This is a genomic window from Chryseobacterium sp. FH2 (assembly GCF_001045455.1).
Taxonomy (GTDB): Bacteria; Bacteroidota; Bacteroidia; order Flavobacteriales; family Weeksellaceae; genus Chryseobacterium.
Genome location: NZ_LFNE01000006.1, coordinates 1 through 57,671 on the forward strand (window position 1 = coordinate 1; position 57,671 = coordinate 57,671).

A 57,671-nucleotide genomic window follows, 5' to 3' on the forward strand; every position below is an offset into this window, starting at 1 on the left:
TCTAACGCATCATCTGAAACGGTGATACAGAAGGTGTCGTGGTCTGCCGTTTTTTGGATAAGCTCTACCGTATATCCGTTTTTGGCGAGGAAATCCTTTCCGTCGAGCTGGAGCAGGCAGTATACGATGGGATTGGTGGGGTCGTTCAGCCAGTATTCAAAAGGTTTGGATGTGCCGAAAGCGGCATCAGGGTCGGGGGTTTCCATAATTTTTTTTCGTTGTTTTTGTGTTTATTTAAGCATATTTTAATTTGAACTTTAAACAGAGCCAAATATGGAAAATATGCTTATTTCAAATATAAAAATATTTTTTTTATATGCAAATATTTGAAACCTGAACAGGATCACTGAATCTGAAAAGCATGGGAAAATTCGGATCTTCCTGTATTCTGGGGCATCCACAATATTTAATGTAGGAAGTCGTGTCAATATTCTAACTTTGAGAAGAAATGTATAATACTTCATTACTTATTTGTTTATACACATGTTCAAATAAAAAAACACCTTGAAGAAATGAATTCAACAAGATGTTATATAAAATAGTAATAAAATTATCTTAGTTAATTGCTGTTGCAAAGATGGCACTTTCAGCCCATGCTCCACCGTAGCTCAATATCTTTGTGGCAACAGGAGGGGCTCCACCAACGATACTGTTTCCTACAATATATCTATATGTTTTATTACCTGCTGATGTATTATTTATAAGAACATCTCCAGTTTTTATATCAAATTTATTAGAACCTGTATTCGAACCCTGAATTAGAAAGCTCATTAATGTTGGTCTTACAACTACATCTGCAGATTGTGTGCTAACCTGACCAACTGTGGTAAGATTTTCATCAGAAAATGTACTTCTTAAAAACATCCAGTCTCCACTGGCTAATGTTCCACTAACTCTTACCAATTGATTAATTGAGACCATCCATTTTCCAGAAGGTAATGTTATGCTGTTACCTGTATATCTGTATTGGGCTTCTGAAACAAAAGGAATATCAAGCCCTCCCGCAGTTATACCCGTTACAACTTGTGCAGATGCTCTTTTCCATGTTCCAACTCCATTAGCATCTGAAGTTAATACTGCACCATTTGATTGTGTCCCATCCACAATTCTAATTGCTCCGTTACTTGTTGAACGAACATCAAGTACGTTTGTGGGTGATGTAGTACCAATACCAACTCTTCCATTTTTATTTAAAGTCATTAATGCATCGCCTGTAGCAGGAGCCCCTGCGAAAAATTGCAATACATTGGCAGCATTTCCCAATCCATAGAAATCATCACCTGCCGTACTATTCCACAAAGCTAATTTTTTGCCGTTTCCTGAACCTAAATCTAATAAATTTTTAGGAGTTGTTGTTCCGATTCCCACTCTGTTATTTACAGCATCAACTGAAAATGTACTTCCATCGACTGAAAAGTGATTTGTACCCGTAGTAGCCGTACTTGTAAATGCTAAAGTATTTCCCGCCTGTGCTACTGTACGGTTTCCAGTTAATGTACCATTTCCAGCATAAATACTTGTGTCAGTAAAACTGGGAATATCTTTCCATGTTGCGACACCATTCGCATCGGATGTTAAAACTCTGTTAGCAGCCTGTGTACCATCAGCTATCTTTACTGCTCCATTTGTAGTTGAACGGATATCAAGCTTGTTTGTAGGAGCTACCGTTCCAATTCCAACATTTCCATTATTAAGTAAGGCAAAATCATTTAATTGTTGAGTAGAGGTAGGTATTCCTGTTGCAGGATTGTCTTTTGCTCCATCTATATGAAAAACTCCCTGAGGGTTTGATGTATTGATTCCAATTTGAGCTAATGCCATAGAAGAAAATGTTATCATTGATAACAATAGAATGTTCTTTTTCATTTTGTCAGTGTTTAATAATTTTTTTGTGTTTTAAGAATCTAAATGTTAATACTATAAATTTTAATTTCGTATTTTAATAATGTGCTAACTTTCTCATTGCAAAATTACATCCATAAATGAAAATGAAGTATACTGCATTATTACTTTAGGATTTTAATATGTTGATTTATAGTATTTTGTTGTTTTGATTGCAGTAGATGTGAAGTAGGCGTATAGTATTTGTTTTAGTATGTAAGGAAGATAAAAACCAGCATTCAAAAGTAGAAATATATATAATAATTCTACTTTTTACAGTTAAAAATTAATCGTATTATTTATTTTTCTTTCTCTCAACCGGATAGTCAGATAAATTTATTATTAAGAATTAAGTTAAAAGATAATCTAATCGAAAATGAAATAGTATTTAACAGGATTTCTATTCCGAATATTTCGTTTACTTATTAGTGAAAAAAATATAAAGCTTTAAGATGTAGGTATTTATATTTTTTACTAAAAACTTAAATATGATTTTTTCTAAATTAGAATCTCAGATTTTGAATTAAGTAAGAATGCAGTAAGGATACTTATAATTATTGAGGTTAAATTTGTACTAAGGATTTTTTTTTTCATTCCTTAGTGTTTTGTGGGCTTATATGTTTTTTATAAGCCCTTTTTTTGAAAAAAAATATTACAGGCAGAAGCGAATAATTGAGACTACAAATTTATCTCCTAATCTATCATACCCTGACACATTTATACCAATCCTAAACCAATATTCAGGGAAATTCTGGGGTAAACGAATTGTAATGTTTTGAGTATGGTTTTTGGTTTTTCCTGGGGATAGTGAGAGTAAGTGTTATAATACTTGGTCGTCTATTTTTAGATTGATTAAATATTAAATTTTGATACTCTTTTATGGTTAAATTTCTAAAGCCGAATGTCTTCCCTGAGTGTTGTAAAATGTTTCTATATATTCAAACAACAGGGCCGTGCCATTTTCAAGGCAGCAACAGAGAATCCTGAGCTTTCATCGTTTCACTCAACGATATCTTATAACCTTTCTGGCAGACCAATCAATAACTGGTCCGGTATAGGTAATATCAGAAACCCAGACTTTTTTACTGTTTTTAGCATAAAATCCTGATTCAAATAATTTTTCACATCAGGATATCCATGAGATGAAACCTAACGAAGTGGTTCGGCGTAGCCAATTGGTAGTTTTTAAGTTACAATACTTCAAACCTCGTTCTCTCATTAGCTTTGCTACAAAAGGACGAGAAGCTCCTGTTCCTTTGATTCCAGTCTTAGGACTTCTATATAGCGATGAGCGCTAAAAATAGCCATATTTATTCAAATACGGCCTGATATAATTTATATTTTAATTAATTCTGGTTAGTACTAATCTGTAGTTTAGACTTATGTCACCATTATTTGTCACTTGTAATATTCCCGGTGCTAAAACTGTCAGTGTATGATTAAAAGCTATGCCTGTTCCTCCACCTGTACAATTAGCTTTGCCTGTCCATGTTGTTGCAATTATACCCCTTGAGGTTTGGTTAAATGTAGGAGATTTTGCTGTAGTTCCGCCTGTTAATATACCTCCTAAGCCATTAATTGAATAAAAATTATTTAACGATTGATTGTAAATATAGTATTCCGCTGCTCCAATATTTCCACAGCTGTCACCAACAGTAATAATTGCTTTATATAAAGCTGCATTTACCAAAGTGTTGGTAATTTGACCTGTTCCGCCAGCACTGATATTTCCTGAACTAAATGATGTAAGACTTCCGAACGTCGAAGATGGCGAATTTTTAACAACAACTCCATTCGGGTCAACATATAATGGTGAAATAACTGTTGTGCCATTTGCAACATCTGTGGTTCTTATTCTTGCTCTTCCTGTTGTATCTAAAGACTCTGTAGGTGCTGTCGTACCTATTCCAACATTACCGGAAGTGTTAACAACTATGTCATTTTGTTGTTGTGCGGCTGTTGGTACTTCATTAATATTATTATCTCTGGCACCGTCAATATGGAACATAGCTTGTGGGGTTGCTGTGCCAAAACCCACATTTTGATCACCACTTATAAAGACTCCCGGTTTTGCTGGGTTATAGGGATATGTACCTGATTGGGCAGCGCCAATAGCTAAACCATCTCTTCCAAATATATCACCTGGGCCGGTGTTATGTCTTATGTAATATCCAAAATTTTGAGAATTTTCACTGAATAATAAAGAGCCACCAGAACCATCTGCGTTAGCATTTGAATGAATTCTTAAAACAGGATTAGCAATAGTTCCAGTTTGAGAAGCTGGCCCACCAACTCTTAGTTCATTTCCAACAACTTGTAAATCACTGTTTGGAGCTATAGTACCAATACCTACTCTGTGAGTAGCCGCATCTACGGAAAGTGTTGCATTATCTACAGAAAATGCATTTGTTGAGGTTCCTGCAAAAGTAATTGTTCTCTCTCCTTGGTTAACGGTTCGATTAGATGATAGTGTTCCGTTTGAATTATAAATGTTTTCGCCAGAAATATTCATTTTATTCCATACATTATTATCATAGTAATAATAACCAATAGAATCTATATTTACAGCATTACCTGTCATATTTCCTGTAGCTATACTATTGATATAGATTAATGTGGAATTGGCAACTCCTGTCATGGATTGTGCCCTCTGCCTGTCTACTCTGGGAATAAGGAGCCCTTCTGGTGTCGAAGTAGTGCCTGTAGCATTTTTTGCTATAATATCAAGCGTTGATTGAGGTGTAGGGGTGTTTATTCCTACTTGTGCAAATGTGAAATTTGAAAAAGTTATCAATGATAACCATAAGATGTTTTTTTTCATTTTTATTAGTGTTAAATTAAGTAATGGTTTAATTGTGGTTTTTAGAATAAAAGTTTAAATTGTTTAAAATAATTCACTTTTAATGTCATAATTTTTATTGCAAAAATACTTTCATTTCACAATTTAGGGTATACTGCAAATATACTTAAATATTATAAATATTTGATTGCTAGATTTTTAAAAAATACATAGAGTGTTTTGTGAGTATGTGGAATGTTATATTTATTTAAAATATTAAAAATGGAACACCATAATTTATAAGTATGAAAACGGTTATTAGCTTAATTTTATTACCACTTTTATTTTCATGTCAAAATATTAGTGATGAAGATATATATGGAAAGTATTCCCCCATATTATATAGGAATACATACGATACTTTGACAATTCACAAAAATGGAATTTATAATAGAGTTATATACAATAAGAAAGGTGAAAAACGATTGGATTATAGATCAAAATATAAATTAAAAGATTTATCTATAAAATTTTCTGAATATTATTTAAATTTAGATAAAGATTTGATTTCTTTTCCAGAAGATGTTAAGGATGTTGATATGGCTTATACAACTTATTTTGAAAGAAAATATAAGAATATTGTTCTTTGCTTTGGATATTATGAAGGAGAGAATTGTTATAAAAAGATTGAAAAATAAACTACTCGCTGAGCAAAGTCTATAATAAAGCTAAATAAAACCACCACAATTTGCGGTGGTTTTATTAAATAGTGATAACCACAATAAGATTAAATAGTAGATTAACTTCCAGAATGTTTTTCTTTGAGTTTTTTTTGCTCCTCTAAATATTCTACTTTATCTTCAGGGGAAAGTAATTGAAATTTTATTTCTCTAATTCTTTTCTTTGATTCCAAAAACTTATTGATTTGTTGTTTATTATTTTCTTCAAATTGCTCTGTCATCAAAAACGGATTGTCAAATAATAATTTTTGAAGTTCAGGGTTGTCATTAACAAATTTCTCTAACTTTGATAATTCTATTTTTAATTCTTCTGTATTCATAACAGTTATTTTTCTATTAATTTTATAGTTTTAATTTTTGAAATAAAATCTTCAGGGCTAGTTGACTCTCTTATATCTTTTACTTCAAACTTGGGATTTGATTTAAACAAGACTTCTTTTTCTGATTTTAAAGCTGATAAATCTTATTACTTTTCCATTTTTTACCTTTTATTCTTATTAGTACTGTATAAACTCTATTTCTCATAACTACGCCAATTGTATCCATACCAAGTACTAGAAGTAAAATGCTTGTTTTCAATAGTTTTTCCTACTTTATAAATTTTGTTATCTGCTCTTCCGAAAGATTTTCAATTCTATAAAACAATCTTTCGGATTTATAGACAGGAAGCTTGTCTAAGGCTTGATTCATCAGTTTTTCCTGCGTTCTGCAATTCAGTAAAATTCTGTCATCTGCATTTCACCACGTAAAGCCTTATTAAAGTTCTTATATCCTCCATTTGTAATGTGAAATTTTAAAAACCGCTCCCTTGGAAGCGGTTAAAATTCAATCATCAGAATATTTATCCAAATAATCTTTTTGTTCTTGAGGTGTCATTAATTGCCATCTTAAGTCTGCAATTTCTTTTGATAATTTATTCAATTCATTAATTTTTTGTTTATTTTCATTAATAAAATTTGTTCTTTCTAATTCGGAAAGATTAACATCACTCAATTTTTCTACTATATAGATATAGTTTTCTTTTATCTTGTTTTGATATTCTAAATATTCTTGTTTTTCTTGGGGTGTCATTAGCTGAATCCTAATTTCTCTTACCCTTTTTTGGATAATGTTTAATCTTTGTAATTCTACTTGGTTTTCTTTGATATATTTTTCTCCTTCCAAAATATTTGAAAAATGTTTATCTTTATGCTTCGTAAGTAGGATTTCTTCTTCTTTTTCCAAACTTTCGAGTTCTTTCTTTAAATCTATATTATTCATAATGCTTATTTTTCAATTAAAATTACTTCTTTTACTAACTTCATCCAATCATATGGGTCTTGAGTGTTTCCAATTTTTTCAACTCTAAATTTTGTATTTGACTTAAATAAAATCTCCCTTTCCGTTTTTAATGTTGAAAGTTTTTCTATTAATCTACCATTTTTACTTTTTATTCTTACAATTACAGTAAAAGGTCTATTTAAAACAGCGTCTCTTAAAGCTTTATAATCATATGTGCTTGAAGTAAAGTGTTTGTTTTCAATAGTATTTCCTACTTTATAATATTCATCTATTTACATTTACTATTACCATAATTGTGTCTTTGGCGTTCGAATATGCAATTTAAAAAAATAACCTTGACTAATTTAATTTGGTCAAGGCTGATTATTTAAAGAAAGGAATTAAGAATTTTTATATTTCTCTTTAGCCAACTCCTTTTGACGATAGTATTCTAATTTTTCTTCAGGAGTCATTAATTCTAATTTCAATTTTCGAATTTCTTCTACATTAGAGTAGTATTCTTTGTATTCAATCTCATTATCTTTTTTAAATTTATCTATATCTTTTGGTGCATCAAAAAATAATTTTTCTCTTAAAACTTCATTTCTTGACAATAGAAATTCTAATCTCTGTTTTTTTTCTTTACTTTCCATAAATTTTATACTGATTTTCAACGATACCACTATAATTTAAAAAACTGTCTAAATATTTGGGCGGTTTTGTTAGTTAAGAGTTTTTATATTTCTCTTTAGCCAACTCCTTTTGGCGATAATATTCTAATTTTTCTTCGGGAGTCATTAATTCCAGTTTTAATGCCCTGATTTCTTCTGATAATTTTCTATATTCTTCAAAAAGATGGATGTTTTCTTTATTGAATTTGTCGTATTCATCTTGTGGTAATTGTTTAAAATATAAAAAATCAAATAATTCTTTATGTCTTAACTGTTTTTCATCAAGTTGTTTCTTCAATTGTTCGATATTCATATAATTTATTTTTCGATTAATACTATTTGATAAATTTTAGTTTCAGGATTTGACGACTTTGGAACTTCGTTGATAGATTCAACAAAGAACTTTGTGTTACTTTTAAAAAGAACCTCTCTTTCAGCAGGTATTTTTGATGTAGCTTCTATGTTTTTGCCGTTTTTTCCTGAAATTTTTATAAACACATTAAAACCTGCATCATCAACCATCATTTCTTCAACAGCCATATAATCATAAGTAGAAGAAGTAAAGCCTTTCTTTTCAATTGTCTTACCTATTGCATATTCTTTACTCAACATTTCAGGAGACATTTTTTCTAACCTGTAAAAAGTAGATGAGCTTGTTTTTGGTAATTTCTTCAAAGCATTATTGAGTAACTCTTTAAATGCTTTATACTTTTCCATTATCGCAATTTCTCCACGCAATGTTTTGTTAAAGTTTTTGTAGCCAGCATTTGTAATGTAAAATTTTAAAAACCGCTCCCTTGGAAGCGGTTATAATTCAATCATCAGAATATTTGTCTAAATAATCTTTTTGTTCTTGAGGTGTCATTAATTGCCATCTTAAGTCTGCAATTTCTTTTGATAATTTATTCAATTCATTAATTTTTTGTTTATTTTCATTAATAAAATTTGTTCTTTCTAATTCGGAAAGATTAACATCACTCAATTTTTCTACTATATAGATATAGTTCTTCCTTCTGTCTTCTAAGTTCTTTATTTCTGTTTCTAATTTTTTATTTTTCATTTTTCGATTAATATTATTGTTTTAATTGAGGAACTCCAATCTGCTGGATTAGAGGTTGTTTTTATTTCTTTTACATAAAATTTGGAGTTTGATTTAAACAACACTTCTTTTTCTGATTTTAGAGTTGATAAATCTTCAATTAGTCTTCCACTTTTACCTTCAATTCTTATTAATATAGAATATGGTCTTTCTCTCATTGCCTCTCCAATTGCAAAAGCATCATAACTGCTCGATGTAAAATGTTTGTTTTCAATAGTTTTTCCTATCTTATAATATTCATCTATCTTGTTTTGGAGTAAGATTTTCAATTCTAAAAATACAAAAACTGCCCCGAAAAGAGCAGTTTATAAATTAATCATCAGAATATTTTTCTTTTATCTTGTTTTGATATTCTAAATATTCTTGTTTTTCTTGAGGTGTCATTAATTGCCACTCCAAATTTTCAATTTCTTTTTTGATTTTTTTGTATTTATCAAAATCTTCTTGATGTTCTGTTTTATAATTGTTAAATTCATTAATAGAATCAAAATCTTTTTTAAATAAATAAGAAAGAGATTCTTTTTCTTCTTTTAATTTTTTTAATTTTTGTTCTGAACTATTCATTTTTCACTTAATTTAATGGTTAGAATCGGTCCTAAAGTATCAGGATTAGTAGTTTTTGATATTTTTTCTACATAAAATTTACAATTTGATTTAAATAAAATTTCTTTCTCGGGAGATAATGTAGATAGCTCTTCGATTAATCTCCCATTTTTACCTTTAATTTGCACTAAAACCGTATATGGTCTTTCTCTCATTGCCTTTGCGATTGCATCCATATCATAAGTGCTAGAGGTAAAATGCTTATTCTCAATAGTTTTTCCTATCTTATAATATTCATCTATTTGTTTTGTCGTAAGATTCTCAATTCTATACAACAAACTTTCAGAATGGTATTTTGGTAACTTATCCAACGCTTTGTTCATTAGCTCTTTTTGCATTTTAAATTCTTCTGTCATTGCAATTTCCCCTCGTAATGCTTTATTGAAGTTTTTGTAACCTGCATTTGTGGTATAAAACCTCAAAACGGCTTCCTCTTCCAAAGATAAATATTTTGCCATATACCTTGTGCTGGAAAGCTCAACTAATATTTTCTGAAACGCAGGATTTTCTCCCAAAACCTTTAAATATCTGGAATATCTTAATTTTGAAATTAAAGAAGAAAAATTCCTAAAGGCAATTAATTCAAATTCAGGTAGTAACCCTGCTGTAATATTCTCTAAAATTGTCCATCTGTCATTTTCAATTTGCTTTTCAGTGAAATAATTCGCCACAATTGTAGGTATAAAATAATCTTCCTTTTCATCTGATATTCTCAGTGGAGTAAAGGCGTCATTTATGCCCAATGTTTCTGAACCACTTTCCGAAGGAGCTTGATTCCCATTTTCATAAGAATGAATAGTAAGACCAACTTCAAATTTCTTTTCTTTTTCCAAAAATCCGCTCCAATAAACAAATCTGTTTTCAACAACACCATTTTTCAATGTGTCTTTCATTTCGAGAGAATAGGTTATTGCATTTTGATAGTCAGAATCTTTCCAAGCATTAATTCCCACTTTTGTTAATTCAATAATAAAATCTTCAAGATATTTATTCTCAAGTTTATTCAAAACTTTTCTTACTACATTAGGATTGTTATTAACCTGTGTGCTCCACCAAACACCATTTTTTACACCTTTTAACAGATTAATGACTGAAAGGTTTTCATTGGTGCCAGTTGTATCAATAGCTTTTTCAGAAAGAGAAACAAAATCCTTCCAAAGCATTTCATCTGTAAGGACTTCCAAAACAAAATCAGGGATATTTTCATATAAAGCATCTATAATATCAGGGTTGCTTTTAGCTGTTGCAAAAAAATGTTTATAATATCGGATAATATCATTTTTCATTTGTTCGGCTTGTGAATTACCTTTTATAATTCTTAAAAATTCAATGAAAGTTTCTGCATTCCCTGTATAAAGTTTAATTGCAATATATTCATCATTCAGCTTGAAATCGTAAGGACTTTCAGTTGCATCCGTTTGTGCATCAGAGAATTTCTTATCCTCTCCATCTTTATATATAAAGTTAAGATTATAGGTTACTTTATAATTGTCAAAATATATCCCAAAATTATAAGTGTTACTCAATAAATTCTTTCTGGTATTCAGTTTGGATAAATCAAAAATAGCCTGTATTTCTTTATCATTCTTTTTATATATAAAAGGTTTGTTATTTTTAATACTACTGAATACTGGAGTATTAAACGAGGAAGAGCCTGAATAAATGGTTTTATCTTCCAATAGATATTTTTCTGGCTCAAATAAAAAGCTTTTTATCAGTCCTAACTTTTCTTTTAAATCTTTTGCAAGAAGTTCATAGTTAATCCCACCTGTATAAAAATTTTGGGATAAAGCATCATAATCTTCAGTTGTAGGTTTGTAAAAAACACTATTTTTTCCAAAAGGTGTACTTAATGCATATTCATTGGAGATTTCATCAAATGTTTTGTTGGTTCTTATCCCTTCAAAAGGGTCTTTGCCACTTCCATAAATTCCTTTTTCAAGTTCTGCAAATTGTATGATACGACTTCCCCGAAGTATTCTTTTACTTTCTTCGTCAAAATCTTCAATGTCGTCTAAAATATTTTCCATAAAATCATGTTTTAGTTATTTACGTTTCTCAAACGTTTCTAAAAACAAATGTAAATGGCAGTAGCGACAAAACTTGACGTTTTTAAATTTTCTTAATAAACAATGTCTGGGAGATTATGATGAATTATGAAATAAATTTATGGTATGTATTAGTGCTATGTAACAAATTCTTTGTTCATAGGGGTAATTAAGGCAGCAATTATAGCAGGTGCAATAATACTCGATTCAGTAAAATCGGGTTTTTGATCTTTATCAGTTTCTATTTTTCGTGTTTCAACAATTAACTTTTGTTTAGAGTTTGTTGCATTGTTAGTGGGAACCAATATTTTTGAATTATTTGATTTTAAACTATCATGTTATGTATTGTACAGTTGATATTGAGAAAATATTGATGATGAAAAAACTACTAATTTTAAATTTAATACAACTGTTTATTTATTCTATAATTTTCTAAAATTTCAAATCCAGTAGTTGTTAAATCCAGTGGTATTTTAAAACATTTGGTATTTTCATCATAGATTACTGATCTATTATTTTCTTTGAATATGGTAGACAATTCAATCATTCTTAAATGTTGTTGTTCATCAGATTTAATCTTACTTTGATCGAATATTGCTAAGACTGTTTTCTTATCGATTAGACTATTCATCCTTTCAAACTTCATTAATTCATAATATCTAATATAAAAGTATGATGTTTCCTTAATCTTATAAAATGACAGACATTTTACATCTACTTCAATATCCTTACAATTTTTAATTACAAAATCAGCTCTTTTTACAGAAAAGGAATCTATAATATTATAGTTTGAAAAACTTTCAGTGTCTTGGGGAATAGCTTCAACCATGAATTGTAGTCTTCTGGCTTCCATTTCAAATATTTCCTGTGCCCGAAGTCCATTTCTGAACCTTTCATTACATAAATTTTTATATTCTTTTGAATCTTTTAAAAAAAATGGTGCTGAATCTATAGAGCCTGATACAATGATAGCATCATCTATATCACCCTCAACATGATATATTAAATCTTCTAATCTATCGACATATACAGAAAAAGGCTGATTGATCTCACTGCTATTAATTAAATAATATCCCATGACTTTATCTGATTATTCTATCAAATATAAAAATAAATCACATAGCATTAGAGAAATAAAGTATTTTATTTAATTGATCTTCCTTATATATTTTGAGTTTTTCTATATTTTAATAATTCCCAATTATATGTAGATAGTATGGTTAAGTATTGCTTTTTATGAACAAATTTTAAAAAAAATAGTTTGTGGGTATCAATTATAAGTATTAGCAAAATCATAAATGACATTGAATCATATAAAATCACTTCGTCTATATTTTTTTGAGTTTTAACATTAATAACACCATTTACATTGTGTATAAACATATCTCCTATTCCCAACCCAGTGATGTATAGGTTTACGAAGCATGTTTAGATTGTTTAGGTAAAATGGATTTTCAAAGCCTATATGAATATGTAAACAATTTTTATTACGGTGAGTACGGAAGTGATGAAGATTTTGTACAATGGCTGTACGAAGATGATACGTTTAATATTCCTAATTGGGTTGTGATTGATTGGAGCACAACCACACGGAGCATAGTATTTAATTATTTTGAAAGCAACGGACATTATTTCCGATGCTAAGATTCAATTAAATTAAAATATGTTCAAATAAGTTAAAATATTTCAAGTCGGTAACAAATTCAGGAGTAAAAAAATAAAAAACCTTGAAAATCAATCGATTAACAAGGTTTTATGTAGACCCACAGGGATTCGAACCCCGACTGACGGTACCAAAAACCGGAGTGCTACCGTTACACTATAGGTCTTTATTTTTGGTGGTGCAAATTTATAAAATTTTTATTTATTTAAAAAAACGTTTTATGAAAAAATAAAGAAAAATCTTAAAGAAAAACCTGATTATACTGATACACAAAGTATTAATTTTCAAAAAATATTTTTCAAATACTTAGAGTTTTAATGTTTAAATTATAAAAACCTTATCTTTGCAAAAAATTGGGCTCCAAAAGTTGGAGAAACCCATTAATAATTATTTATTAAACATTTTTATGTCGAATATTGTCGCAATTGTTGGGCGTCCCAACGTAGGAAAATCCACACTTTTTAATCGTTTACTGGAAAGAAGAGAGGCTATCGTAGATTCTACTGCAGGTGTTACCCGAGACCGTCATTACGGAAAATCAGATTGGAATGGGGTAGACTTCACTGTTATCGATACAGGAGGTTATGATGTAAATAATGATGATGTTTTTCAGGGAGAAATTTCAAAACAGGTTCAGTTGGCTATTGATGAAGCGACTTCTATTATTTTTATGTTGAATGTAGAAGAAGGGCTCACAGATACAGATTATGAAATCCACGAAATGTTGAGGAGATCAAAAAAGCCTGTATATATCGTTATCAATAAAGTAGACTCTGCTAAGGAAGAATTGGCTGCTACAGAATTTTATCAATTGGGAATCGAAAAATATTATACCTTATCTTCTGCAACCGGTTCAGGGACAGGAGAAATTTTAGATGATATTGTTAAAGACTTTCCAACGACTGAATATAAAGATCCTTTTGAAGGATTGCCAAAAATCACAATTGCAGGCCGTCCGAATGTAGGAAAATCTACTTTGACGAATGCTTTACTTGATGCTGACAGAAATATTGTTACAGATGTTGCAGGAACTACAAGAGACAGTATCCAAACGCTTTACAATAAATTCGGACATGAGTTTGTATTGGTAGATACTGCCGGTATGAGACGGAAATCTAAAGTAAACGAAGATTTGGAATTCTATTCTGTAATGCGTTCCATACGTTCTATCGAATTTTCAGATGTTGTAATTATCATGGTAGATGCTACTTTAGGCTGGGAATCTCAGGATATGAATATTTTCGGACTGGCTCAGAAAAATAGAAAAGGTATTGTAATTGTTGTAAATAAGTGGGATCTTATTGAAGATAAGCAAACCAATACTATAAGAGATTTTGAAAAGACAATCAGAGATAAAATTGGGCAGTTTAGCGATATTCCAATTCTTTTTGTTTCAGCTTTGACGAAGCAAAGAATTTTGAAAGCTGTAGAAGTAGCAATGACGGTGTATGAAGATCGTAAGAAGAAAATCAAAACTTCAAAATTAAATGAAGTAATGCTTCCTATTTTTGAGCAAACTCCGCCACCGGCAAATAAAGGGAAGTATATTAAAATCAAATATTGCGTACAGCTGCCAACGCCGTCACCGCAATTTGTATTCTTCTGTAACTTACCGCAATATGTAAAAGAACCTTATAAGAGATTTACCGAAAACCAGTTGAGAAAAGAATTCGGGTTTACCGGAGTCCCTATCGAAGTATATTTCAGACAAAAGTAAAATTGCTCATGGAAGTTTGGGCAGTATACAGTTTTCTGGATAAAAATGATCCAGAAAGAATAGAAGGATTATTTTCGCTGCTTCCTGAAAATATGGTGCAATCTGTTAATAAATATAAAAATATAAATGATAGAAAAGCGAGGGTAATTGCAAAACTATTATTAGAAATTCTGGTTAGAAAAATGTTTCCTGACCAGAATTTTTTTTGGAATCTGTATAGCAAAGACTCTTTTTCGAAACCGTATTTTAAAGGATTAGAAATTAATTTTAATACTTCTCACAATGAAAATTTGTGCATTGTTTGTGCTGTTCAAAAAGATAAATGTGGAATTGATTCTGAAACGGTAAAACCTTTAGATTGGAAAATATACAATGATTTTTTACATCCGGATGAAAAGCGATTTATTAACAGACAAACAAATCAACAGGCAGCTTTTTATGAAATCTGGACTAAAAAAGAAGCCGTTTTAAAAGCTTCAGGTTTAGGAATTGCCCGGGAGCTAGAATCCATTGATGCACACAAAAAGATGGTTACGGTTAATCATCAAAATTATGTAACGCAAAAACTGGATATTTCTGAAAATTCTATTACTTATATCGCAACCGAGCGGGAAATAAATAAATTAAACCTGGAAGAAATTATCTTTTAATTATAACCACTTTTCGTACACTAATCTTACAGGCTGATACTCTTGTTTATTCAACCAGCTTTGCATTGTATGATTATTACACAATGTATATCGGTAAATTTTTCGGATATCATAGGCCTTGTAAGTTTCTTCAAATACTTTATTAAGGGCAGAATAAATTCCGTGCTTTCTGAATTCTTTCTTTACATAACCTTCCGAAATATAAAGGTCATCCGCATCTCCAAGCTCAAAATTGCTGTCGTCTTTTTCATCAATATATCCAAAAATAAACCCGATAGCTTTACTGTCAATTTCCGCAATAAGAAAAGTTCCGTTATTTTCCTCTTCACAGTCAGCAATAAAACGTAAATAGTTTTCCCGAATCAGATTCCAATCTGCAGTTTTTTCGTTCATTTCTTTTTCTGAAATGTGAAGTTCACCCATTAATTCATCTACGATAGCCAGATTTTCTGATATTTTTATTTTTCTGATTGTGTAATTCATAATTGTATTTTAAATTAAAAAAACTACGATTTTTTTTGTTAAAAATAAAAACTTATTTTCCTCTAATTGGGCTTCCGTGCCAGGATGTATTATCAGATAAAACTTCGCCCTTCATTACCAGAGAAAGTGCATCTATATTCACGTGATCCCCGATTTCAGTATCATACAAAATAATCGTTCTTGAATTAATCGTAGTTTGTTTCCCGATTTTCACACTTCCTATTTTCATAATTCTGTCTTCAAAAAGGTGAGTTTGCGGGCCGCAATCTTCATTCAGCATTGCTTCATCACCGATGGTTACCATGTCATATTCCGTAATATCAGTTGTGTTAAGCCAAACTTTTTTGCCAATTTTTAAGCCTAAAAACCTCATGAAGAAAGGGAGCCACATTGTTCCACGAAGAAAATCTAGAAAAAACTGAACGGGAAGTGCTTCATAAAGTGTTGTGATACCTTCACTCAGCCAGACTTTTAAACTGTACATCGGTATTTCTGTTTTTTTATACTTTCCGATGAAAATCCATTTTAATAAAACTGTAAAGAAAAAAGAAGGAAGCGCTACAATTCCTAAATAATAAAAAGGTGAAAACAATATGAGGTAATGAATTTTTCCTTCCAGATAATTACTGGTATAAGCAATATACAAAACACTGCATATAATAACCACACTCTGTGGGAGGATAATTCTTATTCCTTCTACTAAAGCCCTTGCAGCTCTTAAGTGAAGTGGAGGGTTATACGTGAGGCTATCTTTGAACACATCAGATTTTTGTCTTATCGGAAGCCCTATCGGAGGAGATCCAAACCAGTCTTTTTCTGAAGAATTTTTAAGCTGCCCTTCTGTTGGAGCTTTGCTTAAAACACCAATCAGCATATTGTCACCCAGCTCATATCCTTGTGGAATCAGCCCGCTGTTTCCTATGAAGCTGTTATTCCCGATTTTGGTTTCTGCTAAAATTAATTTTTCATTTCTTACATCATGTTCGCCAAGAATTACGGCATCAGCGATGAACGAACCTTCTCCAATTTCTAAAAGATGATGAGAAACATCGCTGGCTGTTGATATTTCGGAATTTTTCCCGACTTTGGAACCCATCATTCTGTAAAACTTACTGATGTATATCGATGCAAAAATAGGATGCACCACAAGAAGGGATAAATTGAAAATCTGATCTTTCACCCATTTTCTATAATATGTAAAACTGTAAACAGGATATATTCCGGGTTTCATTTTATACTGCAAAATCCTTGTCGCTAAACTCACGATAAGGATAAACAAAAGAATGTATATCGTTGAAAGTATCGGAGCCTGCCATAAATAAGAAAAATTATAATCCGAAGCACGCTCGTCAAGATAGTATAAAGTGTATAGAGTAGGAGCTAACGGTAAAACAATCAATAAAGGAAAGAAAAATAATGAACATAAATAAAAAAGCGCAAACCTGTTCCTTTTGGTTGCCGAACTTAGCTTCGGAATCTCCAATTCTTCCCCTTGTTTCACTCTGAGTTTCTCCGCAGGACTTCCGTTCCAGATTTCTCCGAAACCGATTTTTTTTCCTTCATTAAGACAGCTTAAATCCTGGAGTTCTCCAAATTTTTCGATGATCGTATCACCGCAAACAATAGCTGAGGAGCCTAAATAAGCATGAGCTTTTATATGTACTTTTCTTATTTTTAAAATACCGTTTTCTACAGAAGCATTGTCGATGCTGCATCCGGAACTTGTATTCACATTTTCATCAATGGTTACCAAATCTTCCGCAGCGATAGGCAATAAACTCAATTGTGCGCTCGGATGAACTTTCACACCCAACAGTCTCAAATATTTCGGATATAAAGGTGTTTCTACAATAAATTCTGAAGGCATCAGCCTTTTGACAGTCTTCCATAACCACCATCTGAAATAATACCATCCCCAGAGCGGATAATCTCCTTCTCTGATTTTCCCGATGACCAGCCATTTTGTCAGTAATATAATGATCGAATAAACGGGAGGGATTAATGTATACAAAAGAACGGCGCTCAATAGCGCAAACGAAGTTCCATAACCGTTTATTTGAAAATAATAATAACTTAGATATGGAAAAAATATCTGTAAGCTTAGCAATGAAAAAATCGCTAACAAACATACTGTCTGAGCTATATTACACAAATAATATTGTAAAGTGGAGACCCTTTGAAAAGGTTCCTGCTGTTTTCCTTCTTCCCGTTTATTTTTAAGATATTCTGCATACTTTGAAAGTGGGCGGTTTTCATAAACATCTTTCAGAGAAGCATATGGAATCCCAGCTTTTTGTCTTAAATGGGAAACAACTGTTGCTGCCAATAAAGAATGACCGCCAAGATCAGTGAAAAAATCGTCATTTAAGCTAATTTCCTTACCGGGAAAGACCCAATGTAAAACTTTTAGGAGTTTGTCCTCAACAGAAGTTTCGGGATCAATTGTAATCTCCTCGTTGTTTTGATGAGCTGTAAAGCTTTCAGGGATGGGTAGCATTTTTCTGTCGATTTTTCCGCTCGGCATCCTTGGCATTTCTTTCATTTTTACTATCGAAATAGGAACCATATAAGGAGCCAAAAATTTGGCAAGTTCTTTCCGCATTTTGTTTTCATCGAAAGAATCTTCATTGTTCATCACTGTGTAACCTACTAATTGTCCCTGCCCGTTGGAATCTTCTTTTACGGCAACTGCTGCAGAAGAAACATTCGTAAGCTGATTCAATCTTGATTCAATTTCACCAAGTTCGATTCTGTAACCACGAAGTTTGATCTGATCATCAATCCTTCCCTGGAAATCAATAAATCCGTTTTCCCTGATAATAACGGCATCTCCTGATTTATAAATTATATCTCCGGGTAGTTCTTCAAAAGGATTGGGTAAAAATTTTTGTTTGGTAAGTTGTGGAAGATTAAAGTAACCCTTGCTTACTCCCGGTCCGGAAATTACCATTTCGCCTCTTTCGCCTTTCGGAACGATATTCATATTTTCATCTATAACAGCGATATGGTAATTAGCTAAAGGTTCCCCGATAGTCAATTCTTCATGATTGTTTAATATAGCCATGTTAGAAGAAACCGTTGTTTCTGTCGGTCCATAACTATTGATGAATGTTCTGTAAGGTTTTGCCCATTTCTCCTGAACCTGTTTTGTACAGGCTTCTCCGCCCGTATTGACAAGCCGAATGGAAGGAACTTCATCAATAATAGCTAAAATGCTGGGAACGGCGTGAAGAACGGTAATGTTATTTTGGGCTAAAATTTCGCTTAATTCATCGATTGCTTTTACCGTAGTCGCATCTGCAATCCAGATGGCGGCTCCGGAAAAAAGGCTGATCCAAACTTCTTCACACCACATGTCAAAGGAAACTGAAAAACCCTGATAGACGATGTCAGTATCTTTAATCTTTATAAAATCTTCTTCAGACCTGATGAGATGACAGATATTTCGATGGGAGATAGGAATTCCCTTCGGATTTCCCGTACTGCCGGAAGTAAATAAAACGTAGGCCCAATTATCGGGTGAATTAATAATAGATAAAGAGGCAACCTCACTTTCCGGCTGATCAATAATTTGCAAAGGATGGCAATGGATATTTGCATCGGTATCCGAAAAATAAGTCTTAACATTAATATCTGTAAAGACTTTTTTAATTCTGTCTTCCGGCATTTCTCTGTCTAGCGGAACATAAGCAGCTCCGGCCTTCAAAATTCCAAGGATTGCAACCGGAAGTTCCAGGCTTCTCGGATACCATATTCCTACGCGGTCGCCAGGTTTTACTCCTTTATTCTGAAGTTGTAATGCAATGGCGTTGCTCCAGTTATCCAATTCTTTATAAGTCAGTTTTTTATCTCTGAAAACGAATGCGGTTTTATCTTTGTATGTATTAAAGGTAACAGCTAAAAGCTCAGGTAGAGTTTCATCTTTCATGAACTCAGGAGCTATTTTTCCGAGAATAAGGCTTTTCATCTTTGTTGAAATATTTATTTAACAGGTAGTTTGGAAACTTATATTTATTTCTCTTTAGTTTCAACATCAAATTTGTAATTTTGTAGCGGATTTAAAGTAACCAACCTCCTTAAAATAAAATTAAAATATCTTTATGCTTACCATTTTATCTCAAAACTTTTCTTTAGTTAATTCTTGGATTAATGAACTTCGAAATGTCGAAATTCAGCATGACAGAATGAGATTCCGTAGAAATATGGAAAGAATTGGAGAAATTGCGGCTTTCGAAATCAGTAAAGAACTGGAACAAAAGGAAATGGAAATCCAAACACCTTTGGATACGATTACAGCTAAAGAAATTGCCGTTCAGCCTGTTATTACAACTATTTTGAGAGCGGGGGTTCCTTTGTTTCAAGGAATTTTAAATTATTTTGACAGAGCAGATTGCGGTTTTGTTGCTGCTTATAGAAAACATGATGCTAATGATTATTTCTCGATTAAACAAGATTATTTGACTTGCCCGAATATTGAAGGAAGACCATTAATTGTTGCAGATCCAATGTTGGCAACAGGAGCATCTTTAATTGAAGCTATCAAGGATTTATTGACAAATGGAAATCCGGCTCAACTTCACGTGGTAGCTGCAATTGCTTCAAGACAAGGTGTTGAAACTATTGAAAAAGCTTATCCAAATGCTAAAATTTGGGTTGGGGCAATCGATGAACAACTGACTTCAAAAGGTTACATTACTCCCGGTTTAGGAGATGCAGGAGATTTAAGTTACGGAGAAAAGCTTCAAAGGTAATTTAAAAGAGATTCCAGAAATCCTTCATGAGGCTTAATAATAAATTGGGTCGTACTTTATCCATTGGGTGCTTTGTATCTGGGAGTACGGTCAATTTTGCGTTTGGGAAATTTTTGTAAATCTGAATGCTTTCCTCAAGTGTTACCATATTATCCTTATCGCCGACCATAATCTGGACAGGGATATTTATCTTCTGTAAATTATCTTTTAAAGGTAGATTTTTACTTAAAGAAATCATCATTTCAGCAATCGCAGGCAGTAATTTTCTTCATTTTGAGCCGTGTTGATCTTCCAGCAATTCAGCATATTTCGGAATTTTTCCAGCAATAATATCAGGATTCAACAGCTCAGTTTCTTTCAAAGCCTGCTCTTCCGTCCAATCAAATTTGTTCCCAAAGTCATGAATGTATAGTTGAAGGATGTTGCAAGGCATAGTATAGCGCAACATAACCACCCATACTGTGGCCAAAAATGTAAACATTGTTTAAATTTTCTTTTTCAATATATTCTTTTAATTTCCAGGTATACTTTTCAATTGTAATTCCATTTTCCGGAATTTCTGTATTTCCGTGTCCTGAAAATAAAGGTATGTGAATTGTAAAATATTTTGAAAGTTCTTCTCTAAAGGGTCAAAAATAGTGCAGTGACCTAAAGCCCATGCAATACAATCAAATTTTCCATAATTACTAGTTTGCAGGAAAATTAAGAAAAAGATCTGTAATAAGTATAAAAATTAAACGAGTGTAAGGCTATTCATCTATTGCCATAATCAAAACACTTATTTTGTTGTTACCGGCATTCAAAATTTCCCAAGCAATTGTTGCTAACGTATTTCCGGTGGTAAACACATCATCAATTAATAAGACATGTTTTCCCGATATATTTTGTGTGATAGAAAATGTATTTTCAGTTTCCTGGCGATGTTGCTTATCTTTCAAGGCTTGTGCTTTTGAGTAATGGTTTCTTTTAATCAGGGTATGGTCAAAAGGGATATTATAAAATTTTGACAATTCTTCAGTAAATATATGTAACTGATTATAACCCCTTTCCTTCACTTTTTTCGGATGTAAAGGAACGGAAACCAGCAAATCTGGTTTTTCTCCTTTAAAATCTAAGCGTTCAGTTGTCCAATCAGCTAAAACTTTTCCTGCTTTTTCCCGGCTTCTGTATTTTAATTCATGAATAATTTTCCGACTCAAATTTTCTTCTTCAAATTGCATTAAAGCAAAAGTATTTTCAACAGGAAAAAGCAATTTGCATTTTTCTTTTATTTGGCTGTCTCCAAAGTAATTGAAATGAGTAAAATGAATTTGATCAAAACAAAGATTACAGACCAATAAGTCAGCATCAATAATTCGGTTGCAGTTGATGCAACGGTTTGGAAAGAAAATATCTAAAATCATTTGTGTATTTATGATAGCTAATATAATAAATTAGCTGAGAGTTTTTATATATTTAGTTTAAGAAACATTTTTTCTCAATTTTTCAATTGCGTTTTTCATACTCAAATTAAAATATTCCTTTTCCAGGCGTATCGGCGGAGCCTGTCTTACTTCACAATCCGCGATACTGCAGGACTCACACGTCACACCTACATTAATCGTTTTCAAAGTCGAAGATTTGATGAAATTAATTTTCCTGATCGTCTGGGAATTCAGTAAAATTCCCAAACAATAACTCCTGTTGCTTCCGTCAGAAAATGGATTTTTCTGTGATGTGGAAATTACCAGGTAACTTACGCCCTGATCTTTATAATGTGAAATTTGAGCATCAGTTAATGCCTCATTTTCCTTTAAATGCGCCAGGTTTTTCACGGCAATCCATCTTCTGCAATAATGTTCATTTGTTGCATTTGCATGCGGAGCTTGCTGATGATTAAGGTGTAATTCCTTTAAAATCTGTATTTTATCTGTATTTTTCTTTTTAACTAAACATAAATAAAATAAATCCTTAATCCCCAGTTCAGAAGAAAGAATGTTGGTCAATCGATAATAAAAAGTCTCGGGTGAATTAGTAAAACTTTCAATTAAATGTTCAAAATTGATGGGTTGCCAATCGTTTTGGAGAAAAAAATCTGAAGTTTTCTCAATCGTTTTTTCCTTTGAAATTAATAAGGCTCCGGCAAAATAAGAAGCGTAGAAATTATTCAGAATTTCTTCAAAACTCCCAAAGTCCAGCCATGAATAGGTATTTGGACGATTTTTTAATTCCAAAACATTGAAGCCTATTTCTTTGGCCAGAATAAACGTTTTCTGATCCCGTTCTAATTTTTTATTTAAAAGCAGTAATTTTTTTTCTGGAATAAATAATGAACGAAGATTGTCTAATGTACCATACTGTTCAAAATCCTCTGATTGAATAATATAATTAAACTTTTCGGTCAAAATATTTTCTAAAACATCAGGCTGTAAGTTTTTACTGATTTCTAATTGATTTTCCTTGGCAAATTGAAATACTTTTTCCTCAATTTCCGGAAAATAATTATCATATAATTCTTGAAAGGAACGTAAAACAGCAAAGTAAAACCTTTCTTTTCCCAAATTATAATTTTGCGAGATTTCAATCAGTGCATTGATAAAAGCGGTCACCTTTTTCGGTGCGTCGCTGATGATGCTGATGAGATTATTTTTATTAATACCAAAAAGGTCTAAAGGTATTTCTTTAAAAAAATCTGATTGCAGAATTTCATTAAAAGGAGCCAGGCTTTTATCAAGTTTTGTGGAAACCAAATCATCAAACGTACAATTCAAAGACTCTGAAAGCTGAATGATTTTATCGTGTTTCGGATATTTTTTGCCGTTTTCAATTTCATTGAGATAAGATTTTGACAAACCTGTCTTCACGGCAAGGTCTTGCAGAGACCAATTTTTCTTTTGTCTTTGTTGCTTCAGTTTTAGCCCGAAAACCGTTTTGATAAAGTCACTGTCAGAATTCATAGTTCAAATATAATATTTAGAAGCGATTTTTCGCATAATAAATTTTAAAAATAAATTAGCGAACGTTCGCTATTTGTGAAAATTTTTATTTAAGTTTGTAATGTCGAATCACAAAATCAATACATTATGAAAACCAAAACTCAATTGGAAATAAAAGTACAACAGCAATTTGAAGAAGTTTTTACACATGATTTAATCGATTTTTTGGTTGAGCTTCATCAGAATTTTAATCAAAGGAGAATTGGGCTTTTAGATGAAAGAAAAAAAGTTCAGGAGGAGTTTGATAAAGGAAACCTTCCGAAATTTTTAGCTGAAACGGAAGAAATCAGAAATGGAAATTGGTTTTGCGCTCCGCTTCCTGATGATTTGCTGGACAGACGAGTGGAAATTACAGGACCTGTCGATCGGAAGATGATCATTAATGCTCTTAATTCCGGTGCATCAACTTTTATGGCAGATTTTGAAGACAGTAATTCTCCAACCTGGAAAAATTGTATGGAAGGACAAATTAATCTTTCTGATGCAGTTAACCGAAAAATTGATTTTAAAAATGAGCAGGGAAAATCTTATCAGTTAAATGAAAACCCCGCGGTTCTTTTAGTTCGTCCCAGAGGCTTACATTTGAATGAAAAGCATATTGAAATTAATGGAGAGGAAACTTCTGCTTCATTAATTGATTTTGGAATTTACTTTTTCAGAAATGTAAAACAGTTGTTGGAAAATGGAAGCGGTCCTTATTTTTACCTTCCGAAGTTAGAACATTATAAAGAAGCCCGCTGGTGGAATGAAGTTTTTGTTTTTTCACAAAATTATCTCGGAATTTCACAAGGAACAATCAAGGCAACTGTATTGATTGAAACCATTACTGCCTCTTTTCAAATTGATGAAATTTTATTTGAACTCAAAGAACACAGCTCTGGTTTGAACTGCGGAAGATGGGATTATATTTTTTCTTTTATTAAAAAATTCAGAAATCTTCCGGGATTTATCGTTCCGGACAGGGATCAGGTTACCATGCTCTCACCATTTATGAGTGCTTATTCAAAAAGGGTTATCGAAATTTGCCATAAAAGAAACGTTCATGCAATCGGCGGAATGGCAGCACAAATTCCTATAAAAAATGATTATGAGGCGAACAGTATTGCCTTTGGAAAAGTCAGAAATGATAAGGAAAGAGAAGTAAAAAACGGTCACGACGGAACGTGGGTGGCACATCCGGCTTTGGTTTCTGTGGCTAAAGACATTTTTGATCAATATATGCCTTTGAAAAATCAGATTGATAAAAAATTTGATTATCAGATTACAGAAAATGATCTGTTGGAAATTCCAAAAGGTGATATTACTGAAAAAGGTGTCCGAAAAAACATTAATGTCGGAATTCTTTATATCGAATCTTGGTTAATGGGAATTGGAGCAGCAGCCATTTATAACTTAATGGAAGATGCAGCAACTGCCGAAATTTCAAGAACTCAAATCTGGCAGTGGCTGAAAAATGAAGCGCTTTTAAATGATGACAGAACCCTGACAAGAGAGATGGTTCTTCAATGGGAATTTGAAGAATTAGAACGAATAGAAAAATATGTAGGTGAAGAACGTTTTAAAAATGGAAAATTCAACCTTGCAAAAGAACTTTTCAATGAACTGATTTTCTGCGAAAAATTTGAAGAATTCTTAACACTGAAAGCATATCCTTTTATATAGGGCTGAGAATAAGCTTAAGAGTAGACGTTTTTCAGCTCATAATTCAAAAATTATAAGATCATAACCTAACAAAATCTCTAAAATCCAAATATTATGAAAACAAGACAAGAACAAATCCAGGAAATAGAAAAAGACTGGCTGGAAAACCCTCGTTGGAATGGTGTAAAAAGACCTTACACAGCGGAAGATGTATTAAAGCTTCGGGGTTCTTATAAATTAGATTATACGATTGCAACTGAAATGTCAAAGAAATTTTGGAATAAATTGAATACTCAAAATTTCGTTGCCGGACTTGGAGCTTTGACGGGTAATCAAGCTGTACAGGAAGTGGATGCAGGTCTGGAGGCAATTTATCTTTCAGGATGGCAGGTTGCCGCAGATGCTAACTTATCTGGTGAAATGTACCCGGATCAGTCGTTGTATCCTGCGAATTCCGTACCTTCTGTAGTGAAAAAAATTAATAACGCTTTATTGAGAGCGGACCAAATTCAATCTGTGAACGGAGGTGGGGAAAAAGAATATTTAGTTCCTATCATTGCAGATGCAGAAGCTGGTTTTGGAGGAAATCTGAATGCTTATGAATTGATGAAACAAATGATTGAGGCCGGAGCTGCTGCAGTACATTTTGAAGATCAACTTTCTTCTGCTAAAAAATGTGGTCATTTGGGTGGAAAAGTTTTAGTCCCGACTCAGGAAGCGGTGAATAAACTGATTTCAGCCCGTTTGGCAGCAGATGTTTTAGGTGTGCCTTCTTTAATTATTGCCAGAACAGATGCGGATGCGGCAGATTTATTGACTTCAGATATTGATGACAGAGATAAAAAATTTGTAACAGGAGAAAGAACCTCCGAAGGTTTTTACGTTGTGAAAAATGGAGTAGAACAGGGGATCGACAGGGGATTATCTTACGCTCCTTATGCAGATCTGATTTGGATGGAAACTTCAAATCCGGATTTGGAACAGGCAAGAAAATTTGCGGAAGGAATTCATGCGAAATTTCTGGGTAAGATGCTGGCTTATAATTGTTCCCCGTCATTCAATTGGGCTGCGAGATTAAGTGTCGATGAGATGCTTAATTTCAGGGAAGAATTGGCAAAAATGGGTTATAAGTTCCAGTTTATTACATTGGCAGGTTTCCATGCGTTGAATACAGCGATGTTTGAATTGGCTTTAGCATATAAAGAAAAAGGAATGGCAGGGTATTCTGAATTGCAGGAACGTGAGTTTGCGTTACAGAAAAAAGGTTTCAGAGCGGTAAAACATCAGTCTTTTGTAGGGACGGGATATTTTGATGAGGTTCAGAATATCGTGACAAATGGCTCTTCTGCAACTGTTGCAATGAAGGATTCTACAGAAACGGCTCAATTTCATTAAAAAGTTCCATTTTAAATAAATTTTGTTGTTAAAACCTCTCTGTTTTGGAGAGGTTTTACTTTTTAAGTTCTAATTTTGAGTAAATATTTGAAAAAAAATGAGTTTGATTTTTGAAAAAGAAATACAAGTAACGGAAAAGCATATTGACGGAAATAATCACGTGAATAATGTTCAGTATGTTCATTGGGTGGAAGAAATTGCAGGTGAGCACTGGGATTTTGTAAAACATAAAACTGATTTTCCAAAGGATATCTGGATGCTTCTCGATCATCATATTCAATATAAAAAGCAGGTGTATTTAGGTGATATTATCAAAATAAAAACATATCCTAAACCTCCTGAAGGAATCAGACAGCCTAGAAAAGTTGAGTTTTATTGTAATGATGAGTTGGTTGTAGATTCGCTTACACTTTGGGTTTTTGTAGATAAGGAAACTAAAAGAGTGAAAAGATTGGAAAGTGATTGGCTGGATAAATTGTAGCTTTATTCAATAGATCGTCTTGAGTGTTAAGCTTTTTCTTTAATCTCTTTTGTCATATCTTTGCACCATGATACGTATTACAAAAATTTTTACATTCGAAACAGCACACGTGCTGTATAATTATGACGGAAAATGTAAAAATATGCACGGGCATTCCTATAAGCTGTTTGTAACAGTCAAAGGGAAGCCTGTAAATGATTTGGAAAACCCTAAAAATGGGATGGTGGTAGATTTTGGGGATATCAAAAGTATCGTAAAATCTGAGATTGTAGATGTTTGGGATCATGCGGTCCTTATCAATGGGCTTTCTCCGCATAAAGAATTGGGAGAAGGTCTGGAAAATCAAGGTCATAAAGTAATTTATTGTAATTTTCAGCCGACTTGTGAAAATATGTTGTATGCTATCGCTGCAAAAATAAAATCAAAGCTTCCGTCTGAAATTTCTTTAGCATATCTAAAGCTTCATGAGACGGAAAACTCTTATGGAGAATGGTTTGCAGAAGACAATCAGTAATTAAAAATTCAGACGGTGTTAAAAACAATCATCAATTTAGAACCCGGAAAAAAAGTGTATTTCGCTTCAGATCAGCATTTTGGAGCGCCTACTCCTAAGGAAAGCAAAGTGCGTGAAGAGAAATTTATCCGTTGGATGGATGAAATAAAATATGATGCTCAGGTGCTGTTTTTGATGGGGGATTTATTTGATTTCTGGCACGAATGGAAACATGTGATTCCGAAAGGGTATGTACGTGTTTTAGGAAAAATTGCCGAGCTGAAAGATCGTGGAATTCACGTTTATTTTTTCGTTGGAAACCATGATTTATGGATGAAGGATTATTTGGAAGAGGAAATCGGGTGTACGGTTTTCTATAAAAAGCAATACTTTGAAATGGGTGGAAAGCAATTCTTACTGGCTCACGGAGATGGTTTGGGGCCAGGAGATAAAGGATATAAAAGAATGAAAAAAGTCTTTACAAATCCTGTTGCACAATGGTTTTTCAAATGGCTTCACCCGGATATTGCAATGAAAATCGCATTGTATATGTCACAGAAAAATAAAATGATTTCCGGAGATGAAGACAAAGAATTTCTGGGTGAGGATAAAGAATTTTTGATTATTTATTCTAAAGAAAAACTTAAAACACAAAAGATTGACTATTTTATTTATGGTCACCGTCATCTTCCTATGGTTTTAGATCTGGGGCAGAATGCTCAGTATATTAATCTTGGAGACTGGATTTCGTATTTCACTTATGGAGTTTTTGAGAAAGATTTTGAGTTAAAAGCTTTTGATAAAAAAACTACCCCGTAAAGAGGTAGCTTCCGGATGAGTGTTTCATCATCCTGTTTTTAATCCATATTCCGCGATTGTGATTGCAATAACCCGACCAAATTTTTTAAATTTATATTAAAAAAACATTAAAAGGTATGCTTGTCTTAGTAAATGTTTCATTTTAAGGCAATAACAAAACTTTAAAAAATTGATATCATTGGAGAATATATTTGATATAAAAACAGAGCAGGACTTTCTGGCTGCTTCATTGAAGACATTTCGTTATCAATATAACCATGTTGAGATATATAGGAAGTTTGTAGACTATTTGAAAATCAATCCTGATGAAATTGACAGTTTGGTGAAAATTCCTTTTCTTCCCATCGAAATGTTTAAAAATCATGATATTTTAAGTCAGAATGTTTCCACAGATTTGTATTTCCAGAGTTCGGGTACAACTCAGATGAATTTGTCTACACATTTTATTGCTGATGAAAATATATATCAGAAAAGCATCTATAAAAGTTTTGAACAGTTTATTGGCAGACCTGAAGATTTTATTTTCTTAGGATTATTACCAAGTTATTTGGAAAAACAACATTCTTCCCTGATATATATGGTAGATTATCTGATGAAAAAATCTGCCAAACCTGAAAATGGCTATTTTCTTTACAATCACTCAGATTTATTTGATGTGTTGAACACATTGAAAGAGAAGAAAGTGATTCTTTTTGGGGTTTCTTTTGCTTTGCTGGATTTCCTTGATTCAATAGCGAATAAGCAAATAAGCAAATCAACAAATTTAACAGTCATTGAAACAGGTGGAATGAAAGGAAGAAAGGAAGAAATGACAAAAGATGAATTGCTTAAAATTTTACAGGAAGGTTTTCAGACGGATAAAATTTATTCGGAATATTCGATGACTGAGCTTCTTTCTCAAGCGTACTCTTTGGGCGAAAATGTGTATCAATGTCCAAACTGGATGAGAATCATGGTGAGAAATGCAGAAGATCCTTTTAGTTATGAAAAGGAAGGAAAAACCGGAGCGATTAATATTATTGATTTAGCAAACATTTATTCTTGTTCGTTTATTGCGACTCAGGATTTGGGAAAAATAGAGGGGGATAAATTTCAGGTGTTGGGAAGAATAGATCATTCCGATATTCGCGGCTGCAGTTTATTAGTTTCCTAATTTAGTTTAATGCTCAAGGTTTAGAATCTCATGTTAAAAATAGAAGAACTTGTACATGCATTTATTCACTCACGCTGTGATTTTGAAAAACAAATTGTACTCACAAATCATTTTCAGGCAGATTGGGAAGCCGATATTTTGATTGTTGATTCCGAAGGCTTTAGTCATGAAATTGAAATTAAACTTTCGAAAAGCGATTTTAAAAATGATTTTAAAAAGTCCTACACAAATTCAAAAACCGGCGAAAAATTTTTGAAACACGATAAAATTTCCTGTGGAGATTATGTTTGTAATGCCTTTAGTTTTCTTTTGCCAATGGGGATGATTGAGCATTCTGTAATTCCTGAACACTGCGGAATTATTGAATTTTATCATAATGTTGATTCCTGGGAAACGGAATTTTATTTGATTCGTCAACCTCAAAAAGTACATGAAGATTCTTACTGGAAATTAAACGATAAAGATCTTTTCATACGAAAAATGGCGCTGAATTTATTACAGAGAAAATTGGAAATCAAAGGAAAGCATGAAGAACTAATCTTTAAAAATCCTTTTGATATAAAGAAATTGAAATAAAAAAAATCCTGTCAACTGACAGGATTTTGTATTTATAATTTGTTGTTCTTATTTTACAATTTCAGAATCTCTTTGAAGTAAAAATTTGTAAATTAATCCTCCGGTTACACCTCCTAAGATTGGCGCTGCCCAAAATAGCCAAAGCTGTGATAGTGCGTTGCCTCCTACAAAAACTGCCTGAGAAAGTGATCTTGCAGGATTTACAGATGTATTTGTGATGGGAATTGAAATCAAATGAATCAACGTTAATCCCAAACCGATAGCAATCCCTGCAAATTTTCCATTTGCATATTTGTCAGTGGCTCCCATGATAATGATAAGGAAAAATGCTGTCAATAAAAACTCGGTTAAAAATGCAGCTCCCATTGAATAGCTTTTCCCAAAGTAGACGGCATCGCCATAGAAATTGGTAGCAAAAGCTCCCGGGCCTGAAAAATCAGGTGTTCCGGATCCACTCAAAATTGCATATAAAGCTCCCGCTGCGGCAATAGCCCCTAAACATTGCGATACAACATAAGAAATAAGATCTTTAGCCGGAAATCTTCCGCCTGCCAATAGCCCAAATGATACAGCAGGATTAAAATGACCGCCAGAAATATGGCCAACAGCATAAGCCATGGTAAGTACTGTAAGACCAAAAGCTAAAGCCACGCCTATTAAAAGAATACCTAGCTGACCAGAAGCGGGGGCAATTTGGGATGCAAAAACAGCACTTCCACAACCTCCGAAAACAAGCCAAAATGTGCCGAAAAATTCAGCAAATAATTTTTTTATCATATTGTTTATTTTTAAATAAAATCAAATTTAAAGTTTAAATTTCAAACTAAAAAGTAAAATTTTAAAAAAATATTCAAAATATATGTGCTGTAATATTGAGAATTTGATAATCATATTTATAATATTGTTATGGAAATTATTTCGTAAATGATATATTGTAATTGAAAAATATAACATAAATATTTATATTTAATTTATAAATATAAAAGTCTGCTTAATGAAAAAGTTTTTGTGTGTGATTTTTGTGTCTTTTGTTTATAATACATATTTTGCTCAATCGTTGAAGAAAGTTTTACCATGTTATGATTATGCTGAGGTATTAAAGGTAGAGGCCACTCCTCTTTATAAGCCGCATTTGGACGCTTCTAAAGGTTTTGGTGTGCAGCTTTTGAAAGATTCCAGGTCTGTTCAAAAGTATATTAATAATGGTAAATTTCATAAGATAAAAAAATCAGGAAAGGGATATCGTGTTCAAAAACTGGATTATAGCAGAGCCTGGATGGTTTCTAAAGCTAAAGCTACTCTTGAAAAAATGGGTTCGAGATTCAGTAAAGAAACCAAAGGTCATACTTTTACCGTTTCATCTATTACAAGAACGTTGGAAGATCAGTGCAGATTGAGAAAAGTTAACGCAAATGCTTCTTTAGGAATCAGTTCTCATAATTATGGGAATTCTTTTGATATTTCTTATATAAGGTTTAATGATGTTTTGAAATATAACCCAAAAATGGAAATAGCACTGGAAAAAGTTTTAAAGTATTATGCTGATGCTGGCAGAATTTATTATATCAAAGAGAAACAACAAAGCTGCTATCACATTACGGTAAGGAATTATTAATTTAAATTCAAATTATGGTGAATATTTGCATACATAATTAAGTTTGCATACTTTTATGCAACTAAATTTACCATGCTTATGACAACTTTAAACAGAGATGAATTCGTTCACGCAACAAATGAATGGAAAACTTATTCTGAAAAATACACAGACATTGAACGCCTTATTTCTACAAGCGATGTTGTAGAATTTAATATTGATCAGATTCAATGGCTTAGGGATAAAAATAAATACAATCAGTTTTGTGTAGAAGTAGGAGTTTATAACGGAAGTCTGATTCTTATTTTCTGCCCGATTGATGAAAGGGGTTACAAAATTCAAGAAGATATTTATCCTTTTAGTCCTCTTAGTAAATGTGGAGGAGATATAAGGTTAGTTGAGACTAAGGAATATACAGTGGTAAAACATGCGGTTCTTTCTGACGATTTACGTAAAATAGATGACAGTGCGGATACTTATTTTCCGATAGCCAACATGCCTATGCTGGAACAGGATAAAGTGGTAGAAGCTATTGAATCTTGGAGAAATGAAGGGATGGACTGGTTCTACAATGAGTGTCAAAAATATAACAGAACGAAACAAAAGAATATTTTTGAAAGATTTTATGTTCCAAGTGAAGATTTGTATCCGCCAAAAGCCAATCTTGATAAGTTTATATGCTCTTTTGGATTAAAATATTCAGAAATATTTCAACAAACACTGGTAACGCTGATTTTTATTTCTTTTTACAAACCTGAAAATTTAGAAAACGGTGTTGGAATGAGTGTAGAAATGACTTCAAATACATATGATTGGGCGAAACCATGTCCTCCGATTTGTAAATTACCTGAAGGATTAGGCAGCTAAAGATTCTAAAGAAATAAATGGCAAAATTTTATTTAATAATTTTATATCTAAATTATGCATTACTTCTGACTACCGTACTTTTAGGAGTTTGGAGGTATACTATATTTGCTAAAAAAGAAAGACAATATACTGTTTATATTGTTTTTCTTTTTTTAATAGAGCTATTGAATTTATCTCTGCCGTATGTTTTTGATTTACAGGATACTTCTTTTTTATATCCTATTTATATTGCCGGAGAATTCTTTTTATTGACAACTCTGTTTATTCAGAAATTAGATCTGTCAAAAATTTGGCTTTTTCTTGTATCTCTGCTTTCTCTTAGTTTTTTGATAGGAAAATACGCTTTTGATTTCCCGTCAAATCCGGATATCGCAAAAGTGGTTTCAAATATTGTAATTATTTGTCTGTCAGGTTTTATTTTAATCAGAGAAATTAGGCGAAGTCAAAAAACAGAGAACCGTTTTCTTTTAGCAGACAGCTCTGTCTTTTTCTATTATTCTGTATCTGTTTTTATTTTTATTATTCAGCATCAGATAGCAAACCTGTCGGAAAATAGCTATTATATTCTTTTGAGTGCAAACAATATTCTGTCAAGTATTTTATACGGGACATTTTTATATACCTTCATAAAATTAAAGAAGTAACTTTAAATATCAATTTATTATTACTCATAATTGTTACCATAGCAATTATAGTGTTGTTTATTTTATTAGCTTACCGATCATTTATCAGCAGAATTATTGAAGAGAAAAATACTCAGCACAAAGCAGAGGTTCTCCATCAGAAAAATTTGGTACTAGAAAATATCAAAGCACAGGAAGAAGAAAGGAAAAGAATAGCAGTGATGATTCATGATGATATTGGAAATCGTTTGAATATTCTTTCGCTTTGGCTTAATAATCTTGATACGAAAGGAGACGAATTGATAAAAAAGAATATTTCCGGGCAAATGTCTTCTTTAATTGATTCGGCAAGAAGTATTTCTCACTCACTATATCCCGTGAATCTGGAATCGGTGGGACTTGTTTTATATATTGAAGAATTGATTGCCAACCTATCAGGCAGAGTTAATATTTCACTCACGGTAAGTCCGAAATTCCAGCGGAAAAATATGTTTGTTGAAGTACAGCTTTATAGAATTATACAGGAGTTTACAACAAATGTTTTAAAGCATTCTGAAGCAACAAGAGTTTGGATTTATATTAAAGATAATCGGAAGGAGCTTGCAGTGGTGATTTCAGATAACGGACAAAGTTTTGAATATGAAGCAGTAAAAAAGGGAATGGGGATTAAAAATATAGAATCCCGGATAAAATCAATGAATGCTCAACACAAATGGAAAAACATCCTGCATAAAGGAAGCCGTTTAATAATAAAAATTCCATACAATGAACTCCCAAATCAAAATAGCCTTAATTGATGATGAACAGCTTATCCTAGAAGGGGTAAAAATGTTACTTTCAACCGAAAAAAACATTTCTGTAAATCTTACATCAAATAATGGTCCCGATTTTCTTGAAAAATTGAAAACCGTGTCTTCAGATGATTTTCCCAATATTGCTTTGGTAGATGTACAGATGCTGCCAATGAACGGTTTTGAATTGGTCGAAATTCTTAAAGAAAAATATCCTGATCTAAAAATAATTATTCTTTCTTCCCATTACAAAACCTCAATTTTAGGATATATGGTAAAGCTGGGTGTTTCAGCTTTCCTTCCTAAAAATTCTGATCGGAAAACATTTATTGATGCTATCACGATGGTGTACAAAAACGGGGTATTTTTTACCGCCGAAGATCATCAGATGCTTTTTTCTTACATGAATAGCTCTTCAAAAAAAAGATCACTTTTCGAGATGGAAGACGAGCTTTCAGAACGTGAAAAAGATGTGGTAAAGCTTATCTGCCAGGAATTTACCAATAATGAAATTGCAGAAAAACTTTTTATCAGCCCGAGAACGGTAGAGAGTCACAGACAACGTGTTTTAGAAAAAATTGGTGCTAAAAATACAGTGGGTATCGTTATTTACGCAATTATCAACAATATTTATTCGATTTCCACAAAAATATGATTCCGTAGAAATACGGAATTTTTTATTTGGTATTTTTTACGCTATCATTCCGAAGTTTTTCATCGTTACTTTGAAGTGTTCATAAAGCTTTTAGCCTTAAAGTTTTAAATAAAACCACAAAGAATGGAAAATAATATATTTTCTATCGGAATTTTCTTCGATGGAACCGGAAATAATGGTATCAATGCCACTTCCTCTCAAAAACAAAAGCCTCAAAAAAATAATGAAAGTTATTATTCTTGCATTACCAACGTTTACAAACTCTTTGAGTTATTCATTGGTGATGAGAAATTATATGTGGAAGGGATAGGTACTGTGACCGGATGTGAAGACAGTGATTTTGCAATGGCAACTTGTCTGAATCCTGCAGGGTATACAGGATATTCTTCCGAAGATAAGCTTAAACAGGCTTTCCGGTTTGTAAATGATACCATGACAGATAAGTCTAAAGAATATCATTTTTATATTTATGGATTCAGCAGAGGAAGCATGCTGGCAAGAAATTTTTGCTACGAAATATTGCAATCTGATCCAAAAATTAAAGAAAATATAAAGGTGAAATTTTTAGGTGTTTTTGATACTGTAGAATCAACTCCTTTTAACGATTATAATGTAACTGTTTTACCCGGAGTGGAACGAGCTTTGCAGATTTGCGCTGTTAATGAATGCCGGTACTTCTTCCCATTAACAGGTTTTTTTGATAGTTCTAAAGAAAAAGAAGATACATTATATCAAACACCCACTTCTATTCAAAAAGAAATTTTTGTTCCGGGGGTTCATGCGGATGTCGGCGGAGGATATTTAAACAGTTCTCAGTCGGTTTATGTTTCTGCAAATCATTTAAGTGCTAATGTTGTTGCTGAATACATCGAAAATGTAAGAACAAATGCAACCGATGCAGATGAAAATCAGGTCTGGGATTATCCTTTGGAAACTTATCAAATAGATAAGGGGGATATTTTTTCCCAGGCTTATGTTTCAAGAGAAATGGTTTTCAATGATTTGTCTAAAGTTTATGGAATGTTGATGTTGACTGAAACAAATACTTTAGAAACAATTTTTAGCACCCATTTTAACGATTCCAATTTTGGGATTGACTCTAATGAACATCCTTACTTAGTTAAACTTTCTGAAGAACTGCAAAAATATATTCCAGAGCTGGCAAAAGACCTAAAACCGGCTTATGATTATGAAAAGCTGGCAGACTATACTCACTTTTCGGCAAACTTTGGATTGTATCACAATATATTGTTGAGAAGAACAGATGCGCAAATAGATGCAGAATTGATTAACAACGGATTAAACGGTCCGAGTAATGCTCAGGGAGAGCTGGTAAATTCAGTGGGTTCAAAATTACAGTCAAAAGTGAATCTTATGGAGGATTCTATCATAGATTACGCTTATGGAACTAATATTCCAAACAATGATAATTGGAGCCGTACAATATTGATAAAGGAAAATTTATATAATAAATGTTAGTACTTTTTCAGTTTTAAGTTTAGGTTAAAGAACCGTCCATTAGGGCGGTTCTTTTCTTTTTTATATCTGAATTTTTGACTCCGTAGAAATACCGGTTTTATAAATTGGTATTTTTACGGTTAATTTATAAATTTCAGCGTTCTTACTTTGAGCTGTTCATACCAAACTATACTTTGCCCGGTAAGGCTTTATATACAATTTTGTGTAAAGAGCTGCCTTTTTTTTTAAAAGTATTTGTAGCATAGGTCTTTCCGTGAAATTACTGATTTCTCAATTTGGTGATTTATACTGTTTTTTTTCAGGGTGAATTGTCTGAACTTTGAATTGTTCTTAAAAAGAAGCTTCAATAAAGGATGAAACGAAATCAATAACACAATAACAATCAAAAAAATATTAATCATGACTTATCACGATAATGATGTCACGTTTTCAGTGACTTCGAACAATTTAGTAAGTGGATCTTTTACAGTAAACAGCTTTTCGGTAACTGGCGGACAAGATCCTGATAATAAGATTCATGCAGGTTTAGTTGTAAACTGCAAAGGCGACGGTAAATTTACCTTTTCCGTAGGCAGAAAAGGTTCTTCCGATGTAGCCAATTGGTTTTCAAAAAATATTCCGGCAGACAGGACTACATTTAACCATGATCCGGGAGATTTGAATTTTGCAATGATTGGAACTTTAGTTTTGAATTTTGCAAACGGAATTACGTGTACTTTTTATAATGTGGCCATTGCACAGGGACACAGCGGAGCAAGCAACAACTGGTGGTATGGCGGCCAGCAGGCATTTTACAACGGAGGAAATACGGTAATTTGTGGAGCGAGTAGCAATCAGCAGAATAATATCCCGTTGATTCAGTTTCAAAGAGGCGGAAATGATGTAAGTACAGTAAGTGTTACTCCAAAAACTTTCTAATAAAACGAAGGACTGCTCATATAGTTTTTTATTAATGAAAAGCTGTTCATTCGATGAGCAGCTTTTTGCTTTATTTAAATCAAAGGGCAAAATGTGAATAAAATAATACGTTTTATGATACATTCGAGTATTCATTTCTTTTTCCGTATTTTTGCACCCGAAAATTCATTATTCATTTATTAATCATTATTTAGCATGCTTTCGGTTCAAGGTCTAGGATTACATCATTCGGGAAACTATTTGTTTCAAAACGTGAATTTCACGATTAAAAAGGATGATAAAATTGGTTTAGTTGGTAAAAATGGAGCGGGAAAATCCACTTTATTAAAAATGCTTTCAGGGAAAATCAATTTCTTTGAGGGGAATGTGGTGACTGAAGGAAATGCTACCATCGGTTTCCTGAAACAGGATCTTGATTTTGTAAAAGGAAGAACTGTTTGGAACGAAACAATGCAGGCTTTTGAGCAGATCAACGCGTGGAAAAACGAGCTTGAGGAAGTAAATCACCAAATGGCAACGAGAACGGATTATGAAAGTGATTCTTATACAGATTTGATTAATAAAATGACCGAGCTGAATGATCTTTTGATGAATCATGATGCCTACAATCTTGAAGGTGATATGGAAAAAGTACTGTTTGGTCTTGGTTTCAAGGCTGATGATTTCCAGAAAATCACTGATGAATTTTCAGGAGGCTGGAGAATGAGAATCGAATTGGCGAAATTGCTTCTTCAAAAGAATGACATCATGCTTCTCGATGAGCCTACCAATCACTTGGATATGGAATCCATTATCTGGCTTGAAAATTTTTTGAAAGATTATCCGGGAGCAATTGTTTTGGTAAGCCACGATAAACAGTTTATGACAGCTGTTTGTAACCGAACTTTTGACATTAACAATAAAAAAGTTGATGATTATAAAGCAAATTATTCCAAATATTTAGTCATGCGTGAAGATCGCCGTGAAAAACTGATTCAGGCTAAAAAGAATCAGGATGCGGAGATCAAGCAGATGGAAGATAATATTAATAAGTTCCGTGCAAGTGCTACAAAAGCTTCTTTTGCCCAGTCGCTTATTAAAAAATTAGATAAAATTGAGCGTATCGAAGTTGATAACGAGGACGTTTCAAAATTCAATATTCGTTTCGTGCAGTCACAAGTTCCGGGCAAAGTGATATTTGAAGCTGAAAATTTGGGTAAGGCTTATGGTGAGAAACAGATTTTTGATGATGTAGATTTTATTGTTCAAAGAGGAGACAGAATTGCACTTCTTGGGCAAAACGGACAGGGCAAAACAACATTAGCGAAAATTCTTGCAGGGGATATTAAAGATTATTCAGGAGACTGGAGGCTGGGCCACAATGTGAATATTGGCTATTTCGCTCAAAATCAGGAAGAAGTTCTTACTCCAAATAAAACGGTTCAGGAGGAAGCAGAAGATGCTGCAACTGAAGAAACAAGACCCAGAGTGAGAGATTTGTTAGGATCTTTCCTTTTCCAGGGTGAGGCTGTAAATAAAAAAACAAAAGTACTTTCCGGAGGGGAAAGAAACCGTCTGGCACTTTGTAAATTGTTGCTTCGCCCTTTCAATACGTTGATTATGGATGAGCCTACCAACCACCTGGATATTCAGTCTAAGGAAATTATTAAGTTGGCTTTACAGAATTTTGAGGGCACATTAATCGTAATTTCTCACGACAGGGAATTCCTTCAGGGGCTTTGTGATAAAATCTATGAATTCCGTGATGGAAAAATGAAAGAATTCCTTGGTGATATCAATGAATATCTGGAATACAGACAAAAAGAAACCATAAGAGAAATTTCTGCAGAAAAAGCAAAACTTCATAATGAAGAGCCAAAGGCAGAGGTAAAAAAGATTGAAGAAAAACTGGTTGTGACTCAATCAACGATTGTTAGCAAAGAGCAGAAAAATATTCAGAATAAAATCAAAAAAGTAGAAGAGAAAATTTCCGAACTTGAAATTAAAATAGAGGAAATGGAAACTTCTTTTACAAAAGAAAATCCTTCTGACGAAACTTTAGAAAAATATAATAAAACTAAAGAAGAATTGGATTCTGCATTGCAGGAATGGGAGTATTTGGGAACTCAGCTGAATTAATTTTTTTATATAAAACAAAAACAGAGCAGCTACGGCTTCGCTCAAAGCGAAGCCGTAGCTGCTTAAAGAATAACTCTAATTTTATGGATGTGTTTTGTAACAAAACTGCATTTATACCGACTTACTAGACAAGTGTAAAATTAATTTAATATAAGTTTAATTTAAAAAATTAAATTATTTTCATAATTTTGAAGGATGATTTTTAAAGAAAGCAGAAATCTAAAGAGTTTTATTTCCAAGCTGTTGTTTGGGATATACTTTATTGCGCTTTTCTTTCAAAATTTTCACCATCACAGTTCTGAAGAAGTTTTTAAAAATTACAGTTTTAAAAAGACAGAAAATACATTTACAAAAAATGTAGTGAAAGAAAAAGCCGCAGATTGTTTGGCTTGTCATTTTCTTGCTACCGGGCATACTTTGGTTCCGGAAGAATATAATTTTTCTTTTGAAAATTATACTCATGAAGTAAAGCAGATTATTGCTGTTCAGGAGAAAATATGGTCTCAGACCAAATTCACTTTTCATCTTCGCGGTCCGCCCGTAATTTCATAGTTTTTAGATTTTTTATTGACTTTAATTTGGTTTGAAGTTCAATATTTGGGGTTTTTAGGTTCAGGAAAGAATGTTAGCAGCAGTTATTTACTTCTGATATTCAATATTTTATCTTTTGTACAAATGAATCGAATCCCCTTAACAAATTTTTTATGAAAAATGTACCTTTTTGGGGTACGTAATCAATCTATTTACAATGAAATTGATATATAGCTTATTGCTGATCTTTTGCGGGTTTGCAATTACAAACGCACAACAGACTTACACTGTGGAAGGAACTGTTCAGGATTTTCATGATAAATCTTTGCTGGAAAATGCAGAAGTCAAAATTGGAGATTTTAAAACCAAAACAGACAAAAAAGGTAAGTTCTCGTTCAGTAAAATTCCTTCGGGAAAGTACATTCTCATTGCTAAACATCCTGATTGTAATGATTATACTGAAAATATAGGAGTTACACAGGATTTGCATATAACGATAACCCTGGAACACCATATTCAGGATATCGAAACAGTGACAATACATGGGAGTCACAAAAAAAACGGTTCTTTAGTGATTAAAACCCTGGATAAGTCTGAAATTGAAAGAAATTCTACCGATAATTTAGGCAATTTATTATCAAAAATTTCAGGAGTTACGGCTTTAAAGACCGGGAATAATATTTCAAAACCTGTTATTCACGGGCTTTACGGAAGCCGTATTAATATTATGAACAATGGTGTGAGGCTTGCCGAGCAGGAATGGGGTGTGGAACATGCTCCGAATGTTGATATTAATAATTTTCAACATATTGATGTGATAAAAGGAGCATCTGCCTTGAAATACGGAAGTGACGCTATTGGCGGAGTCGTGGTGATGGAGCCGGAAATTTTCCCTAAAAAAGATACCATCAAAGGTTCTGTCGGGCTTACAGGAATTTCCAACGGAAGAGGTCTTGCTTTGGATGCGGATGTAGCCAAAGTCTGGAAAAACGGCTGGGCGGTGAAGTCTGGAGGAAGCATGAAAAAACTGGGGGATCAAAGCGCTCCTGACTATAATCTGAAAAATACGGGAATGGATTTCTCTTCCTTTAATTTTACGGTTCAAAATAATACGTATGAAAGAGGAATTTCTTTTGATTATTATTTAACGAATCAAAATATTGGAATTTTAAGAGATTCACACGTGGCAACTTCGGCTGATTATGATAGAGCAATGAATGCCAATCCGCCTATTTATTCGGGGAGTTTCAGTTATGATATTGATAATCCTAGACAGGTTATTGAGCATCATATTGCAAAAGTTTCGGCTTTCAAAAGGTTTGAAAATATTGGGAAATTATCTGCAACATACAGCTATCAATACAATCACAGACAGGAATATGATATCAGAAGAGGTGAATTAAAAGACACACCTTCTTTGGATTTAGAATTGATGACGCATCAGTTTAACCTTAATGATTTATTGGAAAGGGAGAAATGGTCTTTAGAAACAGGTATTGATGCTGGTTTTCAAAATAATTATTCAGATCCTGCTACGAAGGCAAGACGTCTGATCCCGAATTATGATAAATATTCTGCAGGTGCATATTCTGTTTTTAAATATAAAATTTCACGTAGTTTTAATTTTGAAGCAGGAGCAAGATATGATTTCACCCGTTTTGATGTTACCAAATGGTATGACAAAAGCGATTGGGAAAAATCGTATGCAGACGCTTATCCTCAATTTTATGTGAAAACAGATCAAAACAGGGTTTTGACGCGTCCTCAGCTTAATTATAATAATGTTTCTTTCAATGCAGGTTTGGAATATCGTCCGAATAATGATTTTGATTTGAAATTTAATTATTCTAAAGTTGGACGCTCTCCAAATATCGCTGAATTATTTTCAGATGGGCTTCACCATTCTGCGGGAATTATCGAAACAGGTGATATGGGTTTGAAAAATGAGCAGGGACATCAGTTTAATTTAGAAATATCTTCAAGATTCGATGTTTTGAGAGGTTTCAATATTTCGGTTAATCCATATTTTTTCATCACTAAAAATTTCATTAATGAAGTTCCGGTGGGTATCAGAGGTACAATCAGAGGGGTTTTCCCAGAGTGGGTTTATCAACAGATTGATGCTAAAATGTACGGTATAGATCTGGATATCAATTGGAAACTTACAAATGATATAACCTATGTTGGAAAAGGAAGTTATGTTTACGGACAGGACGATACCCACAACGAACCTTTGATTTTGATGATGCCTCCGAATTTTTCCAATGCATTGCAATTCAAAAAAGAAAAATGGAATAATTTCTATTTTATTGTTGAGAACCAAACGTTTTTAAAGCAAACAAGATTCCCAATCCGGAATGCTCCGCTGGAGCTTTATATAGATGGACAATTGGTGGATAAAGAGATTGATTTCAGTACTCCGCCAAATGGTTATTCACTTTGGAATATCCAGACAGGAATCAACATCAGCAAAAATTTTTCTGCGGGACTTATCGTAAACAATCTTTTCAATACCTCATACAGGGACTATCTGAATCGTTTGAGATTCTTTGCGGATGAGGCAGGAAGAAACGTTATTTTAAACTTTAGATATAGATTCTAAAGATTTCAAAAACTTATTTAATCAAAATTTTACAATTTTAAAATTCTTAAAAATGAACAAACTATTCAATACTAAAAATATTATCAAATTATTAGCTGTTTTATTCCTAACAATCACTGTAGTTTCTTGTCAGAGAGACGGTTCTACAGAAGAGGATGATCTTCCTCAGGAGGAACTTACCAATATTGTACTGTTAGTAACGGAAGATGGTACATCTAGCACAATTTCTTACGATTATAGCATCGGAGCAGGAGGTATACCTACAATTCCTTTGACTGATGGAAAAACATATACTGTAGAAGCAAAATTCAGAAACGGAAACGAAGATGCTACTGGTGAGATTGTGGATGCTAAAGACGAACATTTCTTAATTTTTGATTTTCCGAAATCTAATATTTCTATTCAAAGATTGGACGGAGGCGATCTTAGGGCTGACGGGAAAAGAGTAGGGCTAAAAACAAAATGGACTGTCGTAAAAGCGGTTGACGGAACTGCACCGTTGTTGAAATTAACTCTTATTCACTCGCCTCAAAGCGTGAATGATGCAAAATCAGGAACAGCCTGGGGAAGTGTAGTAGGAGGCGAAACAGATGCAGAAGCTACATATAACCTAAGCAATTAGGAATCATTAATCTTGTCAAACAAAACCACTGAATTTTTCGGTGGTTTTTTATTTAACAATATTTGATGTTTTAAGTTGATATTAAATGAGTGATTCTGATAAAAATTTCATATTTTTGCAACCTAAAATTTTAATCAATAATGAAGGTTACCGCACAAAACCATGATGATGTAAGTGCATTGCTTACAGTGACATTGGAAAAATCTGACTACAAAGAAAAAGTAGAAAAGCAATTGATTAATTATGCTAAAAATGCGCAAGTTCCTGGTTTCAGAAAAGGAAAAGTGCCTTTAAGTATGGTTAGAAAACAATATGAAGCAGGCATTGCATTCGAAGAAATTAACAAACAAGTTTCTGATGCATTAAACAGCTATGTTAATGATAACAAATTAAGATTAGTTGGCCAGCCTGTTCCTCAGCCAGTAAACGAATTAGATTACAACGCTGATCAATTGGAAGTTGCTTTTGAAGTTGGGTATGAGCCTGAATTCACGATAGATTTAGCTAAATATGAGGCTCCTCACTACAAAGTAGAAGCTTCTGAAAAAGAAATCAACAAGAGTATTGAGAATATGCAGAAGCGTTTTGCTGAGCAGGCTCCTCAAGAAAAAATCAATAAAGATTCTTACATCGCTCTAGAAGTTTCTCAAGTTGTAGAAGATGATGCGGAAGGAGAGCACCACCACCATCCAAAGAACGTTACCATTACTGCTGAAAACAAAGAAGCTTTCAAATTAGTAAAATCTTTGAAAATGGACGGATCTGTAAAAGTTTCTAAAGAAACTCTTGCGGGTAGCGAAGAATTGGCTAAAGAATTAGGATTCAGCAAAGAAGAAGTTGAGCATTTACACCACAATGAAGTTGAGGTAAAAGTGAAAGATTTCTACGCTCTTAATTTAGCTGAACTAAACCAAGAGCTTTTTGACAAAGTTTATGGTGAAGGAACCATTAAGTCTGAAGAAGAACTTAAAGAAAAAGTAAAGGCTGAATTAGATGAATACTTCCAGCAAAATGCTGATGTACACTTTGTAAACAAAGTATTGGAACAAGTTTCCGAGAAAGAAGAAGTGAAGCTTCCTGAAACTTTCTTAGTAAAATGGTTACAGTTCTCTAACCAGAATATCCAGTCTGAAGCTCAGGCTAAGGAAATTCTTGAAGCAGAGAAAAACCAATTAAAATATCAGATCATCGAAGGCAAATTGATGACTGATAATGAAATTCAATTAGACTATGCTGATGTTTTAGCACAAGCAGAGCAATTAGTTAGAAACCAATTAGCTATCTACGGAATCCACCATTTAGGTGATGAAGAAATCCAAAAATATGCTGTTGAAATGTTGAAAGATCAGGAACAGGTAAGACAAATTTCTTCTGAAGTTGCTATGACTAAGTTGAAAGATGTAATTCTTGAAAAAGCTACAAAGAAAGAAACCGTTATTTCTCACGACGAGTTTTTAGAAGAGCTTAAAAAATAATTTATTTAGATATAAATATTTCAAAACCACCAAAAACTTTGGTGGTTTTTTGTTTTGAAAAACTAATTTGTCTTTTACATTTTTTATATTTACACTCTAAACAAAATATATGAAGAAGTTAATCATTCCGTTTTTTTGTGCTGTATTTTTTTCCGTCTCACTAAATGCACAGACAGCTGATGCTGTGAAGAAAACTGAAGTTATTCAATCAAAATTAACTCCAAAAGATGTTATTGACAATTATTTTAAAGCTCTTGGAGGAAAAGATAAACTGGAAGCTATAAAATCTACAATCACAGAAAGTACAATTTTAGCTGAAGGTATGGAAGTGAGTATGATCAGTAAAAAAATGGGGAATAAGTTTAAATCTGTTCAGAAAATGGGAGATAAGGAAATAGCTGCTCAGGCTTTTGACGGAGAGAAAGGATATATTAATCAAATGGGAAACAAAGCACCTATTCCTGCCGATAAAATTGCCGAACTCAAAAAAGGGAAAACAATCGATGAGTTAAACTATGATCCTTCCAATTTCAAAACGGTAACAGTAGAAAAAATAGAGGGGAAAAATTATAATGTTTTAGCTTCAGATAAAGGCAGCTTTTATTTTGATGATTCTACGGGCTTATTATATAAGTCTGTAATAGGTGGCGGAACGGTTCTGGTTAAAGAATATATGACGGTGGATGGCGTGAAATTTCAAAGTAACATTGAGATCCAAAGCAAAGGGCAAAAGGTTGTTATAAAAACAAACAAGATTACAGTAAATTCCGGAGTTACAGATCTGGATTTTAAATCTTAACGAATTTGATTACACTTTATTTAAATAAAAAACCGCAGATAACTCTGCGGTTTTACTATTTTTAAGAGCCATATTCTTTTTTCCATTCGTCAGCAACTTCGCTTAGAACACCATAAAATTCTTCTCCGTATTTTCTGATCAAAGGTGTTTTCAGAAACTTATAAACCGGAACCTGCAGTTCTTTCCCCAGCACACAAGCGTCGCTGCAAACATTCCATTCATGGTAATTCAAGGCAGTAAATGCAGAATATTCCGTAATTCTTATAGGATAAAGGTGGCATGAGATAGGTTTTTGCCAATCAATTGCACCATCTTCATAAGCTTTTTCGATTCCGCATTTTGTGATTCCTCTTTCATCAAAAGTTACGTAAGCGCACTCACGGCCTTCTACCATTGGGGTTACATACATTCCGTCCATAGGATCTGTTGTCCATGTGCCTTGCTCTTCCAGTGCTTTGATGCCTTCCTGGGTAAGGTAAGGTTTAATTTTATCAAAAATATTATCTAAAATTTCCAGTTCATCCTTATCAAGAGGAGCTCCTACGTCTCCTTCCACACAACACGCACCTTTACATTTTGTAAGGTTGCAAACAAATTCTTCGGAAAAAATGTCCTCAGAAATTAATTTATCGTCAATCTGAATCATAATCTTTTAAAATAAATCAAAATAGGTACCTACTTTGAATGTAATTAAACTAAAAATAATAAGCCATAAACTCACTTCCTGCATCCAGTATTTGGGTAAAAATCTCATCATTCTGCTTATAATAATACTTGATGGAAAAGCCAGAAGAAGTAAATATTCATAACTAGTATTCATATAAAGAATAATAGTAATCAGCTGAGCCACGGAAAAGACAAGTAAAAATGTGTATTTGTAACGACTTATCGGGCTTTTTTTATTGTAATTTTTAAAATGGTCATATATTGCATAGATTAGCATTAAAACCACAGGAATTAAAGGTAAAACATCGCTGTAGTCTGTTATGATTTTCATTTTTCCAAATGGGAAATAATCTATGTTCCATGTTGTGAAATTCAGGAAATACATGACAGAAAAGTAGCTTGATGCAATTAAAACTATTCCAAGCAAAAACCGGAAAAGGTTTAATATAATTCTGGCGGAAGTGGCAATCACATGAATAATCACGAAAATAGCCATTGGCCATGTTGTAGGCAGAAAAATAAAATTTAATGCTACAATGGAGCCTACTAAAACGTAGGATTTCTTTCTGATGTCTTCATTGGTACTTGTTAAAAGTAACAAAAGGAAAGAATTGGTAAGAAGAGCAACCGCAATTCCTATATCTAAATTTCCGGGATAAAGCCCGAAAATAAAAACTGTATATAAGAATAGCGGCAAATGTGTCTGATAATTAAGCGCAATGCTGTGAAAACAAAAATATCCCAAAGCAATCCCCAGAAATGTAATTCCGGCAACAATTGCTTCATAGGTGTTGAAATTCAGTATGTTAAATATTATTACTACTAAAAGAAGAAAGCCAATATAAACCGGGATTGAAAAAATATTGCTTTCTTTTGAAAGTAATTTAAACATTTTTTATAAATTTGTACAAAGTTAATTTAAAAAAGGAAAATAATGACGTCTTTCTTTCTATTCTTAAGTAAAGTTTTCAAATGGTCTTTCGGTTTTTATGACACGTTTGGAAATGTTTTAAACTGGATTTTATTTATCGTTTGCTGCGTATTGTTTACGTATTGGTGCTACGTACTTGTAGTTACTCTTGGTGGCGATAAAGATAAAGACTACTATTCTCCAACGGAAGGTAAATATCCTTACTATGATCCGAAAATCTATAAAAAAGAAGGTTAATTAATTGGTTATATAGTAAAAAACCGGCCAAAACATAAGTTTTGATCGGTTTTTTTATATTAACGATTAAAATTTGAAATGTTTTTACTCATGTATTGGGAGTACTAAAACAGGAACGGGTGAATCTTTTGTTATTCCTTTCGTTAAACTTCCTACAAATACATCATAGATTCCGCTTCTTCCGTGTGAACCCATTACGATAAAGTCTGCATTTTTTGCTTTTGAATACTCCAAAATAATATCTTTGGCAAGACCTTGTTTCAGAAGATGTTCACAATCTACATCATGAGCCAGAATTCTTTGTTCGATTTTGTTTAACTGAACCAATTCTTCTCTAATTTCATTGGCCTCAACCTCTGGGAAATACTGAAATCCCATATCGCCGATGGCAAAACCAATATCCGAAGGAGCAACATGGATTAAAAAAATTTTACCATTTACCTGTTTGGCGAATTTTACCGCTCCTTCTATAAGCTGATCTGTTTTATCCCCAAAATCTACGGGTAATACAATATTTACCATAACCTTTAATTTTGTTATTTAAAGATAGGAAAATTATTCCAAAATGTATGTTAAATACGTTATAATATTCGGATGTCAAGAATTTTTTTCTCTTCAAGATAAGCTTCCAAAATATCATTTTCGTCTACTTTTCCAACACCTTTTGGAGTTCCCGTGAAAATAAGATCGCCAACTCTTAATGTAAAATATTGGGAAGCGAAAGCGATAATATCATCAATCGTGAAGATCATATCTTTCGTATTTCCGTCCTGAACTTTCTCTTTGTTTTTTAATAATGAAAAATTTAAAGATTCGAGACGGTAATCTTCTTTTTTGAAGAAACTTCCAACCACAGCAGAACCGTCAAAACCTTTTGCAAGTTCCCAGGGAAGACCTTTAGATTTAAGCTCGCTTTGAAGATCTCTTGCTGTAAAATCAATCCCTAAGCTGATTTCTTCATAATGTTTGTGAGCAGATTCTTTCTGGATATATTTCCCGCCTTTTGAAATTTTTACGACAACTTCCAGCTCATAATGCACGTCATTTGAAAATTCCGGAATGTAAAAATCATTTCCTTTTAAAACAGCTGTATCGGGTTTCATGAAAATTACAGGTTTTCCAGGAATCTCATTTCCTAATTCTTTTGCGTGTTCACTGTAATTCCTTCCTATGCAGATGATTTTCATAATTCTTTTATTTAATTATAGATTGCTTTGATCTTTGTAACGACAAAAAACTGTTAGCTAAGTTTTAATGTACAAACTCATTACCACAATAATAGCAGACAAATTTATGGCTTGTTAAAATTGAAACTCCAAAGAAGCTTGTTGCGCTGTCATCTCTGTAAATATGATTTGAACCGCATTTGGGGCATACAAAATCAAATCCCGGATTTTCAATGGTATGTTCTACTTCCATAGAAAACTCTTCATTATCTTTGTAATCCTGCAAAACTTGTTTTGCTTTTTCCAAATCTTCTTCGAAGACCTGCAATTGAATCCCGCCCACAGCCTGAGAAAGCAGCCAATCCGACTGAATAAGCTGTTCATTGGCGATAAAGCTGTTAATGCCGTTTTCAGCTAAGATTTGTTTGTCTCTGTTGGCCTGAAGAGCAGTTTCGTAAAATTTAAATTTAACTAAATCGCTCATTTTTTAAAATTTGCTGGATAATTGAATTTTTGTGAAAACTTTTTTGGTATAAAGGGGAAAATCAGCATTCTGGAGCCATCCGAAATATCCAAGATCTTTCTGGAAAACAGCTTTTACACCCTGCCCTTTATATTTGCCGAAATTGAAAACTTCTTCATTCCTATCATTATATCCAATAAAGCCGGCTAAATCTGCATTTTTATTGTGAAAAGTAAATTCGCTTAATTGAGCAATTTCACTTGGAATATCCTCATATTTTCCAACCTGAGCGTCTAATACTTCAAACGTTGCTAATACATCGGCTTCTGCAGAATGGGCATTTTCTAATATTTTCCCACAGTAAAACTGATAAGCTGCACCAAGGTTTCTTGGTTCTTTTTTATGGAAAATGGTTTGTGCATCAACCAATTTAAATTTGCTTAAATCAAAATCCATACCCACTCGTAAAAGCTCTTCAGCCAAAAGCGGAACATCGAATCTGTTTGAATTAAAACCACCCAAGTCAGCACCGGTAATCATTTCCATTACTTTTGAAGCAATTTCTCTGAAAGTAGGAGCATCTCTTACATCTTCATCATAAATTCCGTGAATTTCGCTGCATTCTTTTGGAATCGGCATTTCCGGATTTATACGCCATGTTCTGCTTTCTCTGGACGCATCAGGATTTACTTTTAAGATGCAGATCTCTACAATTCTGTCTTTCCCGATATTTGTTCCTGTTGTTTCTAAATCAAAGATACAAAGTGGTTTATATAGTTTTAAGTTCATTTTTCAGCTATAAATTATAAGTTAAGAATGAGTGTAATGAAAGCTATGAAAATTCATAACTATAGCTCCTTACTAATTAAGTTGTTTTTGAAATATAATTGATATTACAATATAATAAATAATTATCAGTGGAATTCCGACAGTTTTAAAGATAATTAAAATAATAATTGATCCTATCAATAAAGCTAATTTTGGATAATTATCCTGTAATTTCATTGATTTGAATTTCATGGCGATCATTTTTATCGGACTGATTAAAAGCCATGATGAAATTGCTGTAAATAGTACTAAAAATAACGGATTTTCAAATAAAAAGGTGAAATCACCAGCCCCCTTTTGAGCATAATATAATCCGAAAATTAAAATAGTATTTGATGGGGTATTTAACCCTTTAAAATAATACTTCTGATCTTCATCCAAATTGAAAATCGCCAGTCTTAAACATGAAAAAAGAGTAACAAACAGTCCTAAATATTTAACTTCAAATGGCAATTCTGTTTCTGAAAGTATTTTTCCGAATGGTTCTAAAGCTGCATACATTGTTAACCCCGGAATCAAGCCGAAACTCACCATATCTGCCAGCGAATCCAGCTGAACTCCCAGATTAGAGTTTGATTGTAAAGCTCTTGCAACAAATCCGTCAAAAAAATCCAAAACCAGCGAAACGATAATGCAGATTGCAGTGATTTGGTAATCTCCTAAAATCAGATGTATAGCACCTACACATCCCGAAAAAAGATTTCCAAGAGTTAATGCATTTGCCAGATTGTTTTTTATAAAATTCATGTTATTTTTCTGTAAGTTTTAAATTTAGCTTTCTTAATTGAAATATGATTCCAAAAAAGGAAAAAAATGCAGTAATTACCGTAAAAAGCAAAGATGCAGATACTGAAATGGAAGGATTAAAGTTAAAATATTTTGAAGCCTGAAGAAACAGCATTTCTCTCACGCCGATTCCGGCGAAAGAGATTAAACTCAAAACAGAACTTCCCAAAAATGTAACGGTATAAATTGTAAAATCATCATTCACTCCTAAACTTTTCATGATTAAAAAAAAGCAAATGACCTGTAAAAGCTGGATGAAAATCGATAATGAGAACGTTTTGAAAAAAATAGGGATATATGTTGAAAACAATTTTTTTGTCAGAAAATAAGCAATTCCGATTCCTATAATTATCAAAGCAATCATTAACAAAACCCATTGAATTTCAAATAAAAAAGCTGAAAAAATAAGAATTAAAACACAGATTGCCAAAAGCCCGCTCAATCGATCATTAAATAAAGCAGAAGTGATTTTTTTTGCACTCCACCCGAATTTCTTATTTAAAACATACACTTTATACGCATCGCCGCCGATTCCTCCAGGAATGAAAAAATTGTAGAACATTCCTAAAAAGTAAAGTTCCAGATTGCTCCTGAAATCCAGATTAAATTCATTTGAATTTAAATAAAATTCAAGTCTTTTCGTGGATAAAACCTGTGAAGCCAAAAAGAAAATGGCACCCAGGATAACATAAAAAACATTGACAGTAGACCATAGTTTGGCGACATCGCGAAACGGTATCTTTTTGAAAACAAAATACAGTAACGCAACACTGACAAGAATTTTTACAGCATTGATAAGGAGTTTTCTAAGCTTTGTTTTCTCCAAAATTTGTAATTTTTCTGATATTGAAAGGTCGTTTACTCTGAGATTCGTAGTAAGTTTTCATCAGCATATCAATAATAATACCCGTTGTGAAAAACTGGATTCCGATAAAGGCTAAAAGTACCCCTAAAATCAATAATGGTCTTCCTCCGATATCGTGCCCCATCAATTTTACAACCAAAAGATAAGCATTAATCAACATTCCTAAAACAAACGCCACAAGACCGATGTTTCCGAAAAGATAAATCGGTTTCGAAAGATACTTCTGATTAAATAAAACCAAAAGCAAATCATTGATTACTTTAAAAGTTCTGTTCATTCCATATTTTGAAACGCCAAATTGTCTTGCATGGTGTTTTACAGGCATTTCAGCGATTCTCGCTCCGTTCAAATGAGCCATTAAGCTGATAAAACGGTGATTTTCGCCATATAAATTCAAATCTTTAGCGGTTTCCTGAGTGAAAACCTTTAGGGCACAACCTTGATCTGATATGTTAAGCTTGGTTGATCTTTTAATGATAAAATTAGCAATTCTGGAAGGAATGGTTCTCACTGAAGAATCTTTTCTTTTCTGGCGTTTCCCGACTACCAAATCGTAATCTCCGCTTTCCAAAAGGTTTACCATCGCCGGAATATCACTTGGATCATTTTGCAAATCACCATCCAGGGTGATGATATAATCTCCCGTTGCATAATCAAATCCTGCCATCATTGCAGAACTCTGACCATAATTTTTCTTCAATTGAATCAAAACTACGTTCGGATCATTTTTTTCGTTGATTTCTTTTACCGTTCCGTCTTTAGAATTATCATCGATAAGAATTAATTCGTAATTATAGCCGTTCATAGCTTCACGGATGCGATCGATAAGAATTCCGGCATTACCTTCTTCATTATACATTGGGATTACCAGAGAGTAAAATTTATTATGATCCATTCAGTTGATATTGATTTATTAAATTTGCATAGAAATGCTTTTGCAAAAATACTAAAAAACTATCTTCCAGATGAATCAAAATCAACTGCTGTCTTCGGCTCAAATTTTATTTCTATATATCGGTTTTTCAATTGTTTATATTTCGGGTCTGTTTATTCCGCTGATGGAGAATGATTCCGCACAACATGCATCAATGGCTATGAGAATGGCTTTAAACAATGATTTTTTTAATATTTTCAAAGGAGACGGACCGTATTTGGATAAACCGCACATGCATTTTTGGCTGGCTGCAATTTCTATGAAAATTTTTGGGATTAATCATATTGCATATAGAACTCCTGCTTTACTGTGTCTTGTTTTGGGAGCTTTTTCGACTAAAAAACTGACAGACTTGTTATACAAAAGCAAAAATACAGGCTATGTTGCTTCACTGATTTTCCTTTCTGCACAAACGATTATTCTTTCTGCCCACGATGTCAGAACAGATGCGGTTCTGACGGGGTTTATCATTTTTTCTTTATGGCAATTTGTTAAATTCATTAAAACTCAGAATATTTTAAGTGTTATTCTTGCCGGATTGGGAACCGCAATGGCATTTTCTTCAAAAGGATTGATGGCGATTGTGATTATCGTGTTCTGTGTTTTTGCTTACTTATTGTATTCAAGAGAATGGAAAAAGTTTTTTAATGTTAAAATAATTCTTGCAGCAATAAGTTTTGTCGTTGGAATTTTACCGGTTTTATACGCCTATCACCATCAGTTTGGTGAGGAGGGAATTCAGTTTATTTTATTTAATCAAAGTGTGAATCGTTTGACGGCAACAGGCTTTGAGGAAACAAGCCCGGATTATTTATTTTTCTTTCATACATTGTTGTGGGCTTTTTTACCGTTTTCTTTAGCTTTTTATGTTGGAGTTTTCGAAAAATCAGCGTTTTTTATTAAAAACAGATTTAGAAAAATCAGTGGAGTGGAATTTTTGACATTAGGAGGGTTTTGGCTGGTGATGATACTTTTTTCAGCTTCAAAATTTAAGCTTCCTCATTATTTAAATGGACTGATTGCTGTTCTTGCTATTTTTACGGCAGGTTATTTATTTGACATTTATAGCAGGAATAATGTTAAAAAGATAAAGGTTTTATATATTATTCAGTTGGTAGTTATTTTTGCTGCTATGGCAGGTGTTGGTTTACTGACTTACTTTTTTACAGGAGTGGCAAATATTGTGATGTATGTTGTATTGGCTTTAATTTTTGTGTATTTAATCATTAAAATTTTCAGCAAAGAAAATATTTTTAAGAAATATGTTTTTATTTCATTGGTTTTTGCGGTTGCAGTAAATATTTTCCTCAACACTCAGTTTTATCCTGTGCTTACTCAATATCAGGGAAGTTTTAAATTAGCCCAAATTGTCAATAATGAAAGAATTGACACCAATAAAATTTTTATGACTGAAGATTCAGAATCGTGGGCTTTTGACTTTTATACAAAAAGAAATACACCAAGAGTGGATACAAAAAGATTGAAAAAGGGTGATTATCTGGTTATTTTTAATGAAAATCTGAAATACGTTAATAAAAAATATAAAATCATTGCTCAGGAAAACGATTACAGGATTACCAGACTGTCTTTAAAATTTCTTAATCCGAAGACTCGTCCCGGACAGTTTGATAAGATATATTTGATCGAAATCTTAGATTAAATCGAAAATGTTTAAGATGTGTTTAATTTTAAAAATTGGTACGTCTATTGTTATATATGCTCAGGATAATAAAATTTTTTGTTTGTTTGAAATTAATTTATATTTTTAGCAAAGAATAGACAACAAAATCTTTTTATTAGAATTAAAACTATAAGAAATATGAAAAAATTATTATTAACATTGGCGTTTTCATTATTTGGCATATTATCTTTTGCGCAAATTGAAGGCAAATGGAAAACTATAGATGATGAAACAAAACAGGCAAAATCTATCGTTGAGATTTATAAAAAAGGAGATCAATATTACGGAAAGGTATCCCAATTGTTGATAAAACCAGAAAATCCTAATTGCGTAAGCTGTAAAGATGACAGAAAGAACAAACCAATTTTAGGACTGGAAATCATCAGAGGATTAAAAAAAGATGGTGATGAGTTCACAGGCGGAACAATCACAGATCCTAAAACGGGAAAAACATATAAGTGTACCATTACAAGAAGTGGTGATCAATTGAATGTAAGAGGATATGTGGGTCTGTCTTTATTGGGCAGAACGCAAACCTGGCAGAAAGTAAACTAAATAAGTTTAAATAGAATTTTACAAACGGTATTTCGTAAGAAATGCCGTTTTTATTTAAAAAACTTGTGGTAAAATATTTTTTAGTCTCAAAAAAAATTACAAAAAATTAGGCAAACCCGCAGAAAATCATATTTAAATTAAAAATTAATACAGGTATCTCTATGAATGAGATGCCATTTTTGTTATGTGTATAATAAAAAAACACTATTTTTGTAGTCTAAATTTTTCAAATAAATATGGCAGAATATACTTTTCGTGAGGTAATTGCACAGGCAATGAGCGAGGAAATGCGTAAAGACGAATCCATCTTTTTAATGGGGGAGGAAGTTGCAGAATATAATGGTGCATATAAAGCTTCAAAAGGAATGCTGGATGAATTTGGTCCTAAAAGAGTAATCGATACACCTATCGCTGAGCTGGGCTTTACCGGGATTGCCGTAGGAGCTGCGATGAATGGTAACAGGCCAATTGTAGAGTATATGACATTCAATTTTTCTTTAGTGGGGATTGATCAAATTATTAATAACGCGGCTAAAATCCGTCAGATGAGTGGTGGCCAGTGGAACTGTCCTATCGTTTTCAGAGGGCCTACTGCTTCTGCGGGACAATTGGGGGCTACACACTCCCAGGCTTTTGAAAATTGGTTTGCAAACGTTCCGGGGCTTAAAGTGGTTGTCCCTTCAAACCCTTACGATGCAAAAGGATTGTTGAAAACAGCTATTCAGGACAATGACCCTGTTATCTTTATGGAATCTGAGCAGATGTATGGTGATAAAATGGAAATTCCTGAAGAAGAATATTATTTACCAATCGGAAAAGCAGAAATCAAAAAAGAAGGTAAAGATGTCACTTTGGTTTCTTTCGGTAAAATCATGAAGTTGGCTATTCAGGCTGCTGAAGATATGGAGAAAGAAGGGATTTCGGTAGAAGTTATTGACCTTAGAACTGTTCGCCCGCTAGATTTTGATACAGTTTTAGCATCTGTAAAGAAAACAAATAGACTCGTTATTTTAGAAGAAGCCTGGCCATTTGGTTCAGTATCTTCTGAAATTACTTATATGGTACAGCAAAAAGCATTTGATTATTTAGATGCCCCAATCAAGAGAATTACTACTCCTGACGCTCCTGCGCCTTATTCAGCTGCATTATTTGCAGAATGGTTTCCGAAACTTGAAAAAGTAAAAGAGGAAATTAAAAAAGCAATGTACGTAAAGTAATCATTATAGAAAAAAACTTCCGAAAGGAAGTTTTTTCATTTATTCTATTCATGAATAAAAATTCTTAGGGATGTAAATTTGATCTAAATTTGCGCTTTTAAAAAATAAAATTGCTGATATGGCAGAAGTTACGGAAGGCGGTCATCATTTTGACCTTAAGAAACTTTCATTTATAGGAGTTATTGTTTCTCTCGGTATTGTATTTGGAGATATTGGGACATCACCGCTTTATGTAATGAAAGCAATTGTGAATGCTAGGAAAGATGGAGCGTCTATGCCATTCGACGAGTATATTGAGGGAGCGCTGTCCTGTATTATCTGGACATTAACACTCCAAACTACTATTAAATATGTAATTATAGCTTTAAGAGCAGATAATAAAGGAGAAGGTGGTATCCTTGCTCTTTACTCTTTGGTAAAAAGACTTAAAAAAAAGTGGCTTTATTTGGTTGCTGTTATCGGAGCTTCTACGCTGGTTGCAGATAGTGTGATTACACCTTCATTAACAGTGATGTCTGCTATCGAAGGTCTTAAAATTTATAATCCTGAAACACCGGTAGTGATCATTACCCTGTTTATTCTTTTCATTATTTTTGTTGTTCAGCAGTTTGGAACGGCTTCTATTGGAAAGTTTTTCGGACCGGTCATGGTGACATGGTTTCTTATTTTAGGAGTTTTTGGTTCAATACATATTTCTGATCATATTGAAATTTTCAGAGCTTTTAATCCTGTATATGCTTATAACTTAATTACGCACTCGTCAAGCGCTATTGTAATCATGGGTGCTGTTTTCCTTTGTACAACAGGAGCTGAGGCACTTTATTCTGACTTGGGGCACTGTGGTGCTAAAAATATCAGAATAAGTTGGATTTTCGTTAAATCAATGCTGATTCTTAATTACTTAGGCCAAGGAGCTTGGTTGTTGGATAATTATCAATTAGTTCACAGTACAGGGGTGAATCCTTTCTTTGGAATTATGCCTCAGTGGGCTGTTTTACCAGGTGTAATTTTAGCTACGGCTGCTGCGATTATCGCCAGTCAGGCTGTCATTACAGGTTCATTTACCATGTTTTCTGAAGCAATGTCAATTTCATTCTGGCCCAATCAACATATTGAATATCCTTCAGGAGTAAAAGGTCAGATGTACATTCCTAGAATCAATTGGGGGCTGATGGCTTTTTGTTTTATCGTGGTTATCTTCTTTCAAAAATCAGAAAAGATGGAAGCCGCTTACGGTCTTACGATTACTATTACGATGTTGATGACAACTATTTTGCTGTTGTACTGGTTGAGCAGAACCAGGGTAAGCAAAATTTTCCTTGTTGGCTTTGCTTTAGTTTATCTTTTCCTGGAATCCGGATTTTTCTATGCAAATGTTATTAAATTCGTTGACGGAGGTTGGTTGACAATGGTTCTTGGCGGTTTCATTGCGGTTTGTATGTATGCTTGGTATAATGGCAGGTTGATCAAGGCTAATTTTATTCAATATGTTAAAATCGATAAATATGCTCCTATCATTAAAGATATGAAGCTGGATGAAACTATTCCTAAATATGCTACCAATTTGGCATATTTGAGCAGAGCTAAAAGGAATGATGAAGTAGAATCAAAAATTATCTACTCGATCATTAAAAAACAACCCAAAAGAGCAGATCATTATTTTATCTTAACGATTACCAACCAGGAAGATCCTTTTACTTTTAAATATACAGTAGATGAGATCTTACCGGGAACTATTTATAAGATTAATTTCCATTTAGGATTTAAAGTTGATCGTAGAATTAATGACTATTTCGGAATGGTTTTAAAAGATTTAATGGCTGATGGAACAATACCTTCAAGAAGTAGCCATCCATCATTGAGAATTCATAATATTCCTCCGGATTTAAAGTATGTGATTATAGATAACTCCTATATCAACGATATCCTTTTAACTGTCAAACAGAAGATTACCCTTAATATTTACAACTTTGTGAAGTATATAGGAAGTGATGATTTTAAGGCCTGGGGAGTAACCTCTCATAACGTGGTCGTGGAATCTGCGCCAATTACAGAACTTACGATTTATGATCATAAAATTGAGCAATCTGGATTTTTGAGACATAATAGTTAAGATCCTTTAACAAATTAGTCTGATATTTATTTAAATAAAAATCGATAAATTTGTAGATAATTTTTTTAATGGATACTTTACAAAAAGAAAAAAATATTGCTTTAATCAAAGATGTACTAAGAAACTATTTATTAGAGAAAGGTTTCAGAAATACACCTGAAAGATATACGATCTTAGAAGAGATTTATAATATGGATCATCACTTCAATGTTGATGATCTGTATCTTCTGATGATGCAGAAAAAATATCATGTCTCTAAAGCAACCATTTACAATAC

At 32.9% G+C, this 57,671-nt stretch carries 60 protein-coding genes, 1 tRNA gene and 1 pseudogene (1 of these 62 running past the window's edge); 31 read left to right on the forward strand and 31 right to left on the reverse strand.

Features of this window, described 5'->3' with window-relative positions:
• From ACM39_RS10555 to ACM39_RS10565, 3 genes and pseudogenes are all read right to left on the reverse strand, one after another.
• Nucleotides 1–206 (reverse strand): annotated as a pseudogene (locus ACM39_RS10555) (Rhs element Vgr protein); the annotation flags it as partial.
• Between the two features lie 349 nt (nt 207–555).
• The gene (locus ACM39_RS10560) at nt 556–1,866 is read right to left on the reverse strand and encodes a hypothetical protein (protein WP_131701441.1); all 1,311 of its coding nucleotides are present in this window, start codon (nt 1,864–1,866) and stop codon (nt 556–558) included.
• A 1,357-nt stretch (nt 1,867–3,223) separates the two neighbouring features.
• The gene (locus tag ACM39_RS10565; RefSeq protein ID WP_048511018.1) at nt 3,224–4,702 is read right to left on the reverse strand and encodes a hypothetical protein; all 1,479 of its coding nucleotides are present in this window, start codon (nt 4,700–4,702) and stop codon (nt 3,224–3,226) included.
• Nucleotides 4,703–4,965: 263 nt separating this feature from the next.
• Here ACM39_RS10565 and ACM39_RS10570 point away from each other — a divergent pair, with 263 nt between their 5' ends.
• Nucleotides 4,966–5,358: a hypothetical protein gene (locus ACM39_RS10570; RefSeq protein WP_048511019.1), complete on the forward strand. Its 393-nt coding sequence runs from the start codon at nt 4,966–4,968 to the stop codon at nt 5,356–5,358.
• 101 nt (nt 5,359–5,459) lie between these two features.
• Here ACM39_RS10570 and ACM39_RS10575 read toward each other — a convergent pair whose 3' ends face one another.
• The 10 genes from ACM39_RS10575 to ACM39_RS10620 form a co-directional block, all read right to left on the reverse strand.
• Nucleotides 5,460–5,720, reverse strand: coding sequence for a hypothetical protein (locus ACM39_RS10575; RefSeq protein ID WP_048511020.1), 261 nt, complete (start codon nt 5,718–5,720; stop codon nt 5,460–5,462).
• A 505-nt stretch (nt 5,721–6,225) separates the two neighbouring features.
• On the reverse strand, nt 6,226–6,660 hold the full coding sequence (locus tag ACM39_RS10580; protein ID WP_048511021.1) for a hypothetical protein: 435 nt from the start codon (nt 6,658–6,660) through the stop codon (nt 6,226–6,228).
• 401 nt (nt 6,661–7,061) lie between these two features.
• Entirely contained in the window at nt 7,062–7,313 is a 252-nt protein-coding gene (locus ACM39_RS10585) for a hypothetical protein (RefSeq protein WP_131701442.1), read from the reverse strand.
• A 73-nt stretch (nt 7,314–7,386) separates the two neighbouring features.
• Nucleotides 7,387–7,644 (reverse strand): hypothetical protein, encoded by a 258-nt coding sequence (locus ACM39_RS10590; protein ID WP_048511023.1) that lies wholly within the window; start codon nt 7,642–7,644, stop codon nt 7,387–7,389.
• 5 nt (nt 7,645–7,649) lie between these two features.
• On the reverse strand, nt 7,650–8,105 hold the full coding sequence (locus ACM39_RS10595; protein ID WP_082140569.1) for an ADP-ribosyltransferase domain-containing protein: 456 nt from the start codon (nt 8,103–8,105) through the stop codon (nt 7,650–7,652).
• 40 nt (nt 8,106–8,145) lie between these two features.
• Complete coding sequence (locus ACM39_RS10600; protein ID WP_048511025.1) at nt 8,146–8,391, reverse strand: hypothetical protein; 246 nt, start codon at nt 8,389–8,391, stop codon at nt 8,146–8,148.
• On the reverse strand, nt 8,388–8,699 hold the full coding sequence (locus ACM39_RS10605; protein ID WP_053073321.1) for an ADP-ribosyltransferase: 312 nt from the start codon (nt 8,697–8,699) through the stop codon (nt 8,388–8,390). The genes ACM39_RS10600 and ACM39_RS10605 overlap by 4 nt, the downstream gene beginning before the upstream one ends.
• 43 nt (nt 8,700–8,742) lie before the next feature.
• Nucleotides 8,743–8,994 (reverse strand): hypothetical protein, encoded by a 252-nt coding sequence (locus ACM39_RS10610; protein ID WP_048511026.1) that lies wholly within the window; start codon nt 8,992–8,994, stop codon nt 8,743–8,745.
• On the reverse strand, nt 8,991–11,063 hold the full coding sequence (locus ACM39_RS19450; RefSeq protein ID WP_228377101.1) for an ADP-ribosyltransferase: 2,073 nt from the start codon (nt 11,061–11,063) through the stop codon (nt 8,991–8,993). The genes ACM39_RS10610 and ACM39_RS19450 overlap by 4 nt, the downstream gene beginning before the upstream one ends.
• Nucleotides 11,064–11,481: 418 nt before the next feature.
• A complete protein-coding gene (locus ACM39_RS10620; RefSeq protein WP_048511027.1) occupies nt 11,482–12,159 on the reverse strand; it encodes a hypothetical protein in 678 nt (225 codons plus the stop codon).
• A gap of 368 nt (nt 12,160–12,527) precedes the next feature.
• On the opposite strand from ACM39_RS10620, the gene ACM39_RS10630 reads away from it, so the two are divergent.
• Nucleotides 12,528–12,725 carry a hypothetical protein gene (locus tag ACM39_RS10630; protein WP_048511029.1) on the forward strand — a complete coding sequence of 66 codons (198 nt, stop codon included), beginning with the start codon at nt 12,528–12,530 and terminating at the stop codon, nt 12,723–12,725.
• A gap of 114 nt (nt 12,726–12,839) precedes the next feature.
• Here ACM39_RS10630 and ACM39_RS10635 read toward each other — a convergent pair.
• Nucleotides 12,840–12,910 (reverse strand) — tRNA-Gln (locus tag ACM39_RS10635).
• A gap of 240 nt (nt 12,911–13,150) precedes the next feature.
• Between ACM39_RS10635 and der the strand changes: the two genes are divergently transcribed.
• A complete protein-coding gene (gene der / locus ACM39_RS10640) occupies nt 13,151–14,461 on the forward strand; it encodes a ribosome biogenesis GTPase Der (protein WP_048511220.1) in 1,311 nt (436 codons plus the stop codon).
• Between the two features lie 8 nt (nt 14,462–14,469).
• On the forward strand, nt 14,470–15,111 hold the full coding sequence (locus ACM39_RS10645) for a 4'-phosphopantetheinyl transferase family protein (RefSeq protein WP_048511030.1): 642 nt from the start codon (nt 14,470–14,472) through the stop codon (nt 15,109–15,111).
• Here the strand turns inward: ACM39_RS10645 and ACM39_RS10650 are convergent, their stop codons facing one another.
• Together ACM39_RS10650 and ACM39_RS10655 are read right to left on the reverse strand one after the other, a co-directional pair.
• Complete coding sequence (locus ACM39_RS10650) at nt 15,112–15,594, reverse strand: GNAT family N-acetyltransferase (protein WP_048511031.1); 483 nt, start codon at nt 15,592–15,594, stop codon at nt 15,112–15,114.
• Nucleotides 15,595–15,646: 52 nt separating this feature from the next.
• Nucleotides 15,647–19,561, reverse strand: a complete 3,915-nt coding sequence (locus tag ACM39_RS10655) for a Pls/PosA family non-ribosomal peptide synthetase (RefSeq protein ID WP_048511032.1) — start codon at nt 19,559–19,561, stop codon at nt 15,647–15,649.
• A gap of 133 nt (nt 19,562–19,694) precedes the next feature.
• On the opposite strand from ACM39_RS10655, the gene upp reads away from it, so the two are divergent.
• Nucleotides 19,695–20,345: a uracil phosphoribosyltransferase gene (gene upp / locus ACM39_RS10660; RefSeq protein ID WP_048511033.1), complete on the forward strand. Its 651-nt coding sequence runs from the start codon at nt 19,695–19,697 to the stop codon at nt 20,343–20,345.
• 1 nt (nt 20,346) lies between these two features.
• Here the strand turns inward: upp and ACM39_RS10665 are convergent, their stop codons facing one another.
• The 5 genes from ACM39_RS10665 to ACM39_RS10675 form a co-directional block, all read right to left on the reverse strand.
• Nucleotides 20,347–20,586: an alpha/beta fold hydrolase gene (locus ACM39_RS10665; protein ID WP_048511034.1), complete on the reverse strand. Its 240-nt coding sequence runs from the start codon at nt 20,584–20,586 to the stop codon at nt 20,347–20,349.
• A 27-nt stretch (nt 20,587–20,613) separates the two neighbouring features.
• Nucleotides 20,614–20,826: a hypothetical protein gene (locus ACM39_RS19105; RefSeq protein ID WP_131701443.1), complete on the reverse strand. Its 213-nt coding sequence runs from the start codon at nt 20,824–20,826 to the stop codon at nt 20,614–20,616.
• The gene (locus tag ACM39_RS19615; RefSeq protein WP_117590745.1) at nt 20,744–20,941 is read right to left on the reverse strand and encodes an alpha/beta fold hydrolase; all 198 of its coding nucleotides are present in this window, start codon (nt 20,939–20,941) and stop codon (nt 20,744–20,746) included. Before ACM39_RS19615 ends, ACM39_RS19105 begins: the two co-directional genes overlap by 83 nt.
• Before the next feature lie 153 nt (nt 20,942–21,094).
• A complete protein-coding gene (locus ACM39_RS10670; RefSeq protein WP_048511035.1) occupies nt 21,095–21,748 on the reverse strand; it encodes a ComF family protein in 654 nt (217 codons plus the stop codon).
• 57 nt (nt 21,749–21,805) lie between these two features.
• Entirely contained in the window at nt 21,806–23,281 is a 1,476-nt protein-coding gene (locus ACM39_RS10675; protein ID WP_048511036.1) for a helix-turn-helix domain-containing protein, read from the reverse strand.
• A 126-nt stretch (nt 23,282–23,407) separates the two neighbouring features.
• On the opposite strand from ACM39_RS10675, the gene aceB reads away from it, so the two are divergent.
• The 7 genes from aceB to ACM39_RS10710 all read left to right on the forward strand — a co-directional run bounded on the left by aceB (nt 23,408) and on the right by ACM39_RS10710 (nt 29,878).
• The gene (gene aceB, locus ACM39_RS10680; protein WP_048511037.1) at nt 23,408–24,982 is read left to right on the forward strand and encodes a malate synthase A; all 1,575 of its coding nucleotides are present in this window, start codon (nt 23,408–23,410) and stop codon (nt 24,980–24,982) included.
• Between the two features lie 93 nt (nt 24,983–25,075).
• A complete protein-coding gene (aceA, locus tag ACM39_RS10685; protein WP_048511038.1) occupies nt 25,076–26,356 on the forward strand; it encodes an isocitrate lyase in 1,281 nt (426 codons plus the stop codon).
• Between the two features lie 97 nt (nt 26,357–26,453).
• The gene (locus tag ACM39_RS10690; RefSeq protein WP_048511039.1) at nt 26,454–26,837 is read left to right on the forward strand and encodes an acyl-CoA thioesterase; all 384 of its coding nucleotides are present in this window, start codon (nt 26,454–26,456) and stop codon (nt 26,835–26,837) included.
• 67 nt (nt 26,838–26,904) lie between these two features.
• The gene (locus ACM39_RS10695) at nt 26,905–27,351 is read left to right on the forward strand and encodes a 6-pyruvoyl trahydropterin synthase family protein (RefSeq protein ID WP_048511040.1); all 447 of its coding nucleotides are present in this window, start codon (nt 26,905–26,907) and stop codon (nt 27,349–27,351) included.
• A gap of 15 nt (nt 27,352–27,366) precedes the next feature.
• Nucleotides 27,367–28,149: a UDP-2,3-diacylglucosamine diphosphatase gene (locus tag ACM39_RS10700; RefSeq protein ID WP_082140570.1), complete on the forward strand. Its 783-nt coding sequence runs from the start codon at nt 27,367–27,369 to the stop codon at nt 28,147–28,149.
• Between the two features lie 178 nt (nt 28,150–28,327).
• Entirely contained in the window at nt 28,328–29,302 is a 975-nt protein-coding gene (locus ACM39_RS10705) for an acyltransferase (RefSeq protein WP_048511041.1), read from the forward strand.
• Between the two features lie 30 nt (nt 29,303–29,332).
• Nucleotides 29,333–29,878, forward strand: a complete 546-nt coding sequence (locus ACM39_RS10710; RefSeq protein ID WP_048511042.1) for a hypothetical protein — start codon at nt 29,333–29,335, stop codon at nt 29,876–29,878.
• Between the two features lie 48 nt (nt 29,879–29,926).
• On the opposite strand, the gene aqpZ is transcribed toward ACM39_RS10710, so the two are convergent.
• Nucleotides 29,927–30,652, reverse strand: coding sequence for an aquaporin Z (gene aqpZ / locus ACM39_RS10715; protein WP_048511222.1), 726 nt, complete (start codon nt 30,650–30,652; stop codon nt 29,927–29,929).
• Nucleotides 30,653–30,872: 220 nt separating this feature from the next.
• Here aqpZ and ACM39_RS10720 point away from each other — a divergent pair, with 220 nt between their 5' ends.
• The 13 genes from ACM39_RS10720 (at nt 30,873) to ACM39_RS10780 (ending at nt 44,952) form a co-directional block, all read left to right on the forward strand.
• Nucleotides 30,873–31,493 carry a DUF5715 family protein gene (locus ACM39_RS10720; protein WP_048511043.1) on the forward strand — a complete coding sequence of 207 codons (621 nt, stop codon included), beginning with the start codon at nt 30,873–30,875 and terminating at the stop codon, nt 31,491–31,493.
• Between the two features lie 78 nt (nt 31,494–31,571).
• Nucleotides 31,572–32,339, forward strand: coding sequence for a hypothetical protein (locus ACM39_RS10725; RefSeq protein ID WP_048511223.1), 768 nt, complete (start codon nt 31,572–31,574; stop codon nt 32,337–32,339).
• A gap of 17 nt (nt 32,340–32,356) precedes the next feature.
• Entirely contained in the window at nt 32,357–32,983 is a 627-nt protein-coding gene (locus tag ACM39_RS10730) for a hypothetical protein (RefSeq protein WP_048511044.1), read from the forward strand.
• Nucleotides 32,984–33,036: 53 nt separating this feature from the next.
• A complete protein-coding gene (locus ACM39_RS10735; RefSeq protein WP_048511224.1) occupies nt 33,037–33,759 on the forward strand; it encodes a sensor histidine kinase in 723 nt (240 codons plus the stop codon).
• A complete protein-coding gene (locus ACM39_RS10740; RefSeq protein ID WP_048511045.1) occupies nt 33,728–34,408 on the forward strand; it encodes a response regulator transcription factor in 681 nt (226 codons plus the stop codon). The genes ACM39_RS10735 and ACM39_RS10740 overlap by 32 nt, the downstream gene beginning before the upstream one ends.
• A gap of 123 nt (nt 34,409–34,531) precedes the next feature.
• On the forward strand, nt 34,532–35,887 hold the full coding sequence (locus ACM39_RS10745; protein WP_048511046.1) for a T6SS phospholipase effector Tle1-like catalytic domain-containing protein: 1,356 nt from the start codon (nt 34,532–34,534) through the stop codon (nt 35,885–35,887).
• Between the two features lie 399 nt (nt 35,888–36,286).
• Nucleotides 36,287–36,805: a hypothetical protein gene (locus tag ACM39_RS10750; RefSeq protein ID WP_131701444.1), complete on the forward strand. Its 519-nt coding sequence runs from the start codon at nt 36,287–36,289 to the stop codon at nt 36,803–36,805.
• A 195-nt stretch (nt 36,806–37,000) separates the two neighbouring features.
• The gene (locus ACM39_RS10755) at nt 37,001–38,923 is read left to right on the forward strand and encodes an ABC-F family ATP-binding cassette domain-containing protein (RefSeq protein ID WP_048511048.1); all 1,923 of its coding nucleotides are present in this window, start codon (nt 37,001–37,003) and stop codon (nt 38,921–38,923) included.
• 195 nt (nt 38,924–39,118) lie between these two features.
• Nucleotides 39,119–39,475, forward strand: coding sequence for a hypothetical protein (locus tag ACM39_RS10760; RefSeq protein ID WP_048511049.1), 357 nt, complete (start codon nt 39,119–39,121; stop codon nt 39,473–39,475).
• A 196-nt stretch (nt 39,476–39,671) separates the two neighbouring features.
• A complete protein-coding gene (locus tag ACM39_RS10765; RefSeq protein WP_048511050.1) occupies nt 39,672–42,056 on the forward strand; it encodes a TonB-dependent receptor in 2,385 nt (794 codons plus the stop codon).
• A gap of 52 nt (nt 42,057–42,108) precedes the next feature.
• Nucleotides 42,109–42,678, forward strand: a complete 570-nt coding sequence (locus tag ACM39_RS10770) for a hypothetical protein (protein WP_048511051.1) — start codon at nt 42,109–42,111, stop codon at nt 42,676–42,678.
• Between the two features lie 140 nt (nt 42,679–42,818).
• Nucleotides 42,819–44,153 carry a trigger factor gene (locus ACM39_RS10775; protein ID WP_048511052.1) on the forward strand — a complete coding sequence of 445 codons (1,335 nt, stop codon included), beginning with the start codon at nt 42,819–42,821 and terminating at the stop codon, nt 44,151–44,153.
• A 109-nt stretch (nt 44,154–44,262) separates the two neighbouring features.
• Nucleotides 44,263–44,952: a hypothetical protein gene (locus ACM39_RS10780; RefSeq protein WP_048511053.1), complete on the forward strand. Its 690-nt coding sequence runs from the start codon at nt 44,263–44,265 to the stop codon at nt 44,950–44,952.
• A 61-nt stretch (nt 44,953–45,013) separates the two neighbouring features.
• On the opposite strand, the gene ACM39_RS10785 is transcribed toward ACM39_RS10780, so the two are convergent.
• Together ACM39_RS10785 and ACM39_RS10790 are read right to left on the reverse strand one after the other, a co-directional pair.
• The gene (locus ACM39_RS10785; protein WP_048511054.1) at nt 45,014–45,598 is read right to left on the reverse strand and encodes a DUF3109 family protein; all 585 of its coding nucleotides are present in this window, start codon (nt 45,596–45,598) and stop codon (nt 45,014–45,016) included.
• A gap of 6 nt (nt 45,599–45,604) precedes the next feature.
• Nucleotides 45,605–46,510: a DUF6427 family protein gene (locus ACM39_RS10790; RefSeq protein ID WP_048511055.1), complete on the reverse strand. Its 906-nt coding sequence runs from the start codon at nt 46,508–46,510 to the stop codon at nt 45,605–45,607.
• 42 nt (nt 46,511–46,552) lie between these two features.
• On the opposite strand from ACM39_RS10790, the gene ACM39_RS10795 reads away from it, so the two are divergent.
• Entirely contained in the window at nt 46,553–46,786 is a 234-nt protein-coding gene (locus tag ACM39_RS10795) for a DUF6341 family protein (RefSeq protein WP_048511056.1), read from the forward strand.
• 84 nt (nt 46,787–46,870) lie between these two features.
• Here the strand turns inward: ACM39_RS10795 and ACM39_RS10800 are convergent, their stop codons facing one another.
• From ACM39_RS10800 to ACM39_RS10830, 7 genes are all read right to left on the reverse strand, one after another.
• Nucleotides 46,871–47,308 carry a universal stress protein gene (locus ACM39_RS10800; protein WP_048511057.1) on the reverse strand — a complete coding sequence of 146 codons (438 nt, stop codon included), beginning with the start codon at nt 47,306–47,308 and terminating at the stop codon, nt 46,871–46,873.
• A 59-nt stretch (nt 47,309–47,367) separates the two neighbouring features.
• Nucleotides 47,368–47,973, reverse strand: coding sequence for a fumarylacetoacetate hydrolase family protein (locus tag ACM39_RS10805; RefSeq protein WP_048511058.1), 606 nt, complete (start codon nt 47,971–47,973; stop codon nt 47,368–47,370).
• A 64-nt stretch (nt 47,974–48,037) separates the two neighbouring features.
• Complete coding sequence (locus ACM39_RS10810) at nt 48,038–48,436, reverse strand: putative signal transducing protein (protein WP_048511059.1); 399 nt, start codon at nt 48,434–48,436, stop codon at nt 48,038–48,040.
• A 3-nt stretch (nt 48,437–48,439) separates the two neighbouring features.
• Nucleotides 48,440–49,204 (reverse strand): 3'-5' exonuclease, encoded by a 765-nt coding sequence (locus ACM39_RS10815; protein ID WP_048511060.1) that lies wholly within the window; start codon nt 49,202–49,204, stop codon nt 48,440–48,442.
• 72 nt (nt 49,205–49,276) lie between these two features.
• Nucleotides 49,277–49,990 carry a CDP-alcohol phosphatidyltransferase family protein gene (locus tag ACM39_RS10820; protein WP_048511061.1) on the reverse strand — a complete coding sequence of 238 codons (714 nt, stop codon included), beginning with the start codon at nt 49,988–49,990 and terminating at the stop codon, nt 49,277–49,279.
• Nucleotide 49,991: 1 nt separating this feature from the next.
• The gene (locus ACM39_RS10825) at nt 49,992–50,855 is read right to left on the reverse strand and encodes a lysylphosphatidylglycerol synthase transmembrane domain-containing protein (RefSeq protein WP_048511062.1); all 864 of its coding nucleotides are present in this window, start codon (nt 50,853–50,855) and stop codon (nt 49,992–49,994) included.
• Entirely contained in the window at nt 50,836–51,789 is a 954-nt protein-coding gene (locus ACM39_RS10830; RefSeq protein WP_048511063.1) for a glycosyltransferase family 2 protein, read from the reverse strand. The genes ACM39_RS10825 and ACM39_RS10830 overlap by 20 nt, the downstream gene beginning before the upstream one ends.
• Nucleotides 51,790–51,859: 70 nt before the next feature.
• On the opposite strand from ACM39_RS10830, the gene ACM39_RS10835 reads away from it, so the two are divergent.
• The 5 genes from ACM39_RS10835 to ACM39_RS10855 all read left to right on the forward strand — a co-directional run.
• Nucleotides 51,860–53,488 carry an ArnT family glycosyltransferase gene (locus ACM39_RS10835; RefSeq protein ID WP_048511064.1) on the forward strand — a complete coding sequence of 543 codons (1,629 nt, stop codon included), beginning with the start codon at nt 51,860–51,862 and terminating at the stop codon, nt 53,486–53,488.
• Between the two features lie 159 nt (nt 53,489–53,647).
• Entirely contained in the window at nt 53,648–54,064 is a 417-nt protein-coding gene (locus ACM39_RS10840) for a DUF2147 domain-containing protein (RefSeq protein WP_048511065.1), read from the forward strand.
• 236 nt (nt 54,065–54,300) lie between these two features.
• Nucleotides 54,301–55,281 carry a pyruvate dehydrogenase complex E1 component subunit beta gene (locus ACM39_RS10845; protein WP_048511066.1) on the forward strand — a complete coding sequence of 327 codons (981 nt, stop codon included), beginning with the start codon at nt 54,301–54,303 and terminating at the stop codon, nt 55,279–55,281.
• A gap of 118 nt (nt 55,282–55,399) precedes the next feature.
• Entirely contained in the window at nt 55,400–57,394 is a 1,995-nt protein-coding gene (locus tag ACM39_RS10850; protein WP_048511067.1) for a KUP/HAK/KT family potassium transporter, read from the forward strand.
• Nucleotides 57,395–57,462: 68 nt separating this feature from the next.
• Nucleotides 57,463–57,671, forward strand: the beginning of a protein-coding gene (locus ACM39_RS10855) for a Fur family transcriptional regulator (protein ID WP_048511068.1). 265 nt of this gene lie beyond the right edge of the window; the window shows 209 of its 474 coding nt (coding positions 1–209); the start codon lies at nt 57,463–57,465; its stop codon lies beyond the right edge, outside the window.

Excerpts from the sequence above, each read along its gene's own strand:
- ACM39_RS10560 (WP_131701441.1), bottom strand. The coding sequence starts at position 1,866 with ATGAAAAAGAACATTCTATTGTTATCAATGATAACATTTTCTTCTATG.
- ACM39_RS10565 (WP_048511018.1), bottom strand. The coding sequence starts at position 4,702 with ATGAAAAAAAACATCTTATGGTTATCATTGATAACTTTTTCAAATTTC.
- ACM39_RS10570 (WP_048511019.1), top strand. The coding sequence starts at position 4,966 with ATGAAAACGGTTATTAGCTTAATTTTATTACCACTTTTATTTTCATGT.
- ACM39_RS10575 (WP_048511020.1), bottom strand. The coding sequence starts at position 5,720 with ATGAATACAGAAGAATTAAAAATAGAATTATCAAAGTTAGAGAAATTT.
- ACM39_RS10580 (WP_048511021.1), bottom strand. The coding sequence starts at position 6,660 with ATGAATAATATAGATTTAAAGAAAGAACTCGAAAGTTTGGAAAAAGAA.
- ACM39_RS10585 (WP_131701442.1), bottom strand. The coding sequence starts at position 7,313 with ATGGAAAGTAAAGAAAAAAAACAGAGATTAGAATTTCTATTGTCAAGA.
- ACM39_RS10590 (WP_048511023.1), bottom strand. The coding sequence starts at position 7,644 with ATGAATATCGAACAATTGAAGAAACAACTTGATGAAAAACAGTTAAGA.
- ACM39_RS10600 (WP_048511025.1), bottom strand. The coding sequence starts at position 8,391 with ATGAAAAATAAAAAATTAGAAACAGAAATAAAGAACTTAGAAGACAGA.
- ACM39_RS10610 (WP_048511026.1), bottom strand. The coding sequence starts at position 8,994 with ATGAATAGTTCAGAACAAAAATTAAAAAAATTAAAAGAAGAAAAAGAA.
- ACM39_RS19450 (WP_228377101.1), bottom strand. The coding sequence starts at position 11,063 with ATGGAAAATATTTTAGACGACATTGAAGATTTTGACGAAGAAAGTAAA.
- ACM39_RS10620 (WP_048511027.1), bottom strand. The coding sequence starts at position 12,159 with ATGGGATATTATTTAATTAATAGCAGTGAGATCAATCAGCCTTTTTCT.
- ACM39_RS10630 (WP_048511029.1), top strand. The coding sequence starts at position 12,528 with ATGGATTTTCAAAGCCTATATGAATATGTAAACAATTTTTATTACGGT.
- der (WP_048511220.1), top strand. The coding sequence starts at position 13,151 with ATGTCGAATATTGTCGCAATTGTTGGGCGTCCCAACGTAGGAAAATCC.
- ACM39_RS10645 (WP_048511030.1), top strand. The coding sequence starts at position 14,470 with ATGGAAGTTTGGGCAGTATACAGTTTTCTGGATAAAAATGATCCAGAA.
- ACM39_RS10650 (WP_048511031.1), bottom strand. The coding sequence starts at position 15,594 with ATGAATTACACAATCAGAAAAATAAAAATATCAGAAAATCTGGCTATC.
- ACM39_RS10655 (WP_048511032.1), bottom strand. The coding sequence starts at position 19,561 with ATGAAAAGCCTTATTCTCGGAAAAATAGCTCCTGAGTTCATGAAAGAT.
- upp (WP_048511033.1), top strand. The coding sequence starts at position 19,695 with ATGCTTACCATTTTATCTCAAAACTTTTCTTTAGTTAATTCTTGGATT.
- ACM39_RS10665 (WP_048511034.1), bottom strand. The coding sequence starts at position 20,586 with ATGATGATTTCTTTAAGTAAAAATCTACCTTTAAAAGATAATTTACAG.
- ACM39_RS19105 (WP_131701443.1), bottom strand. The coding sequence starts at position 20,826 with ATGTTTACATTTTTGGCCACAGTATGGGTGGTTATGTTGCGCTATACT.
- ACM39_RS10670 (WP_048511035.1), bottom strand. The coding sequence starts at position 21,748 with ATGATTTTAGATATTTTCTTTCCAAACCGTTGCATCAACTGCAACCGA.
- ACM39_RS10675 (WP_048511036.1), bottom strand. The coding sequence starts at position 23,281 with ATGAATTCTGACAGTGACTTTATCAAAACGGTTTTCGGGCTAAAACTG.
- aceB (WP_048511037.1), top strand. The coding sequence starts at position 23,408 with ATGAAAACCAAAACTCAATTGGAAATAAAAGTACAACAGCAATTTGAA.
- aceA (WP_048511038.1), top strand. The coding sequence starts at position 25,076 with ATGAAAACAAGACAAGAACAAATCCAGGAAATAGAAAAAGACTGGCTG.
- ACM39_RS10690 (WP_048511039.1), top strand. The coding sequence starts at position 26,454 with ATGAGTTTGATTTTTGAAAAAGAAATACAAGTAACGGAAAAGCATATT.
- ACM39_RS10695 (WP_048511040.1), top strand. The coding sequence starts at position 26,905 with ATGATACGTATTACAAAAATTTTTACATTCGAAACAGCACACGTGCTG.
- ACM39_RS10710 (WP_048511042.1), top strand. The coding sequence starts at position 29,333 with ATGTTAAAAATAGAAGAACTTGTACATGCATTTATTCACTCACGCTGT.
- ACM39_RS10720 (WP_048511043.1), top strand. The coding sequence starts at position 30,873 with ATGAAAAAGTTTTTGTGTGTGATTTTTGTGTCTTTTGTTTATAATACA.
- ACM39_RS10725 (WP_048511223.1), top strand. The coding sequence starts at position 31,572 with ATGACAACTTTAAACAGAGATGAATTCGTTCACGCAACAAATGAATGG.
- ACM39_RS10730 (WP_048511044.1), top strand. The coding sequence starts at position 32,357 with ATGGCAAAATTTTATTTAATAATTTTATATCTAAATTATGCATTACTT.
- ACM39_RS10740 (WP_048511045.1), top strand. The coding sequence starts at position 33,728 with ATGAACTCCCAAATCAAAATAGCCTTAATTGATGATGAACAGCTTATC.
- ACM39_RS10745 (WP_048511046.1), top strand. The coding sequence starts at position 34,532 with ATGGAAAATAATATATTTTCTATCGGAATTTTCTTCGATGGAACCGGA.
- ACM39_RS10750 (WP_131701444.1), top strand. The coding sequence starts at position 36,287 with ATGACTTATCACGATAATGATGTCACGTTTTCAGTGACTTCGAACAAT.
- ACM39_RS10755 (WP_048511048.1), top strand. The coding sequence starts at position 37,001 with ATGCTTTCGGTTCAAGGTCTAGGATTACATCATTCGGGAAACTATTTG.
- ACM39_RS10760 (WP_048511049.1), top strand. The coding sequence starts at position 39,119 with ATGATTTTTAAAGAAAGCAGAAATCTAAAGAGTTTTATTTCCAAGCTG.
- ACM39_RS10765 (WP_048511050.1), top strand. The coding sequence starts at position 39,672 with ATGAAATTGATATATAGCTTATTGCTGATCTTTTGCGGGTTTGCAATT.
- ACM39_RS10770 (WP_048511051.1), top strand. The coding sequence starts at position 42,109 with ATGAACAAACTATTCAATACTAAAAATATTATCAAATTATTAGCTGTT.
- ACM39_RS10775 (WP_048511052.1), top strand. The coding sequence starts at position 42,819 with ATGAAGGTTACCGCACAAAACCATGATGATGTAAGTGCATTGCTTACA.
- ACM39_RS10780 (WP_048511053.1), top strand. The coding sequence starts at position 44,263 with ATGAAGAAGTTAATCATTCCGTTTTTTTGTGCTGTATTTTTTTCCGTC.
- ACM39_RS10785 (WP_048511054.1), bottom strand. The coding sequence starts at position 45,598 with ATGATTCAGATTGACGATAAATTAATTTCTGAGGACATTTTTTCCGAA.
- ACM39_RS10790 (WP_048511055.1), bottom strand. The coding sequence starts at position 46,510 with ATGTTTAAATTACTTTCAAAAGAAAGCAATATTTTTTCAATCCCGGTT.
- ACM39_RS10795 (WP_048511056.1), top strand. The coding sequence starts at position 46,553 with ATGACGTCTTTCTTTCTATTCTTAAGTAAAGTTTTCAAATGGTCTTTC.
- ACM39_RS10800 (WP_048511057.1), bottom strand. The coding sequence starts at position 47,308 with ATGGTAAATATTGTATTACCCGTAGATTTTGGGGATAAAACAGATCAG.
- ACM39_RS10805 (WP_048511058.1), bottom strand. The coding sequence starts at position 47,973 with ATGAAAATCATCTGCATAGGAAGGAATTACAGTGAACACGCAAAAGAA.
- ACM39_RS10810 (WP_048511059.1), bottom strand. The coding sequence starts at position 48,436 with ATGAGCGATTTAGTTAAATTTAAATTTTACGAAACTGCTCTTCAGGCC.
- ACM39_RS10815 (WP_048511060.1), bottom strand. The coding sequence starts at position 49,204 with ATGAACTTAAAACTATATAAACCACTTTGTATCTTTGATTTAGAAACA.
- ACM39_RS10820 (WP_048511061.1), bottom strand. The coding sequence starts at position 49,990 with ATGAATTTTATAAAAAACAATCTGGCAAATGCATTAACTCTTGGAAAT.
- ACM39_RS10830 (WP_048511063.1), bottom strand. The coding sequence starts at position 51,789 with ATGGATCATAATAAATTTTACTCTCTGGTAATCCCAATGTATAATGAA.
- ACM39_RS10835 (WP_048511064.1), top strand. The coding sequence starts at position 51,860 with ATGAATCAAAATCAACTGCTGTCTTCGGCTCAAATTTTATTTCTATAT.
- ACM39_RS10840 (WP_048511065.1), top strand. The coding sequence starts at position 53,648 with ATGAAAAAATTATTATTAACATTGGCGTTTTCATTATTTGGCATATTA.
- ACM39_RS10845 (WP_048511066.1), top strand. The coding sequence starts at position 54,301 with ATGGCAGAATATACTTTTCGTGAGGTAATTGCACAGGCAATGAGCGAG.
- ACM39_RS10850 (WP_048511067.1), top strand. The coding sequence starts at position 55,400 with ATGGCAGAAGTTACGGAAGGCGGTCATCATTTTGACCTTAAGAAACTT.